At 63.4% G+C, this 57,671-nt stretch carries 40 protein-coding genes, 1 tRNA gene and 1 pseudogene (1 of these 42 cut by a window edge); 30 read left to right on the plus strand and 12 right to left on the minus strand.

Annotation, left to right across the window (positions count from 1 at the left end; all coding sequences use genetic code 11):
* The first annotated feature begins 113 nt into the window (after positions 1-113).
* The 6 genes from DU505_RS01855 to DU505_RS01880 all read left to right on the plus strand — a co-directional run bounded on the left by DU505_RS01855 (position 114) and on the right by DU505_RS01880 (position 9,464).
* Positions 114-1,241 (plus strand): porin, encoded by a 1,128-nt coding sequence (locus DU505_RS01855; protein WP_114477285.1) that lies wholly within the window; start codon positions 114-116, stop codon positions 1,239-1,241.
* 266 nt (positions 1,242-1,507) lie between these two features.
* Complete coding sequence (gene fnr, locus DU505_RS01860) at positions 1,508-2,257, plus strand: fumarate/nitrate reduction transcriptional regulator Fnr (protein WP_114477286.1); 750 nt, start codon at positions 1,508-1,510, stop codon at positions 2,255-2,257.
* A gap of 138 nt (positions 2,258-2,395) precedes the next feature.
* A complete protein-coding gene (locus DU505_RS01865; protein ID WP_114477287.1) occupies positions 2,396-4,378 on the plus strand; it encodes a sensor domain-containing diguanylate cyclase in 1,983 nt (660 codons plus the stop codon).
* A gap of 96 nt (positions 4,379-4,474) precedes the next feature.
* Complete coding sequence (locus DU505_RS01870; RefSeq protein ID WP_114477288.1) at positions 4,475-7,951, plus strand: EAL domain-containing protein; 3,477 nt, start codon at positions 4,475-4,477, stop codon at positions 7,949-7,951.
* Positions 7,952-8,083: 132 nt separating this feature from the next.
* Complete coding sequence (sugE, locus tag DU505_RS01875; RefSeq protein WP_114477289.1) at positions 8,084-8,398, plus strand: quaternary ammonium compound efflux SMR transporter SugE; 315 nt, start codon at positions 8,084-8,086, stop codon at positions 8,396-8,398.
* Between the two features lie 31 nt (positions 8,399-8,429).
* Entirely contained in the window at positions 8,430-9,464 is a 1,035-nt protein-coding gene (locus DU505_RS01880) for a sensor domain-containing diguanylate cyclase (protein WP_245947738.1), read from the plus strand.
* A 21-nt stretch (positions 9,465-9,485) separates the two neighbouring features.
* Here DU505_RS01880 and DU505_RS01885 read toward each other — a convergent pair whose 3' ends face one another.
* On the minus strand, positions 9,486-10,538 hold the full coding sequence (locus tag DU505_RS01885; protein WP_114477291.1) for a sensor domain-containing diguanylate cyclase: 1,053 nt from the start codon (positions 10,536-10,538) through the stop codon (positions 9,486-9,488).
* Positions 10,539-10,854: 316 nt separating this feature from the next.
* Here DU505_RS01885 and DU505_RS01890 point away from each other — a divergent pair, with 316 nt between their 5' ends.
* Positions 10,855-13,407, plus strand: a complete 2,553-nt coding sequence (locus DU505_RS01890) for a putative bifunctional diguanylate cyclase/phosphodiesterase (protein ID WP_181872701.1) — start codon at positions 10,855-10,857, stop codon at positions 13,405-13,407.
* Positions 13,408-13,889: 482 nt separating this feature from the next.
* On the opposite strand, the gene DU505_RS01900 is transcribed toward DU505_RS01890, so the two are convergent.
* The 3 genes from DU505_RS01900 to DU505_RS01910 form a co-directional block, all read right to left on the minus strand.
* On the minus strand, positions 13,890-17,861 hold the full coding sequence (locus tag DU505_RS01900; RefSeq protein ID WP_114477294.1) for a PAS domain S-box protein: 3,972 nt from the start codon (positions 17,859-17,861) through the stop codon (positions 13,890-13,892).
* Positions 17,862-17,978: 117 nt separating this feature from the next.
* On the minus strand, positions 17,979-20,138 hold the full coding sequence (locus tag DU505_RS01905) for an EAL domain-containing protein (RefSeq protein WP_114477295.1): 2,160 nt from the start codon (positions 20,136-20,138) through the stop codon (positions 17,979-17,981).
* A complete protein-coding gene (locus tag DU505_RS01910) occupies positions 20,128-22,926 on the minus strand; it encodes a hybrid sensor histidine kinase/response regulator (protein ID WP_181872702.1) in 2,799 nt (932 codons plus the stop codon). Before DU505_RS01910 ends, DU505_RS01905 begins: the two co-directional genes overlap by 11 nt.
* Before the next feature lie 452 nt (positions 22,927-23,378).
* Here DU505_RS01910 and DU505_RS01915 point away from each other — a divergent pair, with 452 nt between their 5' ends.
* Positions 23,379-25,370, plus strand: a complete 1,992-nt coding sequence (locus DU505_RS01915) for a sensor domain-containing diguanylate cyclase (RefSeq protein WP_114477297.1) — start codon at positions 23,379-23,381, stop codon at positions 25,368-25,370.
* A 184-nt stretch (positions 25,371-25,554) separates the two neighbouring features.
* Here the strand turns inward: DU505_RS01915 and DU505_RS01920 are convergent, their stop codons facing one another.
* Both DU505_RS01920 and DU505_RS01925 read right to left on the minus strand, forming a co-directional pair.
* Positions 25,555-26,139, minus strand: coding sequence for an exopolysaccharide biosynthesis protein (locus tag DU505_RS01920; RefSeq protein ID WP_114477298.1), 585 nt, complete (start codon positions 26,137-26,139; stop codon positions 25,555-25,557).
* Between the two features lie 287 nt (positions 26,140-26,426).
* Positions 26,427-26,503, minus strand: a tRNA-Arg gene (locus tag DU505_RS01925).
* A 174-nt stretch (positions 26,504-26,677) separates the two neighbouring features.
* On the opposite strand from DU505_RS01925, the gene DU505_RS01930 reads away from it, so the two are divergent.
* The 5 genes and pseudogenes from DU505_RS01930 to DU505_RS01950 all read left to right on the plus strand — a co-directional run bounded on the left by DU505_RS01930 (position 26,678) and on the right by DU505_RS01950 (position 34,485).
* Positions 26,678-27,958 carry an efflux RND transporter periplasmic adaptor subunit gene (locus tag DU505_RS01930; protein ID WP_114477299.1) on the plus strand — a complete coding sequence of 427 codons (1,281 nt, stop codon included), beginning with the start codon at positions 26,678-26,680 and terminating at the stop codon, positions 27,956-27,958.
* The gene (locus DU505_RS01935) at positions 27,955-31,116 is read left to right on the plus strand and encodes an efflux RND transporter permease subunit (protein WP_114477300.1); all 3,162 of its coding nucleotides are present in this window, start codon (positions 27,955-27,957) and stop codon (positions 31,114-31,116) included. The genes DU505_RS01930 and DU505_RS01935 overlap by 4 nt, the downstream gene beginning before the upstream one ends.
* Positions 31,103-32,479, plus strand: a pseudogene (locus tag DU505_RS01940) (amidase); the annotation flags it as partial. The gene DU505_RS01935 and the pseudogene DU505_RS01940, both read left to right, overlap by 14 nt.
* A gap of 167 nt (positions 32,480-32,646) precedes the next feature.
* A complete protein-coding gene (locus DU505_RS01945; protein WP_114477302.1) occupies positions 32,647-33,441 on the plus strand; it encodes a methyltransferase domain-containing protein in 795 nt (264 codons plus the stop codon).
* A 15-nt stretch (positions 33,442-33,456) separates the two neighbouring features.
* The gene (locus DU505_RS01950; RefSeq protein ID WP_114477303.1) at positions 33,457-34,485 is read left to right on the plus strand and encodes a methyltransferase; all 1,029 of its coding nucleotides are present in this window, start codon (positions 33,457-33,459) and stop codon (positions 34,483-34,485) included.
* Between the two features lie 24 nt (positions 34,486-34,509).
* Here the strand turns inward: DU505_RS01950 and DU505_RS01955 are convergent, their stop codons facing one another.
* Genes DU505_RS01955 through greB form a run of 3 tightly spaced genes read right to left on the minus strand, consistent with a single transcriptional unit; the run spans position 34,510 to position 35,544 of the window.
* The gene (locus DU505_RS01955) at positions 34,510-34,764 is read right to left on the minus strand and encodes a DUF2442 domain-containing protein (RefSeq protein WP_114477304.1); all 255 of its coding nucleotides are present in this window, start codon (positions 34,762-34,764) and stop codon (positions 34,510-34,512) included.
* Positions 34,733-34,990 carry a DUF4160 domain-containing protein gene (locus DU505_RS01960; protein WP_114477305.1) on the minus strand — a complete coding sequence of 86 codons (258 nt, stop codon included), beginning with the start codon at positions 34,988-34,990 and terminating at the stop codon, positions 34,733-34,735. The genes DU505_RS01955 and DU505_RS01960 overlap by 32 nt, the downstream gene beginning before the upstream one ends.
* A 14-nt stretch (positions 34,991-35,004) precedes the next feature.
* Positions 35,005-35,544, minus strand: coding sequence for a transcription elongation factor GreB (gene greB, locus DU505_RS01965; protein ID WP_114477306.1), 540 nt, complete (start codon positions 35,542-35,544; stop codon positions 35,005-35,007).
* A 158-nt stretch (positions 35,545-35,702) separates the two neighbouring features.
* Here greB and DU505_RS01970 point away from each other — a divergent pair, with 158 nt between their 5' ends.
* The 10 genes from DU505_RS01970 to DU505_RS02015 all read left to right on the plus strand — a co-directional run bounded on the left by DU505_RS01970 (position 35,703) and on the right by DU505_RS02015 (position 46,024).
* The gene (locus DU505_RS01970; RefSeq protein ID WP_114477307.1) at positions 35,703-36,338 is read left to right on the plus strand and encodes a tetratricopeptide repeat protein; all 636 of its coding nucleotides are present in this window, start codon (positions 35,703-35,705) and stop codon (positions 36,336-36,338) included.
* Positions 36,339-36,480: 142 nt separating this feature from the next.
* Positions 36,481-37,143, plus strand: coding sequence for an NUDIX domain-containing protein (locus DU505_RS01975; protein WP_114477308.1), 663 nt, complete (start codon positions 36,481-36,483; stop codon positions 37,141-37,143).
* Between the two features lies 1 nt (position 37,144).
* Positions 37,145-37,591, plus strand: a complete 447-nt coding sequence (locus tag DU505_RS01980; protein ID WP_066445289.1) for a DUF1249 domain-containing protein — start codon at positions 37,145-37,147, stop codon at positions 37,589-37,591.
* Between the two features lie 31 nt (positions 37,592-37,622).
* Positions 37,623-38,345 (plus strand): phosphodiesterase, encoded by a 723-nt coding sequence (locus DU505_RS01985; protein ID WP_114477309.1) that lies wholly within the window; start codon positions 37,623-37,625, stop codon positions 38,343-38,345.
* A gap of 126 nt (positions 38,346-38,471) precedes the next feature.
* Positions 38,472-39,446, plus strand: coding sequence for a sulfate adenylyltransferase subunit CysD (cysD, locus tag DU505_RS01990; RefSeq protein WP_114477310.1), 975 nt, complete (start codon positions 38,472-38,474; stop codon positions 39,444-39,446).
* Positions 39,446-40,888, plus strand: coding sequence for a sulfate adenylyltransferase subunit CysN (gene cysN / locus DU505_RS01995; protein WP_114477311.1), 1,443 nt, complete (start codon positions 39,446-39,448; stop codon positions 40,886-40,888). Before cysD ends, cysN begins: the two co-directional genes overlap by 1 nt.
* Positions 40,889-41,006: 118 nt before the next feature.
* Positions 41,007-42,377, plus strand: coding sequence for a chromate efflux transporter (gene chrA, locus DU505_RS02000; RefSeq protein ID WP_114477312.1), 1,371 nt, complete (start codon positions 41,007-41,009; stop codon positions 42,375-42,377).
* A 305-nt stretch (positions 42,378-42,682) separates the two neighbouring features.
* Positions 42,683-43,795: an App1 family protein gene (locus DU505_RS02005; protein WP_245947739.1), complete on the plus strand. Its 1,113-nt coding sequence runs from the start codon at positions 42,683-42,685 to the stop codon at positions 43,793-43,795.
* 103 nt (positions 43,796-43,898) lie between these two features.
* Positions 43,899-44,573, plus strand: coding sequence for a zinc metallopeptidase (locus DU505_RS02010; protein WP_114477314.1), 675 nt, complete (start codon positions 43,899-43,901; stop codon positions 44,571-44,573).
* A gap of 131 nt (positions 44,574-44,704) precedes the next feature.
* Entirely contained in the window at positions 44,705-46,024 is a 1,320-nt protein-coding gene (locus DU505_RS02015) for an erythromycin esterase family protein (RefSeq protein ID WP_114477315.1), read from the plus strand.
* On the opposite strand, the gene cmoB is transcribed toward DU505_RS02015, so the two are convergent.
* Both cmoB and cmoA read right to left on the minus strand, forming a co-directional pair.
* Entirely contained in the window at positions 46,021-47,013 is a 993-nt protein-coding gene (cmoB, locus tag DU505_RS02020) for a tRNA 5-methoxyuridine(34)/uridine 5-oxyacetic acid(34) synthase CmoB (RefSeq protein ID WP_114477316.1), read from the minus strand. The two genes, DU505_RS02015 and cmoB, sit on opposite strands and share 4 nt — an antisense overlap.
* A gap of 1 nt (position 47,014) precedes the next feature.
* Complete coding sequence (cmoA, locus tag DU505_RS02025; protein WP_114477317.1) at positions 47,015-47,758, minus strand: carboxy-S-adenosyl-L-methionine synthase CmoA; 744 nt, start codon at positions 47,756-47,758, stop codon at positions 47,015-47,017.
* A gap of 91 nt (positions 47,759-47,849) precedes the next feature.
* Here cmoA and pgi point away from each other — a divergent pair, with 91 nt between their 5' ends.
* The 6 genes from pgi to DU505_RS02055 all read left to right on the plus strand — a co-directional run bounded on the left by pgi (position 47,850) and on the right by DU505_RS02055 (position 56,286).
* The gene (gene pgi, locus DU505_RS02030; RefSeq protein ID WP_114477318.1) at positions 47,850-49,529 is read left to right on the plus strand and encodes a glucose-6-phosphate isomerase; all 1,680 of its coding nucleotides are present in this window, start codon (positions 47,850-47,852) and stop codon (positions 49,527-49,529) included.
* 50 nt (positions 49,530-49,579) lie between these two features.
* Positions 49,580-50,224, plus strand: a complete 645-nt coding sequence (locus tag DU505_RS02035; RefSeq protein ID WP_114477319.1) for a YqiA/YcfP family alpha/beta fold hydrolase — start codon at positions 49,580-49,582, stop codon at positions 50,222-50,224.
* Complete coding sequence (gene parE, locus DU505_RS02040) at positions 50,221-52,101, plus strand: DNA topoisomerase IV subunit B (RefSeq protein ID WP_114477320.1); 1,881 nt, start codon at positions 50,221-50,223, stop codon at positions 52,099-52,101. The genes DU505_RS02035 and parE overlap by 4 nt, the downstream gene beginning before the upstream one ends.
* A gap of 238 nt (positions 52,102-52,339) precedes the next feature.
* A complete protein-coding gene (gene parC, locus DU505_RS02045) occupies positions 52,340-54,595 on the plus strand; it encodes a DNA topoisomerase IV subunit A (RefSeq protein WP_114477321.1) in 2,256 nt (751 codons plus the stop codon).
* A 143-nt stretch (positions 54,596-54,738) separates the two neighbouring features.
* On the plus strand, positions 54,739-55,965 hold the full coding sequence (serB, locus tag DU505_RS02050; protein WP_114477322.1) for a phosphoserine phosphatase SerB: 1,227 nt from the start codon (positions 54,739-54,741) through the stop codon (positions 55,963-55,965).
* A 63-nt stretch (positions 55,966-56,028) separates the two neighbouring features.
* Positions 56,029-56,286, plus strand: coding sequence for a TIGR02647 family protein (locus tag DU505_RS02055; protein ID WP_114477323.1), 258 nt, complete (start codon positions 56,029-56,031; stop codon positions 56,284-56,286).
* 87 nt (positions 56,287-56,373) lie between these two features.
* On the opposite strand, the gene DU505_RS02060 is transcribed toward DU505_RS02055, so the two are convergent.
* A complete protein-coding gene (locus DU505_RS02060) occupies positions 56,374-57,228 on the minus strand; it encodes an SDR family oxidoreductase (protein WP_114477324.1) in 855 nt (284 codons plus the stop codon).
* A 246-nt stretch (positions 57,229-57,474) separates the two neighbouring features.
* Here DU505_RS02060 and DU505_RS02065 point away from each other — a divergent pair, with 246 nt between their 5' ends.
* Positions 57,475-57,671, plus strand: partial view of an ion transporter gene (locus DU505_RS02065; protein ID WP_114477325.1) — the 5' end (the start) only. Its footprint extends 634 nt past the window's final position; only the first 197 of its 831 coding nucleotides appear in the window; its start codon is at positions 57,475-57,477; its stop codon lies beyond the right edge, outside the window.

The raw sequence follows: 57,671 nt of genomic DNA on the forward strand, positions 1-57,671 counted from the left end.
GAAGGAACCGAGCCAAGCACGGCGGGACCCATGCCCGGCAAGCTACCTGTACGCATCATTCGGATTCGTGCAGTAACGATCGAAACAGTAAGCTAGTGAAAGGAACTATCGCGATGAAAAAGACACTGTTAGCGACTGCCATTGCCGGCGCCCTGGGCGTCTCCGCTGCCGCTCAGGCCGCTACCGTTTATGACCAGGACGGCACCCGTCTGGACGTCAATGGTCGTATTGCTCTGGGTATCTCAGGTGGCGGTGAAGACGACGTGGCCCCGGGCGAAGCCAAAGCCGGTGGCACCGAATTCCGCAACATCTACTCGCGTCTTGGTCTCACCATGAGCCACGATATCGACCCCGACCTGCGCGCCTTCGGCCGCGTCGAGTGGCGCTTCAATGGCGACGAGCGCGACCAGAGCGGCGGTTTCAGCGAAGTGCGTCACAGCTATATCGGCCTGGAAAGCGGCAACTTCGGTACCGTGATGGCGGGTAACTTCGACAGCTTCTACAACAGCCGCGTCGTTAACCCGTTCGATGTCTACATCGACCGTGGTCATGAGTTTTCCAAGGGTGCTGGCGGCGACCTGCAGGCCCGCGGCGACTCCATCGGTTATATCACACCGAACCTCGAAGGCTTCCAGGCCTTCCTGATGGCCAAGCACTACACCGGCAACGGCCTGGCCGAGAACGGTGAGAGCCGCTCTTCCGTGATCAACACCCAGGGCGGTGTCTCCTATGAGCTGGCTGGTCTGCGTCTGGCCGCCGGTTTCGCCCAGGACCGTGGTGACTATCCGCTGAGCGCTCGTGGCACTCGCCATCGTTACGACAGCCGCGACCAGCGCGGTATCGACGAGAACATCTACGGCGCGACTGCTTCTTACGCCTTCAACGACAATTTCTCTGCTCGTCTGGGCTATGAGACTCAGGACTCTAACGACGGTGAGATTGATGCCGGCGGTGCTGTCGAGGACTGGTCTGGCTACGACACCTGGGGCCTGGGTATGACCTACGCCATCGGTCAGTGGGCCTTCAATGCCGACGTTCACCGTGTCAGCCCGGATAACGAAGATACCCGCACTGCCTGGTCTGCCGGTAGCTACTACAAGGTGTCCAGCAACTTCGACGTGTTCGCCGAGCTGAACCGTGCCGACCAAGGCGACATTACCGTCAGCACTGGCGACGGCGTTGAAGTCGAAGAGAACTCAGACAACCTGTACTGGCTGGTTGGCGCTCGCTACCACTTCTAAGCGAGCCGCGGTAGAGATAGATCGCAGCATACGTCGACTCGCTCGACGACAGAACCGGCCCTTCGGGGCCGGTTTTTTTTGTACGGTACTATATTTGGCTGATACCTGTTCGCAGCACTTCCGCCCACGGTACGGTTAAGTAAAGTGCACGAGGCTTGATTCGTATCAAGGAAGCGTCCACTTTAGGACAAGGCTCGCTCTCCACGCGGGACACCGCGGGAGAGGCAGGCCAGAATTCCGGTTCCAGATGCAACCAAGGAGTGCCCATGTCGCTTGAGTCCACTCGGCGCCAGCCGGACAACGCGACACGCTGTGAGCGCTGTACCCTGCATGCGCGCTGCCTGCCCCTGGGTCTCGAGCTCGACGCGCTGGAGTCCTTCGCCGCCATCATTCATAATCCGCGCCCGCTGAAGCGGGGCGAGGCGCTGGTACGTCAAGGTGACGCATTCGAGAGCCTGTTCGTGGTGCGCTCAGGGAGCCTTAAACAGTCGGTGGCCCAGGAGGGTCAGCGCGACCAGGTGACCCACTTCTATCTGCCCGGCGAAATCGTGGGGTTGGATGGTATCGGCGAGACTCATTGCTATGGCAGCGTGGTGGCCATGGAGTCGACCTTCGTCTGCGAGCTTCCCTTCCACCGGCTGGAGGACCTCGCCGAGCAGTTGCCGGAGCTGCGCGGGCAGATCTACCGCTGCATGAGCCGGGAGCTACGCAATGACCAGCGCATGATGTGCCTGCTCTCGGGACGCACCGCCGACCAGCGTTTGGCCAGCTTCATGCTGGGGCTTTCAGAACGCTTTCGCGCAAGAGGTTATTCCCCCTATCGCTTCCACCTCTCCATGTCCCGTTCCGATATCGGCAGCTATCTAGGGCTGGCACTGGAGACCGTGAGCCGGGTGCTTGCCCGTTTTCAGCAGCAGTCCCTGGCGGCGGTGGCAGGGCGGGATCTGACTATCCATGACATGGAGGCGCTGGTGGCATTGGCGGAAGAGGGGGTGGGTCGCCACTCGGGTGGCTGACACAGGAAAAAGAGGGCTAGCCTCCGTAATCTCAAGACGAGCGCGGTTCTGCATTATTCCTTGGGTATTCCCGCTTTTGCTTATGAGCTCGGGATGCCATGATGGCCTCATGCTCGTTCAAATAACGGTGGTTCGCCCTTGACCGGATGGCTGTTGTCGACCCTGCGTTCGCGCCTGCTGCTCGGTGTCAGCCTGGGCTGGCTGGTGCTGGTCGCCGCTCTGCTCGCCTATAGTCATCTCAGTGGCGGTGCGCTGGCCCAGCGCGAGAACCTCACGCACTTGGAGTACGAGGCCCAACTGATCGCCAAGCAGCTCGAGCGCTCCATCCATGTGCGCCAGCAGGCCCTCGCTCGACTTCGCCCCTCCCTGGTATTGAACGATAGCGAGCTCTTCACCCAGCTGCAGCGCCAGGAAGGTCTGCTGGCACTCTTCGACCGCCTGATGGTGTTCGATGCCCAGGGTGAGCCGGTGGCCGCCTGGCCTCCCTTCGAGCATGGCGGACCCAACATCGCCACCCGTGATTATTTCAAGCATGTCCGTGGGTTTCGCCGGCCCCATGTCAGCGAGCCCTATGTGGGGGGCGAGACCGGCATTCAGCAGGTCATGGTGATTGAACCGCTGCTCGATGACGAGGGACGCTTCCTGGGCATTCTCGGCGGCAATGCCAGTCTCCACGACGGCGCCTCCTTTCTCAACCTGCGCTCTCAGCGGATTGGCGAAGATGGCCACGTCGTGCTGGCCACCGCCCAGGGGCAGATCATCAGCCATCCCGACCCCAGCTATCTGATGCAGGCAGTTCCCGCTGCCGACCGGCTGCCGCTGCTGGATCGGGCCCTCTATGGTTGGGAGGGCAGCGGCACGGGCGAACAGTTGGATGGCAAGCCCGGGCTGATGGCCTTCCGCCAGGTCTGGTCGGCCAATTGGGTCGTCGGGGTCTTCCTGCCCGTGAGCCAGGCGCAGGCACCGATACAGCGCTATGCCACCCAGTTGCGCTGGGTGGGCCTGGCCACGGTGGCGCTGATGCTGCCGCTACTCTGGTGGCTACTCGGCCTGGGGCTGGCTCCGCTGCACCGGCTGGAACGCCAGATCGAGCGGGTAGGGCGGGGCGATGCCAGGCGGCTCAAGCTACATACCACCATGCGTGAACTGCATCAGGTCGCCGAGGCTTTCAACCGCCTGGAGGATCAGCGCCGTGACGCGCTTGCCTCCCGCGAGGCACGCGAGGCCTTTCTGCAGGCGGTACTCGCCTCGTCCCCGGTGGGCATGTTCCTCGCCGACATGAAGGGACGGATCAACTACGTCAACCCCGCGCTCGAAGCCATCTCCGGCTTTAATGTCGCGGCTTCCCGCACCTCCGAATGGGTACGTCGGGTACATCCCGATGACCGGCCGGCCTTCATCGAGCAGTGGCGTAGCACGCTGGAAGAAGGCGCTGATCATCACCTCCAGTATCGCTTCCAGCGTGACGAAGAACAGCTATGGCTGGAGGCCCAGGTGAGCCGTGTGGAGTTGGGTGACACGGCGCTTGGCTTCGTCGGCATGATACAGGACATCACCGAGCGTCATGAGCGGGAGACCCGGCAGCTCTGGGAGGCGGAGCATGATCCTCTGACCGGCTGCCTCAATCGGCGTGGCTTCGAGAACCGACTCGAAGAGGCCTGTACCCTTCAGCGTCGCGTCAGTGATCAGATCCTGTCATTGATCATGATGGACCTGGATCACTTCAAGCCAGTCAACGATACCGCGGGGCATGCGGCCGGGGATGAGCTGCTGCGCAGGATCGGCCGGCTGCTTCAAGAGGCGGTGCGCCAGCAGGATGCCGTGGCCAGGCTCGGCGGCGACGAGTTTGCCGTGCTGCTGCCGGCTTGCCCGATCGAGCGGGCAAGCGATATAGCCGAGCGGATCCGACAGGGCATCGAAGCGCTTGAATTTCAGACGGATGGGCACGTTTTTCGCGTTACAGCGAGCATCGGCGTGTCGAGCATGGATGAGGAAGATCGGGACGGCGGACCGCTGGTCAAGCGCGCCGATCGGGCCAGCTACCGAGCCAAGCACAAGGGGCGCAATCGGGTGGTGGTGCAGGCAGGGCTGTCGGAGGTCGTCGAGGCTGGCCGGGATTAAACCTTTTCCCCAGCCTGCCGATATCTGATGTTGACACGCTCGCCGTGTAAACGGGTCGTCTCGCATTCGGCTGGCCCTGAGGAGAGCACGCCCCATATGTCTCACAAGACACTGGATATCGCCAGGGATACCACGCTCTACATGGTGGCCGCCGTCCTCATTCTGATGGGCGGAACGGGGCTGCTGACCTATGGGCTGGGCATCGTCTACCCCCTGCGTAACGTACTGCTGCCCGACAATGCGCTGGCCGTGCTGATGGTTGGTGTGGGCCTGTTGGCGCTTCTGATGCGTTGGCGCGTACTGCATCGCTTCGCCGGTCTCATCCTGTTTCTGCATGTGACCTACCTGCTGGGTCACAACGTTCTGGCAGGAGGCAGGGAAGTGGGGGTGTCCTGGCTAACCGGCGATGTGCGGATGGGCTCCCTGGCGTCAGCGGTGCTGATGCTGGTGGCCATCTGTCTGCTGCTTGGCGTGGGCCGGCGTCGTGTGCGTTGGGTGTGGAGCGGCGTAGGCACCCTGCTGCTCTGCATCAGCCTGCTGGCCCTGCTCAGGCTCTTCCTGCCGGGTGGCGAGGTGGCATGGACGCTCAACAACGCCTCTTCGCCCCTGTTGGGAACCGTTCTGGCCGTGTTCCTTGGCGTGGCCATGCTGCTCATGGCGGCGGGCGCCGCCCGGCCACAGCCTCGCATGGGCCGGCTGGCGCTGGCGGCCGGCCTCTTTGGAGTCCTGCTGAGCTGTACGGCCTGGTATCTGCTGAACTGGCAGTATCAGGAAGACAAGCAGCTTCATGCCAGCCATCTATTGGACAATCTGCAGTTCAACGCCGAACAGGTAATGGCCGCCCAGCTTCTGTTGGCCCAGCGAATGGCCGAGCGCCTTGAGGCTTCTGAGTCGTGGTTCGATGCGGCGATACATGACGGTCACGTCGAACACTATTTCCGTGACTCACCCGGCATGCAGGCGATCGGCTTGCTGGATCAGACAGGGTGGACTTGGGAGCAATCACGCAGCGAGGCCGCTGGCCAGTGGTTAGAAGAGCGACTGGCCGACGCCCAGGTCGAGGCGTGGTTGCAGCAGAACTTCCCCCAGCCGAGGCTGATGCTGGCTGACACGAATCAGAGCCATATCGCGCTGATCGTGACTCAGCTGCCTACGGCTGACCGGCAACTGGTAGGCAGCCTGGATCTTGTCGTGTTGCTTAACGAAGAGCTTCGCGTCCAACTGGGGACCTACATGGTCCGTGTGTTGCGCGAGGGCGCTCCCCTGCTCGAAATGCGGGCGCCGGGCCGTTCGGCAGGCGAGTTGAGCTACCCACTTGTTGCGCGGCGCCACATCGGCTTGCCGGGAGGGGTCAAGCTGACACTCGAAGTCGTTCCCGACTCCGTCAATGACATGCTCATGGCCGGGTTGATACCCGGCGGGGTGGCGTTTTCCGGGCTGCTGCTGAGTTATCTCATGTCGTTCAGCCTGGGGCTGGCCTATCAACGACATCAGGACCGGCGAACACTGTGGGAGAGCGAACAGCGCTACCGCTCGCTCTTTGCCTATAACCCCGATGCGGTCTTCTCCGTCGATCCCGGGGGCAACTTCGTTACGGCAAATTCCACCTGTGCTGCTATCACGGGCTTGTCCGTGGATAAGATCATCGGCTCGCACTTTTCACAGCTCATCCTCCCCGGCGAAATCGAGCGGGTTCAGTATTATTTTGATGAAGCCTTGAAGGGAAACGCGCAGCGATTCCAGGTTGGCATCGCCAACCATACCGGTGAGCTGCGTCTGCTCTACGTGACCAATCTTCCAATCCTGGTTGAAGGCGCCGTCCAGGGTGTCTTCGGCATCGCCAAGGATGTCACGGAGCAGCACAGGAACGAGACCCGGCTACGGGTGCTTGAGCGCAGCGTGGAAGCCAGTATCAACGGTATCGTGATCACCGATGCCACTCAGGAAGACTGCCCCATTACCTATGTCAATGATGCCTTCCAGGCCTTGACGGGCTATGCGGAAGAGGAGCTTGTTGGCCGCAATTGCCGTTTTCTGCAGGGTGCGGAGACCGATCCCGAGACGCTGGCCCTGCTGCGCAGTCGGCTGGCCGAAGAGCGCGACTGCCATGTCACCCTACGCAATTACCGCAAGGATGGCAGTACCTTCTGGAATGCGCTCTATGTGGCACCGGTTCCCGATGGCGATGGTCGCGTGACCCACTTCGTCGGCGTGCTGAATGACGTGTCGGAACGCCAGGCCTATGAAGATCGCCTTTCTCATAGTGCCAGTCACGATGCGTTGACTGGCCTGGCTAATCGATCGCTGCTGGAGGATCGGTTGATCCACTATTTTGCCTTGTCCCAGCGACAGGGGCGCACCATGGCCGTGCTGTTCGTGGACCTGGACGACTTCAAGCCGATCAATGACAGCCTGGGTCATGCCATTGGCGATAAAGTGCTGGTCGAGGTGGCCTGCCGATTGGATAGTGCCATGCGACCTGGCGATACCCTGGGGCGCTTGGGGGGAGACGAGTTCGTGGCGCTGCTGCCCGACGCCACCCAGGAAGAGCAGGCGGAAATGGCCAAGCGGCTGCTGCAGCTCGTTGCTCGCCCCTATCGCATCGATCATCACGAACTCCATCTGTCGGCCAGCATCGGTATTGCCATCAGCAACGACACCATCGACCAGCCCATGGAGCTGATCCAGCAGGCCGATATGGCCATGTACAGGGCCAAGCAGCAGGGACGGAACGCCTATCAGTGGTTCACCCGTGAAATCACCACACGTGTCAACGAGCGACTGGTGATGCGTAATGAACTCCAGGATGCCATCGATGGGCAGCGGCTCGCGCTCTACTACCAGCCCCTATACGACCAGGAGGGGGACATCGTTACCGTGGAGGCACTGCTGCGCTGGAAACATCCCCAAAGAGGCTTCGTGCCGCCGAGCGAGTTCATCCCCCTGGCCGAGGAGACCGGCCAGATCATGCCGATCAGCCGCTGGGTGCTGGAACGGGCGTGTCTCGATATGGGGTTGCTTGATGCGCGAGGCTTCGGTGGTTTCAAGGTGGCGGTCAACCTCTCGCCCATGCAGTTTCACCGTGTCGGCTTTCTGGATACACTCAGGGACACCCTTGCCAGCACTCGGCTCCCGGCTGGTCGACTGGAGCTGGAGCTCACCGAAGGCGTGTTGTTGAACGATGCGGAGGAGGCCGTCCAGATTCTTCATGCCCTGCGCGGGATGGGGATCGACGTCTCCATCGATGACTTCGGCACCGGTTTTTCCAGCTTGAACTATCTCAAGCACCTTCCCATCAGCAAGGTGAAGATCGATCGTAGCTTTATCAGGGAAGTGACCCATAGTGTAGACGATGCCTCGATCGTCCAGGCCATCGTCTCCATGGCCCATCACCTGGGGCTGACCGTCGTGGCCGAGGGTATCGAAACCGAGCAGCAACACAGCCTGTTGAAGGGTTACGGCTGTGAAATTTTCCAGGGCTTCCTGCTCGCGCGACCCATGCCGCTGGAACAGCTCGAGCTGCTGTTGAGAGCCAGCAATCAAGCGCAGCAGGTTGCTCCATATCGCGGCTGAGTGCAGGTGCCCCGGCCTTGACCCGATAGCCGGGATCAGTAGAATCGGGGCCTCGCTATTCGGCACCGGGACGACCCGGTGTACGACCTGTCATACCGGGGACGACCCCATCCCACCATGGAAGCTAGACTCATGGCGTGGTTCCTTCTCGTCGTCGCCGGTCTTCTCGAAGTGGTCTGGGCCCTGGGCCTCAAGGCCTCGGAGGGTTTCACCCGACCGTTGCCCAGCGTATTGACCGTGATTGCCATGGTCGCCAGCTTCTACCTACTTGCCCAGGCCATGAAAGAGCTGCCGGTGGGCACGGCCTATGCCATCTGGGTGGGCATTGGCGCCGTGGGCACCGTGCTGGTTGGCATGCTCCTCTATGGCGACAGCGCTTCGCCGCTGCGCCTGCTCAGCCTTGTTCTGATCCTGGCCGGGCTGGTGGGGCTGAAGCTGGCCGGCTAGGATGATGTGCATTGCACAAATGAGTGACTCCATGACAACAATGAATCAAAGTCTGCCCTCCGGTGAATTGCTCGATCAGCTGGCGCGGGCTGTTACAGATAACGATGATCTGGAAAGCCTGGTCCGGCCGTTACTCGAGCTGCTGCAGGCCGTGACCGGCCTGGAATCCACTTACCTGACCACCATCGATCCCGATGAGCGTTTTCAGCGCATCCTGTTCGCCTGCAATTCTCATGAGCTGACGATTCCAGAAGGCCTTGCGGTGCCTTGGAATGACACCCTCTGCAAGCGTGCACTGGATGAAGGGCGTGCGTATACCGATGATGTCGCCGGATGCTGGGGCGATTCGGATGCGGCCAAGGAGCTGGGCCTGGTTACCTATCTCAGCGTTCCGGTCCGGGTAGGTGATAGCGAGTTGTATGGCACGCTCTGCGGCGCCAGTGCCTCCCGGGTCGCTGTCTCCGCCGAGGCAGAACGGCTGTTGGGCCTGTTTGCGACCCTGATCGCCCGCCAGATCGAGCGTGATCGATTGCTGCAGAAATTGCGGCAGGAAAACACGCTCTTCAGCAGCTATGCCATGACCGACCCCTTGACCGGCATACCCAACCGGCGCGCCCTGAACAATGATCTGCCACGGAGTCTGGCCAATGCGTCCCGCTACGGGGAGGCGCTGTATGTCGCCTTCATCGACCTCGATGGTTTCAAGGCCATCAATGACCGCTATGGCCATGATGCGGGGGACCGGTTTCTGATCAGCGTCACATCGGCGCTGGTCAAGGGGCTGCGAACCGGTGATTACCTGGCTCGGATTGGCGGCGATGAATTCGTTTTTTTCGGCCTGGGCAGTGGTACGGGTTCAACGGATAATGATGAGAATGCCCTACGAGAACGCCTTGAGCGCCTGACCACCGGACGCTTTGATATCGGGTGTCAATCCATTGAATACCAAGGTGCCAGCGTTGGCTTGATCCGAGCCGGGGATGGTGATGAGGATACGGATATGTTGTTGAAACGGGCGGATGGGGCGATGTATGCGGTCAAAATGAACAGACGGGGGCGGGGATAAAGAATCGTTGAGTTGGCGTCCCTATGGCTCACAGACCGTGCGGTTGCGCCCGTGCTCCTTGGCCTGATAGAGCAGCTCGTCAGTTCTATGCACGCACTCATCCAGGTTTTCGGAGCCGATAAGCGAACAAATACCGATGCTGGCCGTGATGTGCAGTGGCGATGAGGTGTCCTCGAGCATTGGCGTGGTAGCCAGGAGCTGGTGAAGCCGTTCGGCGGCATGCTGTGCTTCCGCCACGCTGGCTCTCGGCAGCATGACCACGAATTCCTCACCGCCCCAGCGACCAATCACATCGGCCTGCCGAAACACCTCCCGGCACAGCTCGGTGAACCGAACGATGACCTCATCCCCGGCCTGGTGGCCCAGGGTGTCGTTGACCGTCTTGAAGTGATCCAGGTCGATCAGCATCAGGGAGGCCGGAGGAGCGCCGCGCCGCACCAGTGCCAGCTCCTGATTGAGGCGCTGTTCGAAGGCCCTACGGTTGAGCAAGCCGGTGAGCGGGTCGGTGGCGGCACGCTTGGCCAGTTCCTGCCGTGTTGCCTCCAGCTCGCGTATCAGCTCGGCCTGTTCACGGTGGGCCTGCATCAGTTCCAGGTGCGCCATCACCTGGTTGGCGAGGGCCTGGAGCGCGAAGCATTGGCGTTCGGTCAGCTCGCGGGGCCGATAGTCGAGTACGCACAGCGTCCCAAGCGGATAGCCATCATGGCTTTCCAGAAGCGCGCCGGCATAGAAGCGCAGATGAGGCTCACCGGTCACCAGCGGGTTATTGGCAAAACGCGGGTCCCGGGTGGTGTCGGGTACGATGAACAGGCCCGGCTGCAGGATGGCATGCGCACAGATCGAGACATCCAGCGGGGTCTCGCACATCCCTAGCCCCTTTTCCGACTTGAACCACTGCCGGTTGCGGTCGACAAAGGAAATAAGCGCGACGGGTGCCTCGCAGATCAGCGAGGCCACCTCGACGATATCACCAAACGCCGACTCCTCGGGTGTGTCGAGGATCTGGTAATCTGCCAGCGCCTGCAAGCGCTGGTTTTCATACTCGGCTGAGCAGAGGTCGGTGTTGTCAGGCATGAGCGGGAAGTTGTTCCGGTAAGGCGATCAGGTCGTGGACGACCTGCTGAGCCTCGAATAGAGGAGACTTATCGTTCATCAGCCATCCGTATTGGGTGAGTCCAGTCGTCTTGTCGTATTTGTAGAATGGACGCTGGAAACGGCCATTATGGCCCTCTTCTCTGATTGTCACAATTGGCACCATCTTAAGCAGACGGGCTTGAGGTGCGATGGGGGTCAATCGGCTGTTTCAAGCCGATACGACGCGCCGCAACCGTGCGGCACCGTATGCCTGGCTGGTATTGAAGGTGGGCTTGCAGGAAGGTTTGTCGAAGTCATGGAGAGCGCCGGCAAGGTCAAGCACATGACGGCCCCTTCCATGCAGATCATTCATGTAGACTGGAATGCCTTGCGATTGATCTCTTTGGAGCGATTTATGGCAGAGACGCCGGACACCAATGCGCTCTTCACCGATCTCGCCGAGGCGCTGGCCATGGCGTTCTCCATGGTTTGTGTGGCGGTCATTGTCAAAGACGGAAATTCACCGGGCTATCTCACCGGTGATTCCGACGCTGCACAGCTGCTACTGACCCTCGATGGAGTCCAGGCGACACTGGCTGATGGGAATCCTCGGACGGAAGTGCCGCCACCGGGGACGGCACTGGCCAACGCTGCCTTCATCGCCATTGAGCCCCTGAGCCTCCCCCACCAGCAAGAACAGACGACTGTGATTGCTTTCGCAGGCAAGAACTTGATCGATTCCGAGCGCGTGGTGGCGCTCATGCACTCACTGGCAACAGAAACTGCCAATGAACTCATGGTACTGAGGCAAGCACCTTTTCTGGCGGCGGCTTTCGCGGAAATCGAATGTGGTGTGACCATTGCCGATCCCACCCTTGCAGACACCCCTTTGATCTATGCCAATGCCGCCTTTGAGCGCATGACGGGTTATCCAAGAGCGGAAATTTTGGGGCGCAACTGCCGTTTCCTTCAGGGAGATCTTCAAGATCAGCCCGGTCGTCGGATACTTCGCAACGCTCTCACTCGTGGTACGGACTGTACGGTCATAGTGACCAACTTTCGCCGCAACGGTGAATCGTTCGAAAACCGGCTCAAGCTACGAACCATCCGCACGCCCGATGGCACGATCTCGCACATCATTGGTATTCAGCTCGATGTCACAAAAGAGCGCTCGGCGCTCGAGTCGCTGGCCCGGCAAAAACGTCGCTACGAAAGCTTGATTGAAGCGCAGACAGGTTTCATTTGGCTCATGAATGCTGAAGGTGAGCTCATGGAGGTGCCCGAGAAATGGTTAGAGATGGCGGGCCTGTCATTGTCGCGTGTTCCGGCGGATCTGGCAGCGATCCGCGGCGCTTTGTCGCCGGAGGCTGCGGAAGCTTTCTGTGACGGCTGGGTCGAAGCCCTCAGGAACGTGACGCCGTTTGAAGTGATCTATCACTTACCGGCCCAGAGCCGATCTCCGAGGTGGTTTCTGGATCGTGTCACGCCGGTGCTTGACGAGGAGCATAAGCTCCTCGAGTGGATTGCTGCCTCTCAGGAAATCACCGAACTGAAACGCGCCGAAAAGGAAATTGAGCGTGCCGCTTATGAAGACCGACTAACCGGTCTTCTATCCCCGGAAGGCTTCGCCCAGCGACTGGACGAGCGCCTCAAGAGGATGGACCTGCATCCGGCGAGCCCGGTAGTGGTCGTTGACATCAAGGCGCTCAGGGAAATCAATAACACTCAGGGCTATGACGTTGGGGATGAAGTACTGCGTGAAGTTGCACGTCGTTTGACGGCCGAGGTGGGTGAAAGTGGCCTGATTGCGCGCACCGGTGGTGACGAATTCACTGTGCTCGCACCGCTCGAAAATCAGCGTACGCCGCGTCAGTTGAGCAAGTGTATGGCGGCTGTCTTCGATGTACCGTTCGAAATCAGAGGCTTTTCCTTCCACGTCGAGGCATCATTCGGCTACGCTCGGATCCGTAGCAGTGCAGGCGATGCCCGGAAGCTGATGACCGATGCCGCATTGGCGATGCATCGAAGCCAGCATAATCCGGCGCTGACCTGGACCCAGTACACGAAAGCGCTCGACCATCAAACGCGCGAAACCGTGAACTTGACAACGAAGTTACGCCACGCCCTCCAAGCCGATCAACTGGAACTCTACTACCAACCCCAGGTTGATCTGGCGAGCGGCCGCATCGTCTCGGCGGAAGCACTGCTGCGCTGGAACCATCCGCAGGCGGGCTTTATCCCGCCGGGCAAGTTCATTCCACTGGCCGAACAAAGCCAGCTCATCGGGCCCATCGGGGACTGGGTGTTACGGCGAGCGTGCCGGGATCTCAGGGCATGGCGTGACGCCGGTCTCCTGGTCACCCCGGTATCGATCAACTTATCCTTGATCCAGTTCCAGCTCGGCTCTGTTCCGGACAAAGTTCGCCAAGCACTGACTGACTACAATATCGCCCCCGAGGAGTTGACGCTGGAGATCACGGAAAGCGTCTTCGAGCATCAAGGTCAGGCCTTGAAGCAGGATCTGGAGGCCCTCACCGCCATGGGGGTTCGCCTCTCCTTGGACGACTTCGGGACAGGCTATTCATCACTGGCTCATTTAAATGACTATTTTTTCGACGAAATCAAGATCGACAAGAGCTTCGTCTCCCAACTGGACAAAGGGCCCTACGCCCAGTCCATCGTCAAGGCGGTTGTCGTTATCGCCGCAGCGATAGGTGCCGATGTCGTCGCCGAAGGGATAGAGTGGTCGAGCCATATAACGACTGTGCTCCATCTTGGCTGCACCAAAGGCCAAGGTTATCATTTTAGTCGTCCGGTACCCGAGCCACGCTGGCGCCAATTGCTATTCGACCAAAAGGCGCTCCCGTAAAACTGCCAAGCCATCTTCGGTGCCGTCATTTGCTCGACCAAGCATCCCTCGACCTCAACGTAGAGTAGGTCTTCGATTCGGAGATCGAGTCAGGGCGATCTGCTTGCCGGCCAACAGACTGCGGAGCATCGGCCATCCACCAAGGCCATGATTTTGTCCGTAATCGGTCATTCCAGAGCATCTGGAGGTATCCGTCCGGTGAACACACCTTCCACGGAAGGCCCTGGCCAGCCACATTAGGTGTCCACCAATTTTATGTGGGTACCTATCAAGACTCCCCCAAGCACTGAGCGTGAGATTCGCCGCCGTCGTCGGTACGCCCCTTCCTTCAAGGCCAAGATCGTCGCGGCCAGCTGGACCTGCGCCTCAGCGGCGTGAACCGGCTGCCAGGTACGGCCGGTAAGCCATCCCCATAGAGTCGCTGCCGCCACCACAGCAACCAGCCAGGCCATGGAGGCGGCCATGGCAGGCAGTAGGCCGCATTATTCGGCCTCCGACAAGACCTTGCGGACCTTGGCCGCCAGCTCCTGTCGGCGGTAGGGCTTGCTGAGCAACTGTACCCCCGGGTCCAGCCGGCCGTGATGCACGATGGCATTCTCGGTATAGCCTGAAGTGAAGAGTATCTTGAGGCCGGGCCGAAGAACGCTGGCCCGGTCCGCCAGTTGACGGCCGTTGATGCCGCCGGGCATGACGACGTCGGTGAACAGCAGGTCGATGTCCGCCTGTGCTTCAATGATCGCCAAGGCGTGTTGTCCCGACTCTGCGCTGGTGACCCGATAGCCAAGTCCTTGCAGCAGGGTAGCGACATGCCGGCGTACCAGGGCGTCGTCCTCCACTACTAGAATGTGCTCGTCGCCGCCGTCGACCGGGGACGAGGGCGCTGCTTCGACCGCCATCGCCGCCCCCGTTCGGGAGCGGGGAAAGTAGAGCTTGATAGTGGTCCCCTCGCCAACCTCGGAGTAGATCTTGATATGCCCCGCGGATTGCTTGACGAAGCCGTACACCATGCTCAGACCCAGGCCACTGCCCTGGCCATCCTTCTTGGTGGTAAAGAAGGGCTCGAATGCCTGCCGGGCGACGTCTTCTGGCATCCCCGTTCCTGTGTCGGAGAGGGAAATCAGCACGTACTGCCCGGCCTTGACCTCCCGGTGATTGTCTGCGTAGCTGTCGTCCAGCATGGCGTTGGCGGTCTCGATGGTAAGTCGTCCCCCGCCGGGCATGGCGTCACGGGCATTGAGGGCCAGATTCAGAATCGCCGACTCGAGCTGGCCAGCGTCGACCTCGACGCTCCACAGCCCACCGGCCTGAACCCGCTCGATTTCGATGCTTTCGCGAAGGGTCCGTCGCAGGAGATCTTCCATTCCCGCCACCAGGCGGTTGACGTTCAAGACTTGGGGCTCCAATGCCTGGCGACGGGCAAAGGCCAGTAGACGGTTGGTGAGCTCGGCCCCGCGTGATGCAGCACTTGCCGTCATATCAGCCAAGGCGCGCAGCTGGGCGTTGCCGGCCAGTTCCTCCGTGAGTAACTCGGCGTTCCCCAGGATCACCGTCAAGAGGTTGTTGAAATCGTGGGCCACGCCGCCGGTGAGTTGCCCCACCGCCTCCAGCTTCTGGGCCTGGCGAAGCTCTTCGGCTACCTGTCGCTGCTGAGTGATGTCCTGCATGCTACCCAGCATTCGCACGGCTCTGCCGTTACTGTCCCGCAGCACAAAGCCGCGGTCGATCACGGTGCGGGAGCTCCCGTCCGCGTGCAAGAAGCGATATTCGTCGACCCAATTGCTGGCATCGCCATCGATCACCTCGTGGACACCGGCCAGGACAGCTTCCCTGTCCGCTGTGTGAATCCGGAGGGCCCAGGACTCGGGGCCGGGTTCCATCCGGCTTCGATCGTGGCCGAACAGGGTCTCGATACTCTCGTTCCACCAGACCTTGCTATGCACCAGGTCCCAGTCCCAGATGACGTCGTGGGTGGCCTGGGCCACCAGGTGAAAGCGCTCTTCGCTGAGGCGTGTAGACTCCTCAAGGCGCTTACGCTCGGTAATATCCCGTTCGACGGCGACATAATGCGTGGGATGGCCTGCTTCGTCGGTCAAGGGCACGATATCCAGTTCAAGCCAGTAAGGGTCGCCCGCCTTGGTGTAGTTGACCAATTCCTCCCGGATCGGCGCCGCGCGGCGCAACGCGGCCTTGATCCGGTCCAGGGCCGCGCGGTCTGTCCCGGGCCCCTGCAAGATGCGGGGCGTGGCGCCGATGACCTCATCCTGGCTAAAACCGGTCAGCCGGGTAAAGGCCTCATTGACATAGACGACCCGGGGGCCCTCGGGACCATCGATGGGCGCCGCTTCGGTGATCAACAACATGTCGCTCTGCCGGGATACGGCGGCTTCCAGCAGGCGCAACTGCTCCTCCCGCTCGCGCTCCCGGCTGATGTCGGAGAAGTACACCGCCAGGCCGTTGGGCACGGGATGGGCGTCGACCCGGAAGAGCGCATTCAGTGGCTGGAAGTGGGCGGTAAAGTGCTCGCTCTCCTGCCGCGCCAGGGCTCGCAGGTAATGATTCTGGAAATAAGGGGTGTCCTCGAAGGGGAAAACGACGTCCAGGGGTTTGCCGATCATCGCCTCTCGAGGTTGTTCCAGCACTTTTGCTGCCGCTGGGTTGGCGAAAACGAAGCGCAGCTCTTCGTCCAGCAGGATGAAGGGGTCGCGCATGTTCTCCAGGGTGAGATGCAACCTCTGGGTCAATTCCTCGTAGGCGCGGCGTGTCCCGATCTGGTCGGTAATGTCCTGGAATCCTCCCTGTACCGCAACGATTTCCCCCTCCGGGCTTCTTTCCGCTTCCCCCATTGTCCGCACCCAGCGCCGGTTACCCCGGGCGGTAATGATCTGCAGGACTTCGTCGTAAGGTGTGCCGGCTTCAACACAACGGGTAAATACCCGGGAAATCGTGTCGCGATACTCGGGTGCATAGAACTGGATCCCCTCTTCGACGGCATATCGCGGCGGTGCCCCGTCGATCTCGTGAATAGCGGCAGTTTCTTCCGACCATTCGACAACGCCCTCCTTCATGTCCACCCGCCAGCCGCCCAGGCTGGCTGCCTTTCCGGCAATCCGTGACAGGCTCTGGCCACGGGAAAGGGCGGCGGCGGTCACCTCTTGATCCGTCACGTCCTGTACCACGCCGGTCAGCTGGCGCCGCCCGTCGACCTCCGCCAGCTCCGCCAGCCCCTTGACGTAGATGACGTCTCCATCCGCTCGCAGGATGCGATGCCGGAACTCGAAGTGGTCGCCGGGATCGGCCAACCACTCCTCCAGGTGTCGCACCAAGGCTTCCCGGTCCGCGGGGTGCACCAGCGCTAGATAGCCTTCCACGTCACCCACCTCGAACGATGTGTCGACGCCGTAGATGCGGTGGACGTCGTCCAGCCAGGTCAGTCGCCGGGTGTCCAGATCCATTTTCCACACGCCGAGCCCCAGCAGTCGTTGTGCTGCCCTCAAGTAACTCGTCTGTTCGGCGAGCCTTTCATAGGCCGTCCGCAGCTCCCGAGAGCGCAGGATGATATCCTGGCGCAAGTGGGAGGCCCGGTCCTCCAGCGCGCTCAGGGCTGGCTCTTCGCCCGCCCCCCTGACGAAGTCGGTGACGTCTTCCACCCGGTGAATGATCAACTCGACCTTGCCATCCGGGCCGTTCACGGGGGTGTTGACCGGGCTCCAGAAGCGCTCCTCGAAGCCGCCGCCCCGGCTCGCTGGGCGGGGGATGGGGTATCGCTGAACGGCCATGACATCGGTCAAGCCACTGGCTTCCACCTGGGCCAGGGAGGCGCGAAGATGGCGTGTACCGTCTGCCTCGGGGTCGTTCGGGTCATCCGGAAACACCTCGAATAACGGCTTGCCCAGGATGGCCTCCCTTTCGGTCATGGTGGCCTGCAGGTAAGCATTGGAAACGGCGACGATCCGATAGCTTCCGGGGTTGAGCACCAGAATCCTGCCGGGTGCCGCTTCGAAGAGGGCGCGAAAAAAATCCTCGCTGGCAGTTGTGCTCCATGGCAAGCCTTGCTGCTCTGACGCTGGTGGCGCCTGCTTTTCCGCTCCCCCGGACCCGAGGTCGCGCATCGACACCACCAGCATCTCGGCGGAATCGGTCCCGTGTAGCCGCCAGTGGACTCCAGCCTCGCGAACCTCACCGCCCCGGCACGTTATGCGCCAGCTATCTTTCGCTTCCCGGGATCGTTGCGGGAAGTCTTTCACCGCCACACGCAACCCGGCCAAGTCTTCGACCGGGACAACGTCCGGAATCGTCTTGGTGTCCGGGAGCCCGGGACCGTAGTGGAAGGTCTCAACAGCAGCGCGATTGGCGCCCTGGATCGTCAGGCTCACCGGGTCACAAATCCATACCGGGTCGGAGACGGTATCGAACAGGGCGGCAATCTCTAAGGGTCGCCGGGAAGAGGCTTCCATCACTGACTCCTGTGGCTGGGGCCCGGACAATAGATCGTCGTTTTCTTTACTGTAATGCGTCAGGGGTCCGCAAGAAGCCGCGCGATATGCAGATGCTGCCTCTGCAAGTCCTGATGCTCAAACAAGCAATTGCCAGGCTTCTTCCAGGCGTTGCTCGAAGGGGCCTTTACCGGGGGGAAGCGCCGCCACCCGAATGCTCGGCATGAATCTGGCCTTGTTGGATGCCTGGTTTTCGTTGTGGTGCTCGACGGCCAGATGTAGCTGTTTAGCGATGTCATTTGCCCTTGCGAGATCGGCACCCATCAGCAGGGCGGTGATCTCGGTGGCGCGATAGCGGCCCGTGAGGTCGGCATGCTCGGTGTGTTCGCTCATCAGCGAGGCCAGGTCCCGCAACTGGCGGTCGCCGGTGTCCCGGCCGAAATCCTTGTTGACGGTGGGGAGCTCATCGAGCCTGGCCGACACCAGGGCCATCGGTAGCCCGAGGCGCCGGCACAGCTGGCAGGCTGCTTCGGCCTGCTCGCGAAAGCTCGTACGATTGAGCAGTCCCGTGCAGTCGTCATAGCCATCCGCTGAGGAGAGTGCCAATTCGTTTTCGACCATGCGAGCCAGGTCATCGAGGAGCTGGGCATCCTCTTCCCCGAAGGCCCGGGGCTCGGGGTCGAGCAGGCAGAGGGTGCCGACCTTCTCGCCACTGCGCAAATAAAGTGGTCGACCGGCATAGAAGCGGATGAAGGGGGCGCCCACCACACCGGGATAGTTGCGTAAGAAGGGGTGTTCATGGGTGTCGGGTACTGCCAACAATTCGTCGCGCTCCAACGTCTTCCGGCAGAAGGCGATATCGCGCGGGGTCTCCGTGAGGTCGAGGCCCTGCTGGGACTTGAACCATTGGCGGTCACGATCCAGCAGACTGATGAAGGCGGTGGAGACACCGAAGAGGCGGCAGGCCAGCCGCGTGAGGCGATCGAAGCGTGCCTCGGCGGGGGTGTCCAGCAGGCCCAGGCCCGCCAGTGCCAGGAGTCGGCGCTCCTCGCGCTGTGTCTCGCGGGTAGTGAACCAGTCTAGGACCTCCTCCGGCGGCAGGGGGCGCGAGATCAGATAGCCCTGGGCCAAATCGCATTTCAGCTCGTCGAGATAATCGAGCGTTTCCTGGTCCTCTACCCCTTCGGCGGTGGTGTTCAGGCCCAGGCTACGGCCGAGTTCCACCACCGAGCGGATCACCGCTCGTGACTCCTCCGAATTGGTGGCCGTCATCACGAATTGCTTGTCGACCTTGATCTCCGAGAAGGGCAGGCGAACGAGCTGTACCATCGAGGAGTAGCCAGTGCCGAAGTCGTCGATGGAGAGCTGGAAGCCCTGCAGGCGCAAGCGGGTCAGGGTATCCAGGGAGGTGGTGGCATCCTGCATGGCGCTGGTCTCGGTTAGCTCAAGCACGATGCGTTGGGGCGTGATGTCACGCTCACGACACAGTCGCAGGATGGCATCGAACAACGCGCTATTTTCCAGGGATCGTGCGGAGATGTTCATCGAGAGCGAGATCTCCTGCAGGACATGCTGACCGACACGCCTCACGGTCTCCTCCGAGGAGAGCTCGGCCAGCCAGTCGAGGGCGAGTTCGGTGACCTGCAGGGTGAGGCGATCGATCAGGCCCGCGGCCTCGGCCAGGGGAATGAAGACATCCGGGGGAATGGCACCCAACTGGGGATGCTGCCAGCGGGCCAGGGCCTCGAAACCCACGAGAGTGCCGGTCCGGCAGCGGATCTTGGGCTGGTAAGCCAGGCGGATCTGGCCCAGCGTCAACGCCTGTTCCAGATCCTCTACGCTGGCTTGCCGAGGCAGAGTTCGCTTGCCAGGCAAGGCCTCGACGGGGTCCCCTTCCATCTCCAAGGCCTTATGCAGAAGCTCGCGAAGGCTGACGGCCGAGAAGGGCTTGGCGATGACGCCGACGATATCCAGGCCGTGCTCTCTCGCCGAACGCCCGGCGGCATCCAGAATCCGACTGCCTACCCCGCTGGTGATGATCAGCCGGGCCTGACTGCCCCGCCTGGCCAGTTCGGCCATCACCGCCACGCCGTCCATTTCCGGCATGATCAGGTCGATGGCCAGGATATCCGGTTGCCAGCGCGTTACCTCGTCGAAAAAGGTGGCCGAAGACGTGAGGTGGCGCGCTTCGAAGCCGGCGAAATTGGCGATGCGCGCGATGGTCTCGCCGGTCATCGCCTCGTCGTCGAGGATCAGCAGCCGGGGGGGCTTTTCCTTGCCGGGTGTGTCAGTCTTCATCCAGGGCCTCTCTGATGAGTCTCAAGAGGGCGACGGGGCGATAGGGCTTGCCGAGGAATCGCACCCCCTCGTCCAGCCTGCCGTTGTGAACGATGGCATTCTCGGTATAGCCGGAGGTGTAGACCACCTTGAGGTCGGGCCTGAGCCTGAGGGCGGCAATCGCCAGATCCCTGCCGGTCATGCCACCCGGCATCATGACGTCGGTGAAGATAAGCTGGATGGTGGTGTCCGCGACGAGCATCGCCAGGGCGCTGGGCCCATCCTTTGCCTGCCGCACACCATAACCGGCGGCCTCGAGCTGTGTCACAACATATTCCCTGACCGTCACATCGTCCTCGACCACCAGCAGTGTCTCGCAGCCCTTGAGACTCGCCGTGTCTCTAGCCGTAAGCTTGGGATCGGAGACGGCTTGCTGGATGCGCGGCAGGTAGAGCTTGATGGTGGTGCCTTCACCCTCCTCGGAATAGAGATTGACATGCCCGGCGGACTGCTTGAGGAAACCGAAGACCATGCTCAGGCCTAACCCCGTGCCCTTGCCCTTCTCCTTGGTAGTAAAGAACGGGTCGAAGACCCGCTCCCGAATGGTTTTCGGGATTCCCGTCCCGGTATCGCTGACTGCGATGCAGACATAATCGCCCGGCACCAGCTCCAGGTGCTCGTCGGCGTACTGCGCCGAGAGCGATACGTTTTGGGTTTCGATGGTCAGATGGCCGCCATCGGACATGGCATCCCGGGCATTGATGGAGAGGTTGAGAAGAGCGCTCTCGAGCTGGGAAGGATCGATGTTGGCCGCCCAGAGACCTTGCCCCGGATGGAAGCGTAGCTCGATCTGCTCGCCCAGGGTCCGTCGTAGCAGCTCGGTCAGCCCACGGATCAAGCGATTGATATCGGTGGGTTGAGGGGCCAGGGCCTGACGACGAGCGAAGGCGAGGAGACGTTGGGTCAGGTCGGCACCGCGCTGGGCGCTCTCGGCGACGGCCTGAACAAGCGGCGCCAACTGGGTGTCCGCCGCCAGCGCTTCGCTGAGCAGGTCGGCATTGCCCATGATCACGGTCAGCAGGTTGTTGAAGTCGTGGGCCATGCCGCCGGTCAGATGACCGATGGCTTCCATGCGCTGCGCTTCTTGGAGCTGGGCCTCGAGGCGTTTCTGCTCGGTGACGGTACGAAAATAGACCGCCAGGCCCTCTTCGCCCGGATAGGCATTGACCTCGAACCAGTGGGCGAGGGGAGGGAAGTAGAAAGTGAATTGCTGTGCCTCAGCCGTTTCGATGGCGGCGTGATAGCAGGCCCAGAGCTCGCCCTCCCGGGCCTCGGGAAACGCCTCCCAGACGTTGCGGCCCAGGAGCTCGGCGGAGGAGCGTTCTAGCACGCGCTCGGCCTGGTGATTGAGGTAGGAAAAGCGCCAGTCCTCGTCGAGCAGGTAGAAGGCGTCGCTCATGTTCTCGAGGCTGCGTGTCAACCGTTGGGCCAGCGACTGCTGGCGTGCTTCGGCCTCACGCTGGGCGGTGATGTCCTCGATGACCGCCACCAGGCTGACGATGGTGCCGTGCCTGTCGCGCTGGGCGGAGACACTGATCCGGCACCAGACCATCCCACCGCGATAGTCCAGCATGCGTTTCTCGATGACGAAACTATTTTTCTCGCCGGCCAGCAGGCACCTGAGCTCGTCGAGATCGCCCTGCCTATCGTCGGGATGGGTGAGGGCGAGGAAGTCGGTGGCCCTCAGGGCTTCCTCGGTATAGCCGAGCATGTCGCAGAAGGCCTGGTTCGCGTACAGGAGGCGGCCCCGGGTGTCGGCCTGCACGATGCCGGTGGCGGCCTCGGCGAAGAGGCGGTGCCAGTGCTCTTCGCTGCTGCGATGGCGCTCGAGCAGGGTCTTGAGCTCCCGGGCACGGGCGATCAGCTCCAGGTTCGTGGGTTCGATGGTCGGCGCGTCATTGAGATAGTCGGTCACGTCCTCGGTGCGGTGGAGGATCAGCGACAGCTGTCCTTGCTCGTCGAAGATCGGGACATTGATGGGGCTCCAGTGGCGCTCCTCGAAGCCACCCGTCGCGGGATCGGGGATCGGATAGCGCAGGACGGGCATGGTGTCGGGTTGGCCATAACGCTTGACCCGTTCCAGAGAAGCGGTTAGTTCCTCGACCCCCGCGGCATTCGACCGGTCGGGCGTCACCGGGAAGACGTCGAACAGCTGGCGACCGATGATGGCCTCACGGTCGGTATGGGTCGCCTCAAGGTAGGCATCACTGACCCCGACGATCCGATAGTCGTCGGCAGTCAGGACCAGATAGAGACCCGGGGCGGATTCGAAGATGGCGCGAAACTGCGACTTCAACGCTTGTTCACGGGCCAACAGCTCACGGCTGGACCGTTCGAAGGCATTGCGCTCGGTGACATCTTGCACCACCGAGAGCACCGAGACCACGTGGCCCTGGTCATCGATCTGGATGGAATTGTGCCATTCGCACTCGACCAGGGCCCCGTCACGGGTCAGGTTGCGATTGGTCGACACGTTCTGCGGGGCGACGCCAAGGAGAAGCTGCTTGATGACCTCGGCAACGGACTCGGCATCCTCGGGATGAACGAAGGTGAAGTTGAAGGGGTGCTTGCCGATGACCGCCTCGGCCGGCCAACCGAAGAGTGCCTCGGCATGCCTCGACCAGCGCGAGATGTGAAACCTGCTATCCCACTCGATCACCGCCAGGGGCAGGTTGTCGAGATGGAAGCTGAGCAGTTCATGGGCGCGATGCAGGGATCGGCCGTTTTCTCCTGGGCTCTCGGGCATCATGTCGATCTCTGCGATGAACGGGGCTGTCCTGTTCTCAGGGATAACATCCCACGGCATGGTAGCAAGACGCCACTCCAAGGGAGCGGTATCGATAGAATCAGTGTCATGCGTCGTTCATGTGCATGCGAAGGGCCTTCCTGTGACTCATAGTCCGTGCGGTCGCATTCGTGCTCCTTGGCTTGATGGGCATAGAAGGCGTCGTAGGCATATTCCATTCACCACGCCGCATACATACGGGGATGAGGCGCGGTGCTTGATAGTCCAAGGCCATTCATCTGTGGATAGTGACCGAGCTTGTCTTGGTGGGCAAGGTACTTGCCCACAGGATGACGCCACGCAGCTTTTGCTGGATACTGCGCGCAGTCAGCGACAAAGCCCTTCCCGTCCTGCTCCTGATATCCAGGACCACTTGCCTGCAGGGACCGCGGCTAACCTTATTCGAGGTTCCGCCCATGATCATCAAACCTTTATGGGTCCGCCTGACGGTAGCCGTGTTGCTCCCCGTGGCACTGGTCACCCTGACACTGACGCCCATCTTTACCTCACATCTGAAGGATCGAGCCGACGGCACGCGCCGGTCGGCGGAGGCGCTGCTTGCATCCGAGTACGACCTGCTCCTGCGTAGCATGAACGAAAGCTTCAACCAGGTGCTGGCCACCGCGGAGTACCCGCAGCTGAAGCGTTTCCTGTCCCGACAGGACGCTGCCCCCACGCCGACATGGGGCCTGGCGTCGCAGAACGACTGGGAACAGCTGGAGGCGCTGTTTGACACCCTGCTGACCCACTTTGGCCGCTACACCCGCCTGGCAGTCGTCGACACCGAGGGCCGTGAGTGGGTCGCAACCTCGACGGTGCCTCAGCTGTCGCGGCCGCCGGTGGCCGACCATGGTGCGACAACCGCCTTCCGCAAGGCCATGAGCCTGCAGGCGCGGGACCTCTATGTCTCTTCTCTTCGCCTGAGCGCCTCCGGCGGGGAGCAGGCGCCAGCGACCACCGTCATCGACATTGCCACACCGATCGTCGGTGACACAGGCGAGAGACTGGGCGTGTTGCTGTTCACCCTAGACTGGTCACGACTTACCACGACACTGCCCCATGCACTTGGTGAGGCCCCGGGTGAGGCTCTGCTGGTGGATGCCCAGGGTAAGTGGCTGTTGTCCGGCACCGAAGGTCAAGTGGAACGCTTCGGCCAACCGCTGGAAGAGCGCTGGGATGACGCCTGGAGCGCCCTGAGCGCCCGTAACCAGGGCACAGTTATCCTGGAGGATCATCTGCTTGCCTTCCGCAGCCACGACATCCGCACTCAGCACTACCGCAGCCAGGCCGGGATGATCCTTAGCGAGGCGGAAACCCAGCCCTGGCGTCTCGGCATCCTGATGCCGCGGCCCAGTCTCTGGGGACTGCTCAAGGAGAACCCGGTGCAGCTGCTGGCCATCGCACTGGTCTACCTGCTGTCGGGTGCCTTTGGGGTGTTCTGGGTACTCAGCAACTATCGCCTGCGTGGACTCAGGCAGCGCGCCTTGGCGTTCTCCCGCGAGGCTCGTCAGTATGCCGGTGAGGTGCAGGATCTCTACGAGCACGCCCCTTGCGGCTACCACTCGCTGGACAGCAATGGCCGGGTGATCAAGATCAACCGCACCGAGCTCGACTGGCTGGGCTATCGCGCCGACGAGGTGATCGACAGGTGCCACTACCGCAACTTTGTCACCCCGGAGACCCGCGCGGCATTCGACGCCGCCTTCCAGAAGGTGCTGGGCGAGGGACAGGAGGGAAGTGCCGAGTGCGAGCTGTTGTGTCGTGATGGCACTCGCCTACCGGTGGCGATTCAGGGCAAAGCGCATGTGACCGAGGAGGGTTTCCAGTATTCCCGTGCCATGGTGTTCGACCTCAGCGAACGCAAGGCATTGGAAGAGAAGCTGAAAATGCAGGCGCTGACCGACCCGCTCACCGGCCTGGGCAACCGCCGCTACCTGGAGGATCAGGCGGTCATGGAGATCGCCCGCGCCGAGCGCAGCGGGGCGTCGCTGTCGCTGATCGCCATCGACCTCGACCACTTCAAGCGCGTCAACGACACCTATGGCCACGACGTGGGCGACCTGGTGCTGCAGGCCTTCGCCAAGCTCGCTCGCCAGGTGTTGCGTGATGGCGACGTGCTGTGCCGCATGGGCGGCGAGGAGTTCGCTGTGCTGCTGCCTGACACCAACCGCGAGCAGGCCCTGCAGGTCGCCGAGCGGCTACGTGAGGCGGTCGCCACCACCCCGGCCAAGGTCGATCAGGACGTCACGGAAGATGGCGCACTGGCCTATACCACTTCGTTGGGCGTCACACTGGTCAGCGCACGGGAAGGCTCCCTGAAACCAGCGATCAAGCGCGCCGACCAGGGCCTATACGCCGCCAAGGAAGCAGGACGCAACCGAGCCCACTGGCAACCGGTCAGTCCCTGACGGTTGGTTATATGAGCGGGGAAGCACAACAGTGATGCGACTAACGGTCGATAACCAGGGTGATAGATAAACGTAGCGGAAATCTCACATTGGCGGTGGACCGGTTTCTGGGGGAAAGGTCAATGTGAAGCACCAGTAACCAAAGTATCCGGTTGGAGGCTCTCGCACTGAAATGATGTTTCAATCAAAGTATATTCATAACGACAAATGTTAAAGTTGAGCCAAATACCACAAGCGCAAGCAGTACCAGTAATCCGTCATGTACCACTAGCGCAAGCCCTAGCGCCAGCAGCGCCAAGCCGGCAGCCGAAGATGAAAAAGGAACTAGCTCCATGAATGGCATGCACAAGCCGATAACCACACATAGCCCGGCAATTCCGAAGCTCCCACCGTTATGTACCAGAAAGGACAACCGCGGCTTCAAGACGCAGTCTATTCCCTGCGCCGGTTTTCTGAGCCAGTCCAACACTTTCTGCAGCTTGCCGCGCTCAATCGAGCGATCGAGGATGTAATGTGGTAACCAGAAGTGTCTTTTCCCGATCAGCATCTGTACCGCTACCAGCAAAACGAAAGACGCCATGAATAAGGACATGCCGGGCACACCGCTCAGCGGTGAAAAAAGCGTGATACCGATGAGCATCAACAGCGGCCCGAAAGAACGACTGCCAATCGATTCAACTACCATCGCGACCGAGACCCGTTCGTGGCTGCGCGATAACTCACCGATTCGATCGAGTAGTTGTTCGAGGCTTTGTAACGGCTCGTTCATCGAAGGACTCCGGTAAAGAAATCAAGCGCCTTGCAGCCAGACCCTGTAGTTTGGGGTCGTCTCATCTGATGAGCTTGCTGGTAAAGCGATGATGTGGGACAAACCCAAAGCCCCGCGATGCCGTACTTTCGCCATATGAGATCTTGCTGCCTTGAAAGGTCTACCGCAGCGTTGATGCTGCACGTGTCTGTCCCTACCGAGCGATCTTGTTGGGGTCGCTGTTGGGGGCGACGCCAGTTCAGAGGGGATTGTGAAGAGAAGGGATAGGGCTAATGCATTGATTTTACTGGCGCCCCCACCAGGATTCGAACCTGGGACCTTCCCCTTAGGAGGGGGACGCTCTATCCAGCTGAGCTATGGGGGCGCAACGGCTGCGCATTATAAGGGCTTGGGGCGGCAAGATAAACCGTAACGACCGAGAGCCTTGCTTGCGTAACACTGTCACACCCCGTCACAGACCTGCCCACCTCCGGCGCTTGGGCGGTATAGTAGTGGCTTTTCATTCCTATGCGTTATTTGCATGTTCCAGGAAGCCCACATGATCAAGCGTCTCCTTCCCGTTCTGATTCTGGTCATTGGCGTGGCCGGCTTCCTGGCGCTGCGTCTCACGCGTCCGGAGCCGGCAGAGGCAGTGGCGCAGGAGCGCAGCTGGCGGGTCGAGTCGATGGTGGTGGCCTATGGCGAGCATGTGCCGGTGTTGCCACTGTTCGGCGAGGTGGTATCCCAGGGCCGGGTCAGCCTGGTGGCTCCCATGCCGGCGCGGGTCGCCGAGCGGCCAGTGCAGGAGGGACAGGGTGTGGCGGCAGGCACATTGCTCGTTGCCCTGGATGAAGCCGATACGCTGCCGCCCTTGCGTCAGGCCGAGGCGGAGGTGGCGGATATCGAGGCGCAGATCGCCAATGAGCGGATCCGCCACGATAACGACCGTGAAGCCCTGGCGCGGGAGCGCGATATCGTCGCCAACGCGCAGCGTCAGCTGGAGCGCACCCGCTCGCTGGTCGAGCGCAACCTCGCTTCCCCATCGGACCTGGACAACGCCAGCGACACCCTGGCCCGTGCCCGCCTGACGGTGGCCACCCGCGAGGGAGCCATTGCCGAGCACCCGGCGCGGTTGCAAAGCCTGCAGGCGCGGCTGGCACGGGCCGAAGCCGTGGAGCAGACGGCACGACGGGATGCGGATCGCAGTCGGGTGGAGGCACCCTTCGACGGTGTCGTTACCGGCATTCGGGTCGCCCCTGGGGATCAGGTGGCCTCTGGGGCGGTGCTGCTGAGACTCTATCCCATGGACGGACTGGAACTGCACGCCAGGGTACCCCAGCGCTACCTGGCCGAGCTGGGCGAGTCGCTCGAACAGGGGGAGCCGTTGATGGCGGAGGCGGTGGAAGGCGTCCAGCGCTTCCGGCTGCAGCGCCTGGCCGGGGAGAGCGAGCCGGGCGGTACCGAGGCGATCCTGATGCTGGAAGGAAGCGCCTCCGGCCTTCGCCCCGGGGCGCTGCAGCCGGTGTTGTTGCAGCGTTCGGTGGTGGCCGAGGCCCTGGCGGTGCCCTTCAGTGCCCTGCACGGCAGCGATGTGCTCTACCGTATCGATGAAGAGAGTCGCCTGCAGCGTCATACCGTGATTCGGCTGGGAGAGACTCTCGGCATTGACGGTGAGCGCTGGGCGCTGGTGAAGCCCGTGGGGCTCTCCGCTGGTGACCGTATCATTGTCACGCACCTGCCAAACGCCATGCAGGGGCTACGGGTGGACGTTGCCCCGGACGATGGGATGGCCGATGAATCGGCTGACACCGCACCGCCACCGGCCGAGCCTCAGCCATGAGTCGCAGGCGGGGGGTTATCGGTTTCTTTGTGCATCACCGGGTTGCCGCCAACCTGGTGATGTTGGCGATGCTGCTCGGTGGTGCCCTGGGCATCGCGCGGATGAACGTCCAGTTCTTTCCCAGCTTCGCCCTGGATGTGGTGAGTGTGCGGGTGGTGTGGAGCGGGGCCTCTGCCGAGGATATTGAGCAGGGCGTCACCAACCCGCTGGAGCAACGGTTGCGCAGCCTCGACGGCCTGAAGCGCATGACTTCTACTTCGGCCCAGGGCATTGCCAACATTACGCTGGAATTCGTCGAGGGCAGCGACCCGGTGCTGGCCCTGGATGATGTGCGCCAGCAGGTCGACGGCTTCACCAGCCTGCCGGCGGATGCCGAGACGCCGGAGGTCTCCCGGGTGGTGCGCTACGAGCCGGTGGCGCGCCTGCTGGTGCGCGGCGAACTCGATGAGCGCGAGCTGCGCCAGCTGGTGCATCGCTTCGAGAATGAACTCCTCCTGCGCGGTATCGACCGCGTGGAGGTGAGTGGCCTGGCCCAGCAGCAGATCAGCGTCGAGGTGCCGGCGGAACGACTGCAGGGCCTGTCGCTGTCACTGGATCAGATTGCCGAGCGTATCCAGGGCATGTCCCGGGATCTGCCCGCCGGTATCCTGGGTCAGCAGGACAGTGCCCGGGAGCTGCGTTCGCTGGAGCAGCGGCGTGACCCACTGGCCTTCGAGAACCTGCCGATCCTCAGTAGCGACCGGGTGCAGCTGAGGCTGGGCGATATTGCGGTGATCCGCCAGGAGCCGAGGGAGGGGCAGCTGAGGCTCAGTCGCGAAGGCGAGGCGGCGGTGGAGATGCAGCTGCAGCGTGCCGAGACCGGCGACTCCCTGGCGGCAGCCAGGGTCCTCGCTGCGTGGCTGGCTGAAACGAGGCCGCAGCTGCCGCCGAGCGTCGAGCTGGAAGTGCACGACGAGTCCTGGCAACTGATCGATGAGCGCATCTCGCTGCTGATCAGTAACGGTGCCGGCGGGCTGCTGCTGGTGGTGATCCTGCTCTACTTCTTCCTGCCGGCGCGGGTGGCGCTGTGGGTCGCCATCGGCATTCCCACCGCCTTCATGGCGGCGCTTGGGGTGTTCTGGGGCATCGGCGGCTCGATCAACATGATGTCGCTGTTCGCTCTGATCATGGCGCTGGGGGTGATCGTCGACGATGCCATCGTGGTGGGCGAGGACGCCGATGCCCATCATCGCGCCGGCGAGGCCCCGAGGCACGCCTCGGCGGGAGCGGCACGGCGCATGCTGTGGCCGGTTCTCGCCTCGTCGCTGACCACGGTGGCGGCCTTCATGCCGCTGCTGATGGTCGGCGGGATCATCGGCAATATCCTGGGTGACATACCGATCATCATGATCTGCGTACTGATCGCCTCGCTGCTGGAGTGTTTCGTGGTGTTGCCGGCCCACCTGCGCAATGCCTTCGTCCCCGGTCGTACCGATTCGCAAGCCGAGCGCCCTCGACGCGGGCTGGGCAGCCTTCGCCGGGGTTTCGAGAACGGCTTCCATTGCTTTCGTGAGGGCCCCTTTCGACGCTTCTCTGCCCTCTCATTGCGACACCGGGGAGCCACGGTCGCCATGGCCCTGGCGGTGGCCATCGTGACGGCGGGCCTGCTGGCCGGTGGTCGCATCGGATTCAATTTCTTCCCCGCGCCTGAGCCCAGCGTGCTCTACGCCAACGTCAATTTCGTGGCCGGTACCGAGCGACAGCGGGTGGACCGTTTCCTCGATCACCTGCAGGCCAGCCTCGACGAGGCGGAGCAGTCGCTGGGCGGCGACCTGGTGAAGATGGCCGTGGTTCGCCACGGTGCTACCATCGAGGGCGGGGCGAGTCGCAGTGCCGACGAGGTGGGGTCGGTGATGGTGGAGCTGATCTCATCGGACCATCGCGACGTGCGCAACAGCGCATTCATCGCCGCCTGGCGAGCGCGCATCAGGCTGCCGGCAGGGCTCGATAACCTCACCATCAACGAGCGTGCAGCCGGTCCGCCGGGCCGGGACGTCAATATCCGCCTGACCGGGGAGGATCCCCTGGCCCTTCGCCAGGCGGCCGACTCGCTACGACAGTCGCTTTCCAGCCTGCCCGGCGTGCTGGATACCCAGGACGACATGCCCTGGGGTCGGGAGCAGTTGATCTACCGGGTCAACCCCTGGGGCGAGGCCCTAGGGTTGACCACCGCCGACCTCGGCCGCCAGTTGCGTACCGCCTTCGACGGCCAGGTGGTGCAGGTGCACCAGGCCGGGGCCGACGAGATCGAAGTGCGTGTCCAGCTGCCGCGGGAGCAGCGCGAGCGCATAGCCACGCTGTCGGGCTTCGCCGTGCATCTGCCCGACGGTCGCCAGGTGGGGCTGGATCAGGTCATGGACCTGACACACCGACAGGGCTTCGAGGCGCTGCGTCATGCCGAGGGGCAGCTGTCGGTGGAGGTCACCGCCGAGCTCGATACGTCGGTCAGCTCGGCCGACCGGGTGCGTGAGTCGCTGTCGGCCACGGCATTGCCAGCCCTGGCCCGGGATCATCACCTGAGCTACAGCTTCGAGGGGCGTGCCGCCGACCAGCGCGAGACCCTGGCCGACATGCGCACCGGGCTGCTGATAGGCCTGGGGCTGATGTACGCCGTGCTGACCTGGGTCTTCGCTTCCTGGAGCCTGCCGCTGATCGTCATGGCGATCATCCCCTTCTCGCTGATCGGTGCGCTGCTGGGGCACTGGCTGATGGGGATCGACCTGACGATCCTGTCGCTGTTTGGCTTGTTTGGCCTCTCCGGTATCGTGGTCAACAACGCCATCATCCTGGTCAGCTTCTACCGGTTGCAGCGCGACCGCGGTCTGGCCATCGATGACGCACTCAACGAGTCGGTGGTTCAGCGTGTGCGGGCGGTGCTGCTCACCTCGCTGACCACCATCGGCGGGCTGCTGCCCCTGTTGTTCGAGACCTCGCTGCAGGCCCAGTTTCTGATCCCCATGGCGGTCTCCATCGCCTTCGGGCTGGGGGTGTCGACGCTGCTGGTGCTGCTGGTGATACCGGCGCTGCTCTCCTGGCTGGAGCATGGCCGGGAGCGGTGGGCAGGTCGCTACGCGCCACCCGTGACGACAATCGAGGAGAGTTCACATGGAAGTCGATGAGTACCGTCGTCATGACGGCCTGGGTCTGGCGGCGCTGATTCGCAGGGGTGAAGTGAGCCAGGGTGAGGTCTTCGAGGCGGCCTGTGCTGGTATCGAGGCCGATAACCCCAGCCTTGCGGCGGTGGTTCGCACCCGCTTCGAACGGGCCCGGGCCGAGGGCCGGCAGACTGACCCCGCGGCACCCTTCGCCGGGGTGCCGACCCTGACCAAGGACCTGCTGATGGCGCTGGAAGGCGAGCCGCTGGCCTTCGGCAGTGCGTCTCTTGCCGACTGGAAAGCCCCGGTGGATTCGACGCTGATCACCCGCCTGCGCGAGGCGGGTCTCTCCATTCTCGGTCAGACAGCCACGCCGGAACTGGGGCTGATGGGCATCACCGAGCCGCGGGCCTTTCCCCATCCGCGCAACCCCTGGAATGCGGCACATTCCCCCGGTGGCTCCAGCGGCGGGGCGGCCACTGCGGTGGCCGCTGGGCTGGTGCCGCTGGCCATGGCCGGCGATGGCGGCGGGTCGATTCGCATCCCCGCCAGCTACTGCGGCTTGTTTGGCCTCAAGCCTTCCCGGGGCAGGGTGCCGTTGGGCCCGATGCATGCCGAAGTGTGGCAAGGGGCGGTGGTGGAGCATGCCGTGACCCGCAGCGTACGAGATAGCGCGGCATTGCTCGATGCCACCAACGGCATGGATGAGGGTGCCCCCTATCCGGTGGCGCGCGAGCAGGGCTTCCTGGCGGCACTGGAGCGGCCTCCCGGGCCGCTGCGGGTGGCGGTCTCGCTGGGTGAGCCGCTGGGCAAGCCGATGGGTACCGTACTCGATCCCCAGGTGCGCCTGGCAGTGGAAGAGGCGGCCCGAACCCTAGAAGGGCTTGGGCATCACGTCGAGTGGGTGGAGCCACCGGTGGATGGCGAGCGGTTGGCCGATAGCTACCTGACCCTCTACCTGGGCCATCTCACCGCCGACCTGGCCTGGATCAGTCAGCAGACCGGCGTCACCGTTTCCCGGCTCGACATCGAGCCATCGACCCGGGCCATCGCTCGGCTCGGCAGCTGCCTGCCGGTACGGGACTATGAGCTGGCCAAGCGCTACTGGAACGAGGCGGCTCGCGCCATGGGTGTCTTTCATCGACGCTACGACATGCTGCTGATGCCGGTGGCCGCTGCCCCGGCGCCACGCCTGGGCGAGCTCTACCCGCCCCCGGCCCGGGAGCGGCTGATGTCGCTGCTGGCGATTCCCGGCATCGCCAGGCTGGCGCTCAAGGCGGGTATGCTCAAGCACCTGGCCAGGGATGCCCTGGCACGCACCCCCTATACCCAACTGGCCAATCTCACCGGCCAGCCGGCCATGTCGCTGCCGCTGCATGTCACCCCGGCTGGCTTGCCGGTGGGGGTGCAAATGATTGGTGCCATGGGTGACGAGCGACGGCTGCTCGCGCTGGCGGCCCAGGTAGAGGCCGAGGTGCAATGGCAACGGCACCTGCCCAGGCCGTTCGAAGGCAGGTAGAATGCCCGCTATATTCCGCCGTTGCCGAGCCCTGCATGCCTGATCGCGTTTCTCCCTTCTCGTCGGCCGGCGATCGCCATTTCGATGGACTGGCCGAAAAATTTGCCGGCAGCCTCTATGGCGGCCCCCGCGGAGCGCTGCGCCTGGCCCTGCTCGATCGCCTGCTGCCGGAAATGCTCCACCTCGACGATCAGCCGGTGCTCGACGTGGGTGGTGGCCTGGGTCAGCTCTCCGGCTGGTTTGCCCTGCGGGGCCATGCGGTCACCCTGGTCGAGCCGGCCGCCGACATGCTCGATCATGCCCGCCAGGCGCTGGCCGGGCAGCCGATCACCTTCGTGGAGGCGTCGCTGCAGGCACTGTCGCATCGTGCGGAGGGGCCCTGGTCGCTGATTGCCTGTCATGCGGTGCTGGAGTGGCTGCACGATCCCCGGGCGGCGCTGGCCACCTTGGCCGGACAGCTGGCGCCGGGAGGGCAGCTGTCGTTGATGGTGTTCAACCGCGATGCGCTGCGCATGTCCAACGTGGTCAAGGGCAATCTCGAGAAAGCGCTGGATGACCGCCTCGAGGGCACCGGCAAGCGCCAGCGGCTGACGCCGATCTCGCCGCTGACCCACGGCCAGATCGAGATCTGGAGCGCCGAGAACGGCCTGGCCATCGAGGCAGTGGCGGGCATTCGTGTCTTTCACGACTACCTGCGCCATCCGCCGACCACGGAGGCCGACTGGAGTCGGCTGGTGGCGCTCGAACAGCGCTACTGCCGCACGGAACCCCACTGGCGGCTGGGGCGCTATCTGCTCTACACCCTGGTTCGTACCGATACCGCCACCTGATCAAGGAGATCCCCGATGCCTGCCGAGACCCCGGTCTGCCAGTTGCTCGAGCGCCAGGACGCCGACTACCGGGGTTGGCTGTGGGTAGCGCCGCCCCGTGATGCCTGGCTCGAGGGCGGTGAGGGTGGGGCGGGGCAGGGCAGCGTGCTCAGCGCCGACCATGCGGTGCTGCAAGCCTGGCGGGCCCGAGGCCTTGCGGCCAACTCCCCCGTCGATGCCCCGGTGTCAGCAGAGCAGCCGGGAGTGGTGCTGTTCTGGCCCAAGGCGCACGCCCTGGGAGAGTGGTGGTTGCTGTGGCTTTGCGCCAACCTGCCTGCGGGAACGCGGCTGCAGCTGGTGGGGGAGAACCAGGGCGGTATCAAGCGGGTGCTCAAGGTGCTGGCGGCGCTGGGGCTGGGCTGCCGCAAATGCGATAGCGCACGGCGCTGTTCGCTGTTCGAGACCCGCCTGGGCCGGGTGGATATCGACCCGGATGCGGCGTGGTCCTCCTTCGCGGCCGACGGGCTGACCCTGATCAGCCACCCGGGCGTGTTCGGCCACGGCAAGCTGGATGATGGCACCAGGCTGCTGCTCGAGCAGTTGCAGGATGTGCTGCCGAAAGGCGGGGCGAAAGGGCGCGGCGAACTACTCGATATGGGCTGCGGCGACGGGGTGCTGGCGGCCTGGCTGGCGCGGCGCGGCCACAGGGTCACGGCGGTGGACGTCAATGGCTTTGCCGTCGAGGCGACCCGGCGCACCCTGATAGCCAATGATCTGCAGGGCGAGGCGCTGGCCGGTGACGTCTACTCGACCCTGGGTGAGCGGCGTTTCGAGGTCATCGTCAGCAACCCCCCGTTCCACCAGGAGCGCAACATCGACTACGGCCCGGCCGGTCGCCTGATCCGCGAGGCGCCCGAGCATCTGGTGCCGGGCGGCCAGCTGATCCTGGTGGCCAACGCCTTCCTGCCCTACCCGGATCTGCTGCAGAGCGCCTTCGGCGGCTTCGAAATCCTTGCCGACGACCGGCGCTTTCGGGTCTATCGAGCGGTGAAGGCGAGGCGCTGATTCTCCTGAAATTCAGGCTAGCCTTCAGGCGACGCATCCATGGTGCTGGGTCGTGTCGCCGCGTCCGGCAATCAGGCCTTCGACGGAAATATCTTCATCGAGGTCGTCCCAGTGCAGTCCCTTTCCGGAATAGCTGATCCGGCACCGCTCGCGCTCCACGGGGCTGGCATGCAGCAAGCGGGGGAACCAGGCCAAGGGCACGCCCAGGGTCCGGCCGTCGCTGAGTTCGACCCACATGGTATGCTCGTCAAAGCTGACGGTCTTGGCGGAAATGCTCATTCCAGGCCCTCTCGATCTCGCTGCGATGTGCTTCCACCAGCTGCATGAGCTGTGCAAGCTGCTTTCTATTGTAGCCACAGCTGTTGGCGATGGCGATTTGTGGCATGACCCAGATCTTGGCTTCACCGTCTCCGCTCTCGGCATGGATATGCATGGGTTCCAGCGGGTTCCCTTCATTCGAGTAGAAGAAGAAACGAATTCCCTTGTAGCGGAATACCACGGGCATGGCGCCTCCATGCGTTACTGTTGTGGATCGCGGTAGGCGATATCCGTGATCACGTAGGTGGTATCGCCAGCCGGTGCCTTCACCGTCACGTCGTCGTCCAGTGCTTTGCCCAGCAGGGCACGGGCCAAGGGTGCGTCGACGCTGATCCAGCGCTTGGCGGTATCGGTCTCGTCATGGCCGACGATGCGAATGCGCATCTCCTCGCCTTCCTCGTCTTCCAGGGTGACGAAGGCACCGAAATAGACCTTGTCGGTCGCCGCGGGCAGCCGGTCCACCACCTGTAGTTCGTCGAGCCGCTTGGTCAGGTAGCGGATCCGCGCGATAACGCGGTTGAGCTCCTTCTTGTTGTAGGTGTAGTCGGCGTTCTCGCTGCGGTCCCCCAGTGCCGCCGCCTCACCCACCTTGGCCGACAGGGCCGGGCGCTTCACCCGGGAGAGGTGGTCGAGGATGCCGCGCAGGCGTTCCGCCCCCTCGAGGGTGATCAGGTTGCTCTTGGGTTCCTGGCGCGGATCCTTGGCCGGGTCGCGCCAGCGGGTCATGTTGCGGCCCTTCATGCCATTCCGCTCCTGTTTCGACTGAGAGTCGCAACATACGCCATTCTCCCGGCGCTGGCCAAGCGTCAGAGCGGAAACTGGAAGTTAATTCAAACGTTCGTTACATTGCATGGACGACCCCGTCGCACCGTTCAAGAATAACCCCAAGGAGACCGGACATGATTCGACACCATCTACTCGCCGTTGCGCTGGGCATCGGCATTGCGCTGGCCCCGATCGGCAGCGCCGTTGCCTGGGAAGGTGACGTGGAAGTGCTGAAGCAGCGCTGGGAGCAGATCAATACACAGCGGGCCGAGGGCGAACGCCGCCGTGCCCTGAAGTCGCTCGCCGACGAGGCCGAGCGCCTGGCAGAGGCCCATCCCGGGGAGGCCCAGCCGCTGATCTGGTATGGCATCATCGAGGCTTCCCATGCCCGTGAGCGCAGCGGTCTGGGCGCCCTTGGCAGTGCGCGCAGCGCCCGCGAAGCCCTTGAAAAGGCCATTGAACTCGATCCGGAAGGGGGTAACGGCTCTGCCTACGTGACACTCGGGGCACTGTATGACCGCGCGCCGGGTCGCCCGATCGGCTTCGGCAACAGCGATACCGCGGAGCAGATGTTCCAGCGTGCGCTTGAGATTCGCCCGGACGGCATCGACGTCAACTTCTACTATGCCGCTTTCCTGGAGGATGAAGGGCGCAACGACGAGGCCCGCGAGCACGCCCAGCGTGCCGTGGGTGGCACGGCGCGCCCGGACAGGGAAGCATCCGACGAGGCGCTGCGGGAAGAGGCCCGAGCGCTGCTGGCGACGTTCTGATCCTTCAAGGCTGCTCCTCTCTTCCTCAATCCTCCTCCTGGACCTGCCCTTCACTGCCGTGCTGGTCGCTCTGACCGCACGGCAGTTGGCATTTCGGGCCCCGGTCATGATAATGGTCGCCATTCGTCGATTGGAGAATGGCATGTCCAATAGCCACGACCAGAACCTCGACTACGACCAGAGCCGCGATATCACGCTTCTCCCCGCTTTTTCGGCGGACGATGTAGAGCTGCGCGAACGGCGCTGCCTCCATCAGGGCTTCTTTCGCCTGGAGGAGGTGCACCTTCGCCATCGGCTCTTCGACGGTGGCTGGAGCGGCGAGGTGGTGCGTGAGGTCCATTGCCGTCATGATGCCGTAGGGGTACTGCTCTACGACGTGGAGCGGGATTGCGTCGTACTGGTGGAACAGTTCCGCGCCGGTGCCTTGGCCGACCCCGTTTCGCCCTGGAAGCTCGAAGTGGTGGCCGGCCTGGTCGAAGCGGGGGAGAGTCGGGCCGAGGTGGCTCGCCGCGAGGCCATGGAGGAGGCAGGTTGCCCCGTCGACGAAGTGATCGAGCTGCACACCTACTACCCGAGCCCGGGTGCCTGCGACGAGCGGGTTACCCTTTACTGCGCCCTCGTGGACTCCGGGGGCCTGGGAGGCGTGCATGGGCTCGACGAAGAGCACGAGGACATTCGCGTTCACGTGCTACCGTTTATTCAGGCTTGGGAACTCCTGCAGGCTGGCCGACTCGACAATGCCATGTGTCTTATCGCCTTATACTGGTTGGCTGCCGAGCGAGCATCTCTGAGAGCAAGGAGGTAGCGTGGCAAGAACCGCCTATGTGACCGATCTGAAGGGCCTGCAGGGTGAATGCAGTGCCAACTACCTGCGCCTGACCCGGCTGCTGGGCGACTTGGGCGCAGGCGAAACCCGACAGCTGGAGCTGACCGGGCAGAACGGCCGCTTCGGCACCCTGCATCTGGAGATCCTCGAGCAGGCGCCCTATACCACCATGGCGCGGGTGACCCAGAGCGGTCTCATGGAAGGGCTCATCGAGCCGCCGCGCATGCGAGTGCATCTCTATCATGACGTGCGCATGGCCGAGGTCACCGATTTTCAGCGCGAACGCCACTTCGACGGCCGCTACCGCTACCCCAACCTGCGTATGTTCCAGCCCGACGAAAAACTGCAGCTCAATCGCTTCCTTGGCGAGTGGCTGGCCCATGGCCTGGCGCACGGCCACCCCGCCGACCTGCCCGAACTGCCTTGAAGAGGGCGTTCTTGATGAGTGAGCTGCCCTGATGCGTATCGTCCAGATCACCGACTGTCACCTCCATGCCGATCCCCGTGCACGCTCCCGGGCCGGCTTCCCCCTGCGCCAACTCGAGGCGGTGGTGAACGCTGCCATCGGTGAGCATCCCGACCTGGTGCTGGTTACCGGCGATATCAGCCAGGACGAGACCGCCGCCTCCTATGAGTTCGCCCATGGGGTGTTGTCGCGGCTGGATTGCCCCTGGTTCTGGCTGGCCGGCAACCACGACCAGCCCCAGTTGATGGAGCCGGTCAAGGCTACCCATCGGGAGGTCGATCTTGACGGTTGGCGCCTGTTGACGGTGGATACCTGCGTACCTGGCCAGGCTCATGGCGAGATCGGGGAAACGCGTCTTGCCGAACTGGTCGAGCGGCTGGGAGCGGACGACCGGCCCACGCTGCTGGCCATGCACCATCCGCCGCTCATCCTGGGCTCGGAATGGCTCGATGCCATCGGGCTAAAGGATCGCGACGTCCTGTGGCTGACGCTGGCCGACTTTCCCCAGGTAAGAATGATCCTCTGCGGTCACATTCACCAGGCGCTGGCCAGCCATCGGCAGGGAGTTGCCATCTACGGTACTCCCTCCACGACAGACCAGTTCCTGCCCGGCTCGGCTGTTTTCGCCATCGATGAGGCCTCGCGTCCAGGCTATCGCATTGTCGACCTGACCGACGGCGAGTGGTTGACCTGGGTGGAGCGTGTCGACCTCTGATGGCGTAGCGTTATTCGTATATCGACTAAAAAGATAGGCAATCATTCTTTTACGTTATTATGGTTCCGGCGTTAACCTGTGTCGCATGATCCTTCTTGCCCTTTGTCATGCGAGGTACCCGGGCCGATGACCAGTCTTCATGCACCCGCGCGCGAGCCGGCCTCCCAGGCTGCCGGGACGGCGCAGGCATCTCTTTCGACCCAGCGCCTGACCCATCTTCAGCAGTTGGAAGCCGAGTCCATCCACATCATTCGTGAGGTGGCCGCCGAGTTTGCCAACCCGGTAATGATGTACTCCATCGGCAAGGACTCCTCGGTGATGCTGCACCTGGCGCGCAAGGCCTTCTATCCCGGCCCGCCGCCGTTTCCGCTGCTCCACGTGGACACCACCTGGAAGTTCCGCGAAATGATCGAATTTCGCGATCGCATGGCGGCAGAGGTGGGCATGGAGCTGCTGGTGCATACCAACGAAGAGGGCCGTGCCGCCGGCATCAACCCCTTCGACCACGGCTCCAGCGGCTATACCGACGTGATGAAGACCGAGGCCCTCAAGCAGGCGCTGAACAAGTATGGCTTCGATGCCGCTTTCGGGGGTGCCCGCCGGGATGAGGAGGCCAGCCGAGCCAAGGAGCGCGTGTTCTCCTTCCGCGACAAGTTCCACCGCTGGGACCCCAAGAACCAGCGCCCGGAGCTTTGGAACCTCTACAACGCCCGCATCAACAAGGGCGAGTCGATTCGCGCCTTTCCGCTCTCCAACTGGACCGAGCTGGACATCTGGCAGTACATCCACCTGGAGCAAATTCCCATCGTGCCGCTCTACTTCAGCGCCCCGCGCCCGGTCGTCGAGCGAGACGGAATGCTGGTGATGGTCGACGACGACCGCATGCCGCTGGCCGAGGGAGAAGTTCCCGAGGAGAAGTGGGTGCGCTTCCGTACCCTGGGCTGCTATCCGCTCACCGGTGCGGTGGAGTCCAAGGCAGCAACCCTTCCCGAGATCATCCAGGAGATGCTGCTGACCCGCACCAGCGAGCGCAGCGGCCGTGCCATCGATCACGACCAGGCCGGCTCCATGGAGAAGAAGAAGCGCGAGGGGTACTTCTAATGTCACACCAGTCCAACCTGATTGCCGAAAACATCGAGCAGTACCTTCACGAGCACGAGAACAAGGACCTGCTGCGTTTCATCACCTGCGGCAGCGTCGACGACGGCAAGTCGACCCTGATCGGCCGGCTGTTGCACGACTCCAAGATGATCTTCGACGATCACCTGGCGGCGATCACCCGGGACTCGAAGAAGAGTGGCACCACCGGCGAAGCGGTGGACCTGGCGCTGCTGGTCGACGGGTTGCAGTCGGAGCGCGAGCAGGGCATCACCATCGATGTGGCCTACCGCTTCTTCTCCACCGACAAGCGCAAGTTCATTATTGCCGATACCCCGGGCCACGAGCAGTACACCCGCAACATGGCCACGGGCGCCTCCAACGCCAGCCTGGCGATCATCCTGATCGATGCCCGCTACGGGGTGCAGACCCAGACCCGGCGCCACAGCTTCATCGCCGACCTGCTGGGTATCAAGCATCTGGTGATCGCGGTCAACAAGATGGACCTGGTGGGCTTCGAGGAGGCGCGCTTCAACGAGATCGTCGCCGACTATCGTCGCTTCGCCGAGCAACTGTCGGCCACCGACATCCGCTTCGTGCCGATCTCGGCGCTGGAAGGCGACAATGTGGTCAACCGCAGCGACCGCTCGCCCTGGTACACCGTCGAGGGCGAGCCCGGCCCGGCCCTGCTGGAGCTGCTGGAAACCGTCGAGGTGTCACGGGACCGCAACGTGGTCGACCTGCGCTTTCCGGTGCAGTACGTCAACCGCCCGAACCTGGATTTCCGCGGTTATGCCGGCACCCTGGAAGCGGGCGTGCTGCGCCCCGGGCTTGCGATCAAGGTGCTACCCTCGGGCAAGACCAGCCGCGTCGAGCGGGTCGTCACTTTCGACGGCGATCTGGAAGCCGCCTGGCCGGGCCAGGCGGTCACCGTCACCCTGGAAGACGAGCTCGATATCTCCCGTGGGGACTGGATCGTCGCCGAGGATGCCGATATCGCCCTGTCGAACCGTTTCGATGCCGATATCGTGTGGATGCACGAGCAGCCCCTGGCGCCGGGCCGTCAGGTGGACATTCGCCTGGCGGGGCGCTCGGTCTCGGGCCAGGTGCGCACCATTCACCATCAGGTGGACGTCAACACCCTGGAGCGGCACGGCACCGATCAGCTCGAGCTCAATGCCATCGCCCGCTGCCGCGTCGAGCTGACCGCTGAGGTGGCCCTGGACCCCTATGCGCAGAGCCCTGGTACCGGTAGCTTCATCGTCATCGACCGGCTGACCAACGTCACCGTGGGGGCGGGGATGATTCGCTCCGTCGTTAAGGACGATGCCAAGCCGAGCGGTGAGGTCGACTGGGCCGCCTTCGAGGCGGATCTCAACGCGCTGGTGCGCAAGCACTTCCCGCACTGGGAGGCGAAGGACGTGCGAGACCTGCTGACACGCTGATCGCGTCATCCTGCTGTCTTTGAGGCCCTGTTAATATTGTCTTCGAAGCCCTGTTGATATACGGGGCTTCTTTTTTTCGGCTGTCGAATCGCTTTTCCGAACCGCACCAGGGACTTTTATGCCGCCCATTGCCGTCCCCCATGATGTTCCCTTCCGCGAGGCGGTGCATGTCTGGCTGCGTATCGCCCTGCTGAGCTTCGGCGGACCCGCGGGCCAGATCGCGGTCATGCATCGTATCCTGGTGGAAGAGAAGAAGTGGATCGGCGAAAACCGTTTCCTGCATGCCTTGAACTACTGCATGCTGCTGCCCGGCCCCGAGGCGCAGCAGCTGGCGATCTATATCGGCTGGCTGATGCATCGCACCCGCGGTGGCCTCCTGGCGGGCACGCTCTTCGTGCTACCGGGGTTCATTGCCATCCTGGCACTCAGTTACCTCTATGCGGCACTGGGCAACGTGGGCCTGGTCGAAGGGCTCTTCTTCGGCCTCAAGGCGGCGGTGCTGGCCATCGTGGTCAACGCCGTGGTGCGGATCGGCAAGCGGGCCTTGAAGAACAATGTGATGCTGGGCATTGCCGCCGCGGCCTTCGTGGCCATCTTCTTTCTGGACATTGCCTTCCCCCTGATCATCGTTACCGCGGCCCTGATCGGCTACTTCGGCGGTCGGGCGGGCTCGCCGCTGTTCCAGGTAGGGGGCGGCCATGGCGCCAACGGGGAGAGGGGGCTTGCCGACAGCGAGTCGTTGCTCGGCGAGCAGTTGCCGGATCATGCCCGCGTCAACCGGGCCTGGTCGCTCAAGGTCTCGGCCATCTTCCTGTCCCTGTGGCTCACCCCGGTGGTGCTGCTCATTGCCGTGCTGGGCTTCGATAGTGTCTTTACCCAGATCGCCACCTTCTTCAGCCAGATGGCCGTGGTCACCTTCGGCGGTGCCTATGCGGTGCTGAGCTACGTGGCCCAGGCGGCGGTTCAGAACTATGGCTGGCTGGCACCGGGGGAGATGCTCGACGGGCTGGGCATGGCCGAGACCACTCCCGGCCCCCTGATCCAGGTGGTGCAGTTCGTCGGCTTCATGGGGGCGTTTCGCGACGCCGGCACCCTGGACCCCTGGGTGGCGGCGACTTTTGCCGCGGTGCTGACCACCTGGGTGACCTTCATGCCCTGCTTCCTGTGGATATTCCTCGGTGCCCCCTACGTGGAGCGGTTGCGCGACAATGCCGCCCTGAGCGGCGCGATGACGGCGATCACCGCGGCCGTGGTGGGTGTGGTGCTCAACCTGGCGGTCTGGTTCGGCATCCATGTGGTGTTCGGCGAAGTGGGGGAGTGGCGTGGGGCGGGCCTGCGGCTGCTGATTCCTGACCTGGTCACCCTGGATCCATTGGCCCTGCTGCTCTCTGCCGGGGCCATGCTGGCGATCTTCCGTTACAAGCTGGGCATACTCAGGGTGCTGGGTGGCTGTGCGCTGCTTGGCATGGTGTTTTCCCTGCTGAGTTAGGGAAACACTGCACAAATGCCTGCGCGAGCGAATCGCTGCGTTGCGCGGTGCTCCCTTCGTCGTCCCGCTGCGTTGTATGGACATACCGTGCCAGGGGCGCCGTCTGGCTTGATCTTGGGACGCAATGCTTCACACTGGCCAGTATGCCTCTCGTTTTATGGGAAGGGGCCAGGCACGCAGTGCAGGCAGGGAAGGATGGGGCTATACGGGCAGGACGACACAGGCAGGACAAGGAGAGCCATCATGCAGGTTGAACAGGCCCAGTCGAGACCATGGCGTGATGCTGTTTCCGGGCACTCCGCCTGATGGCTGATCGCCCCCGGGCACCGCAACGGATCCGGCGCCTGCTACGCGCCATCGCCAGGCCCATGAAGAGCGACCGCGGCCGTGGCGGTCCCGTGGTCCACCCCTACCGTGGATATGGCTCCGCCCGCGAGGCATTCCTGATGGGGCGTGTCTTCCGCCAGACCAGGCTGGGGCGTGTCATTCCTCGCTATGGTGCCCTGCGCGATGTCGCCGATGTGGCGCGGCGCATCGTCAGGCGAGGGCTGCCCGATGTGGAGGTACACGTCACCCTCGGTGGCAACGACATCACCGTGACCACGGATCATGAGGGCTATTTCAACGCGAAGCTCGCCTTGCATGAGCCGCTGCCGCTGGACACTTCCTGGCATCGCGCCGACCTTCACGTCGTGACCCATGACGGGGCGGAGCCCATCCACAGCTTCACCGATGTCTATATTCCTCCGGAAGACACCGACCTGTTGGTGATCAGCGATATCGACGACACGGTGATGTATACCGGTGTGGCCGACAAGCTGCGCATGCTCTACCGGCTGTTCGTCAAGCAGGCCCATCAGCGAACCGCCTTCCCCGGCGTGGCCGCCTTATATCAGGCGCTCTATGTCGGTCAGAGTGAAGAAGCACGCCGTCCGATCCTCTATGTCTCGCGAGGCCCCTGGAGCATCTACGAAATGCTCGAGGAATTCTTCCAGATGAATGACATCCCGGTGGGGCCGATCCTGTTCCTGCGTGAGTGGGGGATCACCTGGCGGAGGCCCTGGCCGCGGCGTGCCGAAGAGCACAAGTACGCCTTGATTACCCGCATGTTGGAGCTGTTCGATGACCTGCCCTGCGTACTGATCGGTGACAGTGGCCAGCATGACCCCGAAGTCTACACTCGGATCGTCAAGGACCATCCTGGCCGGGTGAAGGCCATCTATATTCGCCGCGTTGAAAGCCGAGCCGACCGCGAGCGAGCCATCGACCTGCTGCGCGAGGAGATCGCCCATACCGACTGCGAACTGCAGCTCGCCGCCGATAGCACGGCGATGGCAGTACATGCCCATGACCGGGGCTTCATCTCCGAGAAGGGCTTGCAGGCAGTGCGCCGGGATTCCCGCGAAGAGACGATCTGACGCTGATATTGCCAGTGCTTCCCTCTGCACCGTGAAACCCGCTCTGGTAGGCTTGGTCCAACCCAGAGACGCCGTGATCTGCCCTGCCGGAGTGAGACCCTCGATGATCGTGCTGTTGATTGCCATGCTGCTGGCCATCTTCTTGCTTCCCAATGCCTGGGCCAAGTGGGTGCTGGCACGTCACTCCCGCGGCCGGGACGACTACCCCGGTACCGGCGCCGAGCTGGCCGAACACCTGCTGCGGCGAATGGGCATCGAGGGGGTGCAGGTGGAGCTGACCGAGCAGGGCGATCACTACGATCCCGAGGCGCGCCGGGTGCGGCTATCACGCGACCATTACGAAGGGCGCTCCCTCACCGCCGTGACGGTGGCGGCCCATGAGGTGGGACATGCGATCCAGCATCATCAGGGCTACGCGCCGCTGATCGCCCGAGCCCGCCTGGTGGGCGTGGCGCAGAAGGCCGAGAAGATCGGCGCCCTGCTGATGATGGCGGCTCCCTTCCTGTTCATTCTGACCCGCTTGCCGGGTGGGCTGGCCATCGTGGTGGTGGCCGCGGTGATCAGCTTCGGGACGGCGGCCCTGGTGCACCTGGTCACCCTGCCAGTGGAATTCGACGCCAGCTTCCAGCGCGCCCTGCCGCTGCTCAAGGACTACGTTCCTCCCTACGACATGCCTGGCGCCCGTCATGTGCTGACCGCCTGCGCCTTCACCTACGTGGCGGCATCGCTGGCCAGCATTCTGAACCTGGGGAGGTGGCTCGTCATCCTGCGCCGATAGACCGATGGCTGCGCCTCGCGCTATCGGGCTCGCCAATGTGTTCCTTTGTGGGGCGAGTGGCTTGAGCGGAAGCGGGCGCCGTTTCTACAGTTCAAGGAGTAGTCATAAGCCTTCACGGAGGAGGTGCAACCATGACGACTCCCCAGGATTATGTGCGCGACAATGCCATACCGCTTGCCGGGCGGAGTGACGACTATGATTGCCTGCTCGAGCAGGTGGGTGATCGTTCGCTGGTACTGCTCGGCGAGGCATCGCACGGCACCGCCGAGTACTATCGCATGCGCGCCGAGATCACCCGCCGCCTGGTCCGCGAGAAGGGCTTCGAGGCGGTGGCGGTCGAAGCAGACTGGCCCGACGCGCTGAGGCTGAACCGCTACGCCCGTGGCGACGGCAACGATACCCTCAAGACCGCCTTCGACGACTTTCAGCGCTTTCCACAATGGATGTGGCGCAACACCGAGGTGCGCGATTTCCTTGGTTGGCTCGCGGAGCACAACGCCGGGCGGGATGTAGCCGAGCAGGTGGGGTTCTACGGGCTGGATATCTACAGCCTGCATCGCTCGGCGGAAGCGGTGATCGAGTATCTGGAGGGCATCGACCCCGAACAGGCGCGTATCGCTCGGCAGAAGTATGGCTGCCTCGATCACGGCGGCGACCCGGTGCGCTATGGCCATGATGCCACCTACGGACTTAGCCGGACCTGCGAAGATGCCGCCGTTCGATTGCTCGCGGACCTGCTCGACAAGTCCTCCAGGTATCTCGGTGAGGATGGCAGGCGCTCGGCCGACGAGCAGTTCTTCGCCGAGCAAAACGCCCGAGTAGTGGTCAATGCGGAGCACTACTATCGCGCCATGTTCGGCTCACGGGTGGATACCTGGAATCTGCGCGACGAGCACATGACCGACACCCTTGCCGAACTGTGCGAACACCTGCGTCACCAGGGCGGTCAGGGCAAGGTGGTCGTCTGGGCGCACAACTCCCATCTCGGCGATGCATCGTTCACCGACATGGGCTGGCATCGTGGCCAGCACAACGTCGGCCAACTGGTGCGCCATCGCCTCGGTGCTGACCAGGTGCTGCTGGTGGGCTTCACCACGCATACCGGTTTCGTCTCGGCGGCCAACGACTGGGATGGTCCGGTTGAGCACCGCAAGGTCAGGCCATCCATGGAAGGCAGCGTCGAGCGGCTGTTTCATGACAGTGGGCTGGGCGACTTCTACCTGCCGCTGGGCGAGCGCGCCACGCCCTTGAAGAAACCGCTCTGGGAACGTGCCATCGGCGTGATCTATCGCCCCGAATCGGAGCGCGTGAGTCACTACTTCAAGACATCAGTGGCCGAGCAGTTCGACGCCGTCTTCCATGTCGACGAGACACGCGCCGTTGAGCCGTTCGACAAGGGGGAATTCTGGCGGCCGGAAGAGACGCCGGATACGTATCCTTTTGGCGTTTAACCCGGTCTGTTTGCCATCACCACCGCGCGGCGGGGCGCGGGATAGCCCTCGCGGGTCCTTGACGGGTCCTCGGGGTCGAGGAAATCGGCCAGCGACTGGAAGGTCATCCACTCGGTGGCGCGCTGTTCGTCGAGGGTGGTGACGGCTTCGTCGACGACGCGCACGTTGACGAAGCCGCAGCGTTCGAGCCATTGGCACAGCGCCTTGGAAGAGGGCAGGAAGTAGACGTTGGGCATGGCGGCATAGCGCTCGCCGGGTAGCAGGACGGTGGTCTCGTCGCCCTCCACTACCAGCGTTTCCAGCACCAGTTCCCCGTCGGGGCGCAGCGTGTCCTTCAACTGCAACAGGTGCTCCAACGGTGAGGGTCGGTGATAGAGCACGCCCATGGAGAATACCGTGTCGAAGAAGCCGAGCCCTTCCGGTACCTCCTCGATGCCTACCGGCAGGAAGTGGGTGCGGCCCTCGTCGGCATCTCCGACGAAGTGCCGCAGCGCCTGGAACTGGTAGTAGAAGCGCGGCGATGGGTCGATCACCAGTACGAAGGCGGCCCCCGCGCCGGCCATGCGCCAGGCGTGGTAGCCGCTGCCGCCGCCTACGTCGAGCACCCGCCGGCCGGTCAGAGGGGCCAGGTGAGGTGCTACCCGCTGCCACTTCCAGTCGGAGCGCCACTCTGTGTCGATAGGAATGCCGACCAACGAATAGGGGCCCTTGCGCCACGGCATCAGCTTTCTCAGCAGGTTTTCGCACTGGCGGCGCTGTGAATCGGGGAGGGCGCAGTCGACCGTCACGGTCTCGGCATCCAGGCGCACGTCGCGTGCCTCGGGCAGGGCGGGCAGCTTGGAGACAGCCTTCTCCCAGGCCGGCAGGTCGCCGTAGCGCTGGCGGTCGAGCCCCCGGGCCAGCTGCTGGGGCAGGCGGGCCAGCCAGGTGTCCAGGCCCTGGTCGACGAAGGCGTGATAGAGCGGCCGCTGTTCGACGGGAATCGCCACCTCAGGCCTCCTTGAATGCGATCAGGGAGGCGAAGTTGAGATACTGGAACCAGGTCAGCGAACGCGAGAAGCCGGCCCGGGCGAGACGGTCATGGTGGGCATCGAGGCTGTCCGGTACCAGCACGTTCTCCAGCGCGTTGCGCTTCTGGCTGATCTCCAGGTCGCTATAGCCGTTGGCGCGCTTGAAGTCGTGGTAGCGCTCCACGCGCCAGGCGTTGTCCTGCTCGTCCAGGTCGACCACCTTCTCGGAAAGCACCAGCACTCCGCCGGGCTCCAGTGCCTCATGGAGCCCGGCGATCACAGCGTCCCGGTCCTCGCGGGGCAGGAACTGCAGGGTGAAGTTGAGTACGATCATGCCCGAGGGCCGATAGTCGAGGGTGCGGATGTCCCCCTCGACGACCTCGATGACATGGCCGGGGCATTCTTCCGCCAGGGTCTCGCGGGCCCGCGCCACCATGGCCGGAGAGAGATCCACGGCGGTGAGCCGGAAGGCATCCGGGGGCAGGGTGCCAGCCAGGGCCAGGCTCGCCGCGCCCAGCGAGCATCCCAGATCATAGACATGAGCGCCGTGGCGCAGGTGGCGCTGGGCGATCAGGCCCAGCATCCCCAGGATCTGGCCGTAGCCGGGCACCGAGCGGCGGATCATGTCGGGAAAGCAGGCGACGACCTGTTCATCGAAGGAGAAGCGCGCGACTCGGTCCAGGGGTGTGGAAAAGATCGCGTCACGGTAAGATGCATCACTCATGGGGCATGCCGGAAAGTGCAGGTTGGCCACTATGTTACGCGTGTCGTAGGCTGGCTGCATCAATGGACGACAACGAACAAGGAGGATTCGCATGAGCTATGCCCCTATCGATCGGACGGCCGCTTGGGAAGCGCTGGCGGACCATGCCGGTGAGATGCGCAAGCGCCACTTGAGTGAGCTGTTCGACGATCCGCAGCGTGGCTGGGCCTTTACGCGGAAGGCGGCGGGCCTGACGCTGGATATCTCCAAGCAGCGCTGGTCCGATGAGACCATGGCGTTGCTGCTCGATCTGGCCCGGGAGGCGCACGTTCCCGAAGCCATCGAGGCGCTGCTTTCCGGGGAGCGCGTCAATATCAGCGAGGATCGTCCCGCCCTCCATACGGCGCTGCGCCTGCCACGAGATGCCACGCTGGTGGTGGCGGGGGAGGACCTGGTGCCCGGCGTGCATGCCACGCTGGCAAAGCTGGAAACCATGGTCGAGCGCTTCCACACTCGCCAGTGGCGAGGCGCTACCGGTCATCCGATCCACGATGTGGTCAACCTCGGGGTAGGGGGGTCCGATCTCGGCCCGCTGATGGTGACTCACGCCCTGGCGGACTATCGGCCCGCCGACGCCGCCCATATCGACGTGCACTTCGCCTCGACCATGGATGGCTCCCAACTGGTCGATTACCTGAGCCGCTTCAACCCCGAGACCACCCTGTTCGTGATCTCGTCGAAATCTTTCACCACCATCGATACTCTCTCCAACGCTCGTACCGCCCGGGATTGGCTGCTGACACGGCTGGTGCGCGATGGTGATGGCGGCGTGGACGAATCGATGGTGATGCGCCAGCACTTCATTGGTGTCTCGGCCAAGCCCGAGAAGATGAGCGACTGGGGCATTGCCGAGGCCAACCAGCTCGAATTCTGGGAGTGGGTAGGAGGGCGCTATTCGCTGTGGGGCGCCATCGGCCTGCCCATCGCCCTGGTGGTGGGCATGGCACACTTCCGTGATTTCCTCGCCGGCGCCCATGCCATGGACTGCCACTTTGCCGAGGCGCCTCTCGCCGACAACCTGCCGACGCTGCTGGCCCTGGCGGGCATCTGGAACGTCAACTTCCTCGATATTCGAGCCCACTCGATCCTGCCCTACGATGGGCGGCTGGAGTATTTCGCTGCCTATCTCGAGCAGTTGGAGATGGAGTCCAACGGCAAGTCGGCAACACACGATGGCCGCGAGGTGGCCTATTCGACCTGCCCGGTGCTCTGGGGGCAGCTTGGCCCCAACGCGCAGCACGCCTTCTATCAGCTGCTGCACCAGGGCACTCAGCCGGTGGTCTGCGACTTCATCGCCCCGTTGCGGCGTTACGACGACGTCGCCGAACCGGAGACCCGCGAGCACCTCAAGGCACAACATCGACTTACCCTGGCCAACTGTTTCGCCCAGTCGCGGCTGCTGATGCTGGGTGACGACGCCATCGACGAGTCGGGGGAGCGGCCCGGCCACAAGCGCTACCGGGGCAACCAGCCCTCGACCACGCTGCTGCTCGATCGTCTGACCCCTGCCACCCTGGGAGCACTGATCGCATTATATGAACACAAGGTATTCGTCCAGGCGACGATCTGGGGAATCAACCCCTTCGACCAGTGGGGCGTCGAGCTAGGCAAGCAGATCGCCGGAGAGACCGGGGAGATTCTGGCGAAGCGTGCCGGTGGCGAACATATGGATGCTTCCACCCAGGCCCTGGTCGCGGCAGTCTGGCAGGCGGAAGCGGAAGACGAGGGTTGAGACGAAGATGAGACGAAAGTGAAACTGGTAATGCATACAGGTATTTGGGTATGCTGAGTGCACCGAAGCGTGGATCGAGCGCCAGCGGAGTACTCTACCTCCATGGTTTCAACAGCGGCGTTGGCTCACCCAAGGCGGCGCTGTTGCGCTTGGCCTGCAAGGCGCTGGGGCTGCGCTGCGAGACGCCTCAGCTGCCGCACCGGCCGGCGGCCGCCTACCGGCTCGCCGAGGCACGACTCGGCGAGCTGGGGCCGAATCCGCTGGTGGCCGGCAGCTCCATGGGTGGGTTCCTGGCCACCTGCCTGGCCGAGCGACATGACTTGCCCGCGGTGGTGATCAACCCGGCGGTGCGGCCGGTGCGCCTGGTGACGGGCTGGGTCGATGAGGTCTTCGTCAACACGCATACCGGCGAGCGCTTTGCCATCGAGTCGAGCCATATCGATGAACTGGCGAGCCTGACGCCGCTGTCGGTCTCGCCCGAGCGCTATCTGCTGCTGCTGGGGACGGCCGACGAGAGCCTCGACCCGGCGGACGCCTTCGATCTCTACCGCGGTGCCCGGACAATACTGCACCCCGGTGGCGATCATGCCTTCGGCATGCTGGCAGAGTATCTTCCAGCGATTCTCGCCCACGGTGGCCACCGCCTGGAGCCCGGGCGCATTTCCGATCAGGATCTGGATATGGACGACGCATGACACAGTACAGCGCCAGCTCAATCGAAGTACTCTCCGGCCTCGACCCGGTGCGCAAGCGCCCCGGCATGTATACCGACACCACCCGCCCCAACCACCTGATCCAGGAAGTGATCGACAACAGCGTCGACGAGGCGCTGGAGGGGCATGCCCGAGAAGTGACCGTACGGCTGCTGGAGGATGGCGGCATCGAGGTCAGCGACGACGGCCGCGGCATGCCCATCGACATGCATCCCGAACATGGCGTCACGGGTATCGAGCTGATCCTGACCCGGCTCCATGCCGGCGGCAAGTTCTCCCAGTCCAGCTATCGTTTTTCCGGTGGCCTGCATGGGGTCGGGGTCTCGGTGGTCAATGCCCTGTCGCGCCGCCTTGAAGTCGAGGTGCTGCGCGACGGCAGCCGGCACGCCATGGCCTTCGAGCATGGCGAGAAGGTGTCGGAGCTGGCGGTGACAGGCAGCGTGGCCAAGCGGGTCACGGGTACCATCGTGCGCTTCTGGCCCGACCTCAGCTATTTCGACAGCCCCAGGCTGGCCATGGGCCGGCTCCAGCATCTGCTGCGGGCCAAGGCGGTGCTCTGCCCGGGGCTGAAAGTCACCCTGGTCGAGGCCGACGGTGCCGAGAGCGTCTGGCAGTACGAGGATGGCCTGCGCGACTACCTGGCCCAGGCCACCGATGGCTACGAGGTGCTGCCGGCCTCGCCCCTGATCGGCCATTTTGCCGACGACGAACAGGCGGTGGACTGGGCGATCCAGTGGCTGCCCGAGGGCGGCGAGCCGCTGATGGAGAGCTACGTCAACCTGATTCCCACGCCCCAGGGCGGCACCCACGTCAATGGCCTGCGTTCGGGGCTGCTCGATGCACTGCGCGAGTTCTGCGAATACCGCAGCCTGCTGCCGCGGGGCGTCAAGCTCACCGCCGACGATCTCTGGGAGCGCGTCTCCTACGTGCTGTCGGTGAAGATGCTCGACCCCCAGTTCGCCGGACAGACCAAGGAGCGCCTGTCGTCGCGCACCGTGGCCGCCTTCGTTGCCGGGGTGGTCAAGGATGCCTTCTCGCTGTGGCTCAACCACCACGTCGACCAGGCCGAGGCGCTGGCCGAGCTGGTGATCAACGCCGCCCAGCGGCGCCAGAAGAGCGCCAAGAAGGTGGCGCGCAAGAAGGTCACCTCGGGTCCGGCCCTGCCGGGCAAGCTGGCCGACTGCTCCGGGCAGGACCCGGCCCAGGGCGAGCTCTTTCTGGTGGAGGGGGACTCCGCCGGGGGCAGTGCCAAGCAGGCACGCAACCGCGAGACTCAGGCTATCCTCCCGCTGCGCGGCAAGATCCTCAATACCTGGGAGGTCGAGTCTCACGATATCTACGGCTCTCAGGAGGTTCACGACATCGCCGTAGCGGTGGGGATGGACCCGGGCAGCGACGATCTCTCCAAGCTGCGCTACCACAAGATCTGCATTCTCGCCGATGCCGACTCCGACGGCCTGCATATCGCCACCCTGCTGTGCGCGCTCTTCGTGCGTCACTTCCCCACGCTGGTGGACGCCGGCCATGTCTACGTGGCCATGCCGCCGCTCTATCGCATAGACCTGGGCAAGGAGGTGCACTATGCCCTGGACGAGAGCGAGAAGGCGGCGATCCTGCGGCGCCTGGAGGGCAAGCGTGGCACGGTGAACGTGCAGCGCTTCAAGGGGCTGGGCGAGATGAGCCCGTTGCAGCTGCGCGAGACCACCATGGCAGTGGAGACCCGGCGGCTGGTGCAGCTCACCCGCGAAGTCGGCGATGGCACCATGGAGATGATGGACATGCTGCTGGCGAAGAAACGTGCCGGCGATCGCAAGAGTTGGCTCGAAGACTACGGCAACCTGGCCGACATCGAAGTTTGAGTGAACGAGCCTTTCTGCGCTCAAAGCGGCTCCTAAACGGAAGATGTTGCGTTGCCGACATGAGCGGCGCCGGGAACAGGTCTAAGCGGAGGTCCTTTTCCAGGGAAGGAAAAGGTAGCGCCCAGGGATGGGTTCACAGCGCCTCCGCGAAGGCCTGTTGCCGGTCAAGCCGCGGTTTGAGGCCGGCGAGATTGCCAGACTCTTGGAGGCGTAACCCGATGAAGAAAGAGGTCGATCAATGACCATGGATATTCAGGTGGCGGAGGGCGACGTCGAACGCCTCTCGCTGCGCGAATACACCGAGAAGGCGTACCTCGACTACTCGATGTACGTGATCCTCGACCGGGCGCTGCCGCATATCGGCGACGGCATGAAGCCGGTGCAGCGGCGCATCATCTACGCCATGCGCGAGCTGGCGCTGGGTGCCAACGCCAAGTACAAGAAGTCGGCGCGCACCGTCGGCGATGTGCTGGGCAAGTTCCATCCCCACGGTGACAGCGCCTGCTACGAGGCAATGGTGCTGATGGCGCAGCCATTCAGCTACCGCTACCCGCTGGTGGACGGCCAGGGCAACTGGGGTAGCCCCGACGATCCCAAGTCCTTTGCCGCCATGCGCTACACCGAGGCGCGGCTGTCGAAGTTCGCCGAGGTGCTGCTCGCCGAACTGGGCCAGGGCACCGTGGACTGGACGCCCAACTTCGACGGCACCATGAACGAACCGGTGGTGCTGCCGGCGCGGTTGCCCCACGTGCTGCTCAACGGCGGTACCGGCATCGCCGTAGGCATGGCCACCGATATACCGCCGCACAACGTCAGCGAAGTCGTCGAGGCCACCTGCCACCTGCTGCGTAATCCGGATGCCACCACGGCGGATCTGGTCGAGTTCCTGCCGGCCCCCGATTTCCCCTCCAAGGCCGAGATCATCACGCCACGTGCCGACCTGCGCAAACTCTACGAGTGCGGCCGTGGCTCGGTGAAACTGCGGGCACGCTACGTCCTGGAGGAGGGAAAGGTCGTGGTCACCGCGCTGCCCTACCAGGTCAGCGGCTCCAAGATCCTGGAGCAGATCGCCGCCCAGATGAACGCCAAGAAGCTGCCCATGGTAGCCGACCTGCGCGACGAGTCGACCCACGAGGATCCGACACGGCTGGTGATCGAGCCGCGCTCCAATCGGGTCGATATCGAGGCATTGATGGCGCACCTGTTCGCCACCACCGATCTCGAGAAGAACATCCGCGTCAATCTCAACGTCATCGGACTGGACGGCCGTCCGCGGGTGATGCCGCTGCCCGACATGCTCGGCGAGTGGCTGCGCTTTCGCCGCGCGACGGTACGCCGGCGCCTGGAGCATCGACTGGGCAAGGTGGAGGACCGGCTGCACATCCTCGAGGGCCTGCTGGCGGCCTACCTCAACCTCGACGAGGTGATCCGCATCATCCGCGAGGAGGATGAGCCCAAGGCCGAGCTGATGCGCGCCTTCGCACTCACCGATCGCCAGGCCGAAGCGATACTCGAGCTGCGCCTGCGCCACCTGGCCAAGCTCGAGGAGATGAAGATCCGTGGCGAGCAGGATGCCCTGGAGGAGGAGCGCAAGCGCCTGCAGGAACTGCTCGGTAACGAAGCCGCCCTGACTGACCTGATCGAGGAGGAGATCCGCGAGGCGGGGCGTGAGCACGGCGATGCGCGGCGTGCGCCGATCGTCGAGCGCGAGGAATCCCGGGCGCTGTCCGAGGTCGAGCTGATGGGGGCCGACCCCATCACCGTGGTGCTCTCCGAGAAGGGCTGGATTCGTGCCGCCAAGGGCCACGACATCGATCCCGAAGGGCTCTCCTACAAGTCTGGCGACCGCTTCGCGCTGGTGGCCCGAGGCAAGACGAATCAGCCGCTGGTACTGCTCGACGACACCGGGCGTGCCTATACCCTGGCGGCCCACAACCTGCCCAGCGCCAGGAGCCAAGGCGAGCCGGTGACCGGGCGAGCGAACGTGGTGGCGGGGGCCCACATGGCCGGGGTGATGCTGGCCCCGCCATCCACTCGTTATCTGCTTGTCTCCGATGGCGGCTACGGCTTTGTGGCGCGTCTCGAGGATCTGACCGGCAAGAACAAGTCGGGCAAGTCGGTGCTCTCGGTGCCCAAGGGCTGCCGTGTGATGGCACCGGTTCAGGTGCCGGAGGGGCAGGGTAGCTACGTGGCGGCGGTATCCAACGAGGGCCGCCTGCTGCTCTTCCCGCTCGACCAGCTGCCCGAGATGGCCAAGGGCAAGGGCAACAAGATGATCGATATCCCCGGCGCCCGCGCCGCTCGACGCGAGGAACTGGTGCGCGATATCACCGTGCTGCCCGAAGGGGCCGCGCTGGTGATCCATTCCGGCAAGCGCAAGTTGACGCTCAAGGCCGCCGAACTGGATTACTATCGTGGTGAGCGTGGCCGGCGTGGCAGCAAGCTGCCCCGCGGCCTGCAGAAGGTCGATAGGCTGGAAAGCTCGTCAGACTAAAGCCATAACCTGACGGCCAGGGGCAGGTCGAAGAGGAGGTCATTTGCCATGGATGGCAAATGTAGCGCCCAGGGATGGGTTCACAGCGCCTCCTCGGAGACCTGGCGCCGAAAGCCGTCCTATCAGCGTATCCTGAGGCATGCATGACACGACGACTGCTGATTCGCGCCACCGGCGCGGCACGACCCGGCCAGCTGGCCGGCCTGGGCCAGGCCATGGCGCGCAGCGGCGCGCGGCTGCTCGACATCAACCAGAGCGTGACCTTCGGCATGGTCTCGCTGGAGGCGCTGGTCGGGCTCGACCGGGAGAGCGACCTGGAGAGCGCCCTGAGTGCCGCCGGTGACACCCTGGGTCTCGAGATCCAGGCGATCCAGGTCAGCGCCGAGGATTACCAGCGCTGGAGCGTTCAGGCCAGCGAACCGCGGCTGATCCTGACCCTGCTGGCACCGCACCTGCCTGCCGGCATTCTCGCCGAAGTCGGCGCACTCACCGCCGAGCATGGCTTGACCGTGGAGCTGATCCATCGTCTCTCCGGCCGTGAGCCGTTGGATGGTGGCGTACCCCGGGATCACCACACCCAGGGCGCCTGCGTCGAGTGCTGGCTGCGCGGCGAGGAAGTGGATCTCGACGCGCTGCGCGAGAAGGCGCTGGCGCTGGGTGCCATGCATGGCGTCGACATCGCCATCCAGGAGGATTCCATCTGGCGCCGGCATCGCCGCCTGGTCTGCTTCGACATGGACTCGACCCTGATCCAGGCCGAAGTGATCGACGAGCTGGCGCGCCGCCATGGTGTCTACGACGAAGTGGCCGAGATCACCGAGCGCGCTATGCGCGGGGAACTGGACTTTCAGCAGAGCTTCCGTGAACGCATGGCGAAGCTCAAGGGCCTCGACGAGACCGTGCTCGCCGAGATCGCCGAATCCCTGCCGATGATGGATGGCGTCGAGCGGTTGATGTACCACCTCAAGCGGCTGGGTTATCGCACGGTGATCCTGTCCGGTGGTTTCACGTACTTCGCACGCCACCTGCAGCAGAAGCTCGGCTTCGACGAGGTGCATGCCAATGAGCTGCTGATCGAGAACGGCAGGGTGACCGGCGAGGTTCGCGAGCCGATACTCGATGCCAACCGCAAGGCCGATCTGCTGCGCGAAATTGCCGCGCGCGAAGGCCTGACACTGGAGCAGACCATCGCCGTGGGCGACGGTGCCAACGACCTGAAGATGCTTGCCACCGCGGGGCTGGGCATCGCCTTTCGCGCCAAGCCTCTGGTGCGCAGCCAGGCACGACAGTCGATCTCGACCCTGGGCATCGATGCCGTGCTCTACCTGATGGGCTATCGGCAGGTGGACCTGGAAGACGAGGGACGCTGAAGCGCTGGTTCCAGGAGGCTTTCTGGCTTACCTTCGAAGAACCCCACCAGACCGGAGGTCGCCATGCCCCAACCGCGTTTCACTACCGAGCAACTCGAAGAGCTCAATATTCTCTGTCTCTACAACCTGGATACGACCCAGGAGGGGATCAAGGTTCACTCCAATGCTGCGCCCGAGGCCATTGCCGCCGCAGGGCGTCTCTACACCAAGGGCCTGGTGACCCAGGCCGATGGCGGCTACATGACCCCGCTGGGAAGGGAAGCGGCCCAGCATGCCCAGGATCTGCTGGGCCTGCTTGCTCCCGCCGACCTCACTACCTGACGGCCCACCGCCGAACATCTGTCGCCTCGCACCCGACCGGGAACAGCCCGGCCGGGTTCGGCGTGGTTTCCAGGGCTGAGACAGGCGTCAGGTATTGAGCACGACCCCGCCATTGAGGTGCAATGTCTGGCCGCTCATGTAGGAGGACTCCTCGCAGGCCAGGTAGACATAGGCGGGGCCCATCTCGGAGGGCTGACCGGCACGGTCCATCGGTACCTGTCCGCCGAACTTGGCCACCTTTTCCTCGGGGAAACTCGCCGGGATCAACGGTGTCCAAACCGGGCCTGGCGCCACGGCGTTGACCCGGATGCCCTTGTCGGCAAGTGATACCGCCAGCGAACGCACCAATCCCTGAATGGCGCCCTTGGTGGCGGTATAGTCGATAAGGGTGTCATTGCCCTTGAAGGCGTTGATCGATGAGGTGCAGATGATCACGTCGCCCTCGTGCATGTGGGGAAGCGCTGCCTGGGTCAGGTAGAAGTGGCTGAAGACGTTGGTCTGGAAGGTGCGCTGCAGCTGTTCCGGCGGGATATCAGTAATGTCATCCCAGTCGTACTGCTCGGCCGAGTTGTGTACCAGGATATTGACCTTGCCGAATTCCGCCATGGTCCTGTCGATGATGTCATGGCAGAAATCCGGCTCGCCCACATCGCCTTTCAGTACCAGACAGCGGCGGCCTTCGGCTTCGATCAGGGCTCGGGTTTCCCGTGCATCCGTGCCCTCTTCCAGGTGCACGATAACGCTATCGGCGCCTTCGCGGGCATAGTGCACGGCAACGGCGCGACCGATACCGCTGTCGCCACCGGTGATGATTGCCACCTTGTCCTTGAGCTTGTCGGCGCCGCGGTAACTCTGGCGAATGTATTCGGGTCTGGGCTCCATGAGATGTTCATCGCCCGGCTGGGATGACTGCTCCTGGGGAGGCTGTTTCTGTTCGCTCATGTGCGGGACTCCTTTTCCGTTCGCACGAACCAGTACTAGGAACGTAGGCGAGTCCGGCCGGCTCTCACAAGGAAATGGCGTAAATAATCGTTTCGTTATAGTAATTTGCGGTCAGTTGCGGAGGGTGGCGGCGGGCGATATGACCGGCGGCCAAAAATGACCGCCCGTATACGCAGTCCGCTGCATGGTAAGATCGCGCCGCAGTATCTTCTTCAAGACCCAGTCTGGCATGAGATTGACACACCCATGAGCGCTTCCTTTGCTACCTGGCGCATCCGCTTCGAACAGCTGCGCGCCAACAAGTTTTTTGAACTCACGGTGATCACCATCATCGTGCTCTCGGCACTACTGATCGGCGCCCGCACCTACGAGGAAGTCTCCCGTTTCCAGCAGGCACTGCTGGTGATGGACGTGGCCGTTACGGTATTTTTCCTGGTGGAGAT

The organism is Billgrantia montanilacus, from assembly GCF_003336675.1.
Taxonomy (GTDB): Bacteria; Pseudomonadota; Gammaproteobacteria; order Pseudomonadales; family Halomonadaceae; genus Halomonas; species Halomonas montanilacus.

Excerpts from the sequence above, each read along its gene's own strand:
- DU505_RS01855 (WP_114477285.1), top strand. The coding sequence starts at position 114 with ATGAAAAAGACACTGTTAGCGACTGCCATTGCCGGCGCCCTGGGCGTC.
- fnr (WP_114477286.1), top strand. The coding sequence starts at position 1,508 with ATGTCGCTTGAGTCCACTCGGCGCCAGCCGGACAACGCGACACGCTGT.
- DU505_RS01870 (WP_114477288.1), top strand. The coding sequence starts at position 4,475 with ATGTCTCACAAGACACTGGATATCGCCAGGGATACCACGCTCTACATG.
- sugE (WP_114477289.1), top strand. The coding sequence starts at position 8,084 with ATGGCGTGGTTCCTTCTCGTCGTCGCCGGTCTTCTCGAAGTGGTCTGG.
- DU505_RS01880 (WP_245947738.1), top strand. The coding sequence starts at position 8,430 with ATGACAACAATGAATCAAAGTCTGCCCTCCGGTGAATTGCTCGATCAG.
- DU505_RS01885 (WP_114477291.1), bottom strand. The coding sequence starts at position 10,538 with ATGCCTGACAACACCGACCTCTGCTCAGCCGAGTATGAAAACCAGCGC.
- DU505_RS01890 (WP_181872701.1), top strand. The coding sequence starts at position 10,855 with ATGGAGAGCGCCGGCAAGGTCAAGCACATGACGGCCCCTTCCATGCAG.
- DU505_RS01900 (WP_114477294.1), bottom strand. The coding sequence starts at position 17,861 with ATGGAAGCCTCTTCCCGGCGACCCTTAGAGATTGCCGCCCTGTTCGAT.
- DU505_RS01905 (WP_114477295.1), bottom strand. The coding sequence starts at position 20,138 with ATGAAGACTGACACACCCGGCAAGGAAAAGCCCCCCCGGCTGCTGATC.
- DU505_RS01910 (WP_181872702.1), bottom strand. The coding sequence starts at position 22,926 with ATGATGCCCGAGAGCCCAGGAGAAAACGGCCGATCCCTGCATCGCGCC.
- DU505_RS01915 (WP_114477297.1), top strand. The coding sequence starts at position 23,379 with ATGATCATCAAACCTTTATGGGTCCGCCTGACGGTAGCCGTGTTGCTC.
- DU505_RS01920 (WP_114477298.1), bottom strand. The coding sequence starts at position 26,139 with ATGAACGAGCCGTTACAAAGCCTCGAACAACTACTCGATCGAATCGGT.
- DU505_RS01930 (WP_114477299.1), top strand. The coding sequence starts at position 26,678 with ATGATCAAGCGTCTCCTTCCCGTTCTGATTCTGGTCATTGGCGTGGCC.
- DU505_RS01935 (WP_114477300.1), top strand. The coding sequence starts at position 27,955 with ATGAGTCGCAGGCGGGGGGTTATCGGTTTCTTTGTGCATCACCGGGTT.
- DU505_RS01945 (WP_114477302.1), top strand. The coding sequence starts at position 32,647 with ATGCCTGATCGCGTTTCTCCCTTCTCGTCGGCCGGCGATCGCCATTTC.
- DU505_RS01950 (WP_114477303.1), top strand. The coding sequence starts at position 33,457 with ATGCCTGCCGAGACCCCGGTCTGCCAGTTGCTCGAGCGCCAGGACGCC.
- DU505_RS01955 (WP_114477304.1), bottom strand. The coding sequence starts at position 34,764 with ATGAGCATTTCCGCCAAGACCGTCAGCTTTGACGAGCATACCATGTGG.
- DU505_RS01960 (WP_114477305.1), bottom strand. The coding sequence starts at position 34,990 with ATGCCCGTGGTATTCCGCTACAAGGGAATTCGTTTCTTCTTCTACTCG.
- greB (WP_114477306.1), bottom strand. The coding sequence starts at position 35,544 with ATGAAGGGCCGCAACATGACCCGCTGGCGCGACCCGGCCAAGGATCCG.
- DU505_RS01970 (WP_114477307.1), top strand. The coding sequence starts at position 35,703 with ATGATTCGACACCATCTACTCGCCGTTGCGCTGGGCATCGGCATTGCG.
- DU505_RS01975 (WP_114477308.1), top strand. The coding sequence starts at position 36,481 with ATGTCCAATAGCCACGACCAGAACCTCGACTACGACCAGAGCCGCGAT.
- DU505_RS01985 (WP_114477309.1), top strand. The coding sequence starts at position 37,623 with ATGCGTATCGTCCAGATCACCGACTGTCACCTCCATGCCGATCCCCGT.
- cysD (WP_114477310.1), top strand. The coding sequence starts at position 38,472 with ATGACCAGTCTTCATGCACCCGCGCGCGAGCCGGCCTCCCAGGCTGCC.
- cysN (WP_114477311.1), top strand. The coding sequence starts at position 39,446 with ATGTCACACCAGTCCAACCTGATTGCCGAAAACATCGAGCAGTACCTT.
- chrA (WP_114477312.1), top strand. The coding sequence starts at position 41,007 with ATGCCGCCCATTGCCGTCCCCCATGATGTTCCCTTCCGCGAGGCGGTG.
- DU505_RS02005 (WP_245947739.1), top strand. The coding sequence starts at position 42,683 with ATGGCTGATCGCCCCCGGGCACCGCAACGGATCCGGCGCCTGCTACGC.
- DU505_RS02010 (WP_114477314.1), top strand. The coding sequence starts at position 43,899 with ATGATCGTGCTGTTGATTGCCATGCTGCTGGCCATCTTCTTGCTTCCC.
- DU505_RS02015 (WP_114477315.1), top strand. The coding sequence starts at position 44,705 with ATGACGACTCCCCAGGATTATGTGCGCGACAATGCCATACCGCTTGCC.
- cmoA (WP_114477317.1), bottom strand. The coding sequence starts at position 47,758 with ATGAGTGATGCATCTTACCGTGACGCGATCTTTTCCACACCCCTGGAC.
- pgi (WP_114477318.1), top strand. The coding sequence starts at position 47,850 with ATGAGCTATGCCCCTATCGATCGGACGGCCGCTTGGGAAGCGCTGGCG.
- DU505_RS02035 (WP_114477319.1), top strand. The coding sequence starts at position 49,580 with ATGCTGAGTGCACCGAAGCGTGGATCGAGCGCCAGCGGAGTACTCTAC.
- parE (WP_114477320.1), top strand. The coding sequence starts at position 50,221 with ATGACACAGTACAGCGCCAGCTCAATCGAAGTACTCTCCGGCCTCGAC.
- parC (WP_114477321.1), top strand. The coding sequence starts at position 52,340 with ATGACCATGGATATTCAGGTGGCGGAGGGCGACGTCGAACGCCTCTCG.
- serB (WP_114477322.1), top strand. The coding sequence starts at position 54,739 with ATGACACGACGACTGCTGATTCGCGCCACCGGCGCGGCACGACCCGGC.
- DU505_RS02055 (WP_114477323.1), top strand. The coding sequence starts at position 56,029 with ATGCCCCAACCGCGTTTCACTACCGAGCAACTCGAAGAGCTCAATATT.
- DU505_RS02060 (WP_114477324.1), bottom strand. The coding sequence starts at position 57,228 with ATGAGCGAACAGAAACAGCCTCCCCAGGAGCAGTCATCCCAGCCGGGC.